This is a genomic window from Caballeronia glebae, assembly GCF_001545035.1.
GTDB classification, from domain to species: domain Bacteria; phylum Pseudomonadota; class Gammaproteobacteria; order Burkholderiales; family Burkholderiaceae; genus Caballeronia; species Caballeronia glebae.
The window spans coordinates 1-56,164 of the sequence record NZ_FCOJ02000036.1 but is presented as its reverse complement, the minus strand read 5'-3'; the positions used below and the strand labels follow the sequence as shown (position 1 = coordinate 56,164).

General features: G+C 63.3%; 53 protein-coding genes and 1 tRNA gene (1 of these 54 cut by a window edge). 38 read left to right on the top strand and 16 right to left on the bottom strand.

Annotated features, from left to right (window positions below):
• The 3 genes from ppsA to AWB82_RS22895 form a co-directional block, all read left to right on the top strand.
• On the top strand, positions 1–2,417 hold the 3' portion of the coding sequence (gene ppsA / locus AWB82_RS22905; protein ID WP_086971295.1) for a phosphoenolpyruvate synthase. Its footprint begins 1 nt before the window's first position; 2,417 of the gene's 2,418 nt are visible here — the last part of the coding sequence; its start codon straddles the left edge of the window (only 2 of its three bases are visible, at positions 1–2); its stop codon occupies positions 2,415–2,417.
• A 95-nt stretch (positions 2,418–2,512) separates the two neighbouring features.
• On the top strand, positions 2,513–2,941 hold the full coding sequence (locus AWB82_RS22900) for an NfeD family protein (RefSeq protein ID WP_086971293.1): 429 nt from the start codon (positions 2,513–2,515) through the stop codon (positions 2,939–2,941).
• A gap of 24 nt (positions 2,942–2,965) precedes the next feature.
• Entirely contained in the window at positions 2,966–3,901 is a 936-nt protein-coding gene (locus AWB82_RS22895; protein WP_086971290.1) for an SPFH domain-containing protein, read from the top strand.
• A 66-nt stretch (positions 3,902–3,967) separates the two neighbouring features.
• Here AWB82_RS22895 and smpB read toward each other — a convergent pair whose 3' ends face one another.
• Complete coding sequence (gene smpB / locus AWB82_RS22890; protein ID WP_086971288.1) at positions 3,968–4,417, bottom strand: SsrA-binding protein SmpB; 450 nt, start codon at positions 4,415–4,417, stop codon at positions 3,968–3,970.
• Positions 4,418–4,536: 119 nt separating this feature from the next.
• Here smpB and AWB82_RS22885 point away from each other — a divergent pair, with 119 nt between their 5' ends.
• Positions 4,537–4,974, top strand: a complete 438-nt coding sequence (locus tag AWB82_RS22885; protein ID WP_086971286.1) for a type II toxin-antitoxin system RatA family toxin — start codon at positions 4,537–4,539, stop codon at positions 4,972–4,974.
• Entirely contained in the window at positions 4,971–5,294 is a 324-nt protein-coding gene (locus AWB82_RS22880) for an RnfH family protein (protein ID WP_086971284.1), read from the top strand. The genes AWB82_RS22885 and AWB82_RS22880 overlap by 4 nt, the downstream gene beginning before the upstream one ends.
• A 6-nt stretch (positions 5,295–5,300) precedes the next feature.
• Here AWB82_RS22880 and AWB82_RS22875 read toward each other — a convergent pair whose 3' ends face one another.
• Positions 5,301–6,281 carry a DMT family transporter gene (locus AWB82_RS22875; RefSeq protein WP_086971282.1) on the bottom strand — a complete coding sequence of 327 codons (981 nt, stop codon included), beginning with the start codon at positions 6,279–6,281 and terminating at the stop codon, positions 5,301–5,303.
• Between the two features lie 213 nt (positions 6,282–6,494).
• Here AWB82_RS22875 and guaB point away from each other — a divergent pair, with 213 nt between their 5' ends.
• The 23 genes from guaB to ltaE all read left to right on the top strand — a co-directional run bounded on the left by guaB (position 6,495) and on the right by ltaE (position 31,179).
• The gene (guaB, locus tag AWB82_RS22870) at positions 6,495–7,955 is read left to right on the top strand and encodes an IMP dehydrogenase (protein WP_086971281.1); all 1,461 of its coding nucleotides are present in this window, start codon (positions 6,495–6,497) and stop codon (positions 7,953–7,955) included.
• 16 nt (positions 7,956–7,971) lie between these two features.
• Positions 7,972–8,799, top strand: a complete 828-nt coding sequence (locus AWB82_RS22865) for a hypothetical protein (RefSeq protein ID WP_086971279.1) — start codon at positions 7,972–7,974, stop codon at positions 8,797–8,799.
• 170 nt (positions 8,800–8,969) lie between these two features.
• Positions 8,970–10,553 carry a glutamine-hydrolyzing GMP synthase gene (gene guaA / locus AWB82_RS22860; protein WP_086971277.1) on the top strand — a complete coding sequence of 528 codons (1,584 nt, stop codon included), beginning with the start codon at positions 8,970–8,972 and terminating at the stop codon, positions 10,551–10,553.
• A gap of 39 nt (positions 10,554–10,592) precedes the next feature.
• The gene (gene thpR / locus AWB82_RS22855) at positions 10,593–11,168 is read left to right on the top strand and encodes an RNA 2',3'-cyclic phosphodiesterase (RefSeq protein ID WP_086971275.1); all 576 of its coding nucleotides are present in this window, start codon (positions 10,593–10,595) and stop codon (positions 11,166–11,168) included.
• Between the two features lie 91 nt (positions 11,169–11,259).
• Entirely contained in the window at positions 11,260–11,823 is a 564-nt protein-coding gene (gene ddpX, locus AWB82_RS22850) for a D-alanyl-D-alanine dipeptidase (RefSeq protein WP_086971273.1), read from the top strand.
• A gap of 59 nt (positions 11,824–11,882) precedes the next feature.
• A complete protein-coding gene (locus AWB82_RS22845) occupies positions 11,883–13,451 on the top strand; it encodes an ABC transporter substrate-binding protein (RefSeq protein WP_235023405.1) in 1,569 nt (522 codons plus the stop codon).
• Positions 13,452–13,522: 71 nt separating this feature from the next.
• A complete protein-coding gene (locus tag AWB82_RS22840; RefSeq protein WP_235023404.1) occupies positions 13,523–14,497 on the top strand; it encodes an ABC transporter permease in 975 nt (324 codons plus the stop codon).
• 45 nt (positions 14,498–14,542) lie between these two features.
• Positions 14,543–15,454, top strand: a complete 912-nt coding sequence (nikC, locus tag AWB82_RS22835; protein WP_086971336.1) for a nickel transporter permease — start codon at positions 14,543–14,545, stop codon at positions 15,452–15,454.
• Position 15,455: 1 nt separating this feature from the next.
• A complete protein-coding gene (locus tag AWB82_RS22830; RefSeq protein WP_086971269.1) occupies positions 15,456–16,316 on the top strand; it encodes an ABC transporter ATP-binding protein in 861 nt (286 codons plus the stop codon).
• Positions 16,313–17,071 carry an ABC transporter ATP-binding protein gene (locus AWB82_RS22825; protein ID WP_086971267.1) on the top strand — a complete coding sequence of 253 codons (759 nt, stop codon included), beginning with the start codon at positions 16,313–16,315 and terminating at the stop codon, positions 17,069–17,071. The genes AWB82_RS22830 and AWB82_RS22825 overlap by 4 nt, the downstream gene beginning before the upstream one ends.
• A 277-nt stretch (positions 17,072–17,348) precedes the next feature.
• The gene (locus AWB82_RS22820; RefSeq protein WP_086971265.1) at positions 17,349–17,741 is read left to right on the top strand and encodes a DnaJ family domain-containing protein; all 393 of its coding nucleotides are present in this window, start codon (positions 17,349–17,351) and stop codon (positions 17,739–17,741) included.
• Positions 17,742–17,746: 5 nt separating this feature from the next.
• Positions 17,747–18,367 (top strand): tRNA adenosine(34) deaminase TadA, encoded by a 621-nt coding sequence (tadA, locus tag AWB82_RS22815; protein WP_086971333.1) that lies wholly within the window; start codon positions 17,747–17,749, stop codon positions 18,365–18,367.
• Positions 18,361–19,284, top strand: a complete 924-nt coding sequence (ldcA, locus tag AWB82_RS22810) for a muramoyltetrapeptide carboxypeptidase (protein WP_200818186.1) — start codon at positions 18,361–18,363, stop codon at positions 19,282–19,284. Before tadA ends, ldcA begins: the two co-directional genes overlap by 7 nt.
• 297 nt (positions 19,285–19,581) lie before the next feature.
• Complete coding sequence (locus tag AWB82_RS22805; protein WP_200818185.1) at positions 19,582–20,328, top strand: GntR family transcriptional regulator; 747 nt, start codon at positions 19,582–19,584, stop codon at positions 20,326–20,328.
• A 360-nt stretch (positions 20,329–20,688) separates the two neighbouring features.
• Entirely contained in the window at positions 20,689–22,182 is a 1,494-nt protein-coding gene (locus tag AWB82_RS22800) for an NCS1 family nucleobase:cation symporter-1 (protein ID WP_086971261.1), read from the top strand.
• A 64-nt stretch (positions 22,183–22,246) separates the two neighbouring features.
• Positions 22,247–22,981, top strand: coding sequence for an aspartate/glutamate racemase family protein (locus AWB82_RS22795; RefSeq protein WP_086971259.1), 735 nt, complete (start codon positions 22,247–22,249; stop codon positions 22,979–22,981).
• A 133-nt stretch (positions 22,982–23,114) separates the two neighbouring features.
• The gene (gene puuE / locus AWB82_RS22790) at positions 23,115–24,065 is read left to right on the top strand and encodes an allantoinase PuuE (RefSeq protein ID WP_086971257.1); all 951 of its coding nucleotides are present in this window, start codon (positions 23,115–23,117) and stop codon (positions 24,063–24,065) included.
• Positions 24,062–24,586 (top strand): 2-oxo-4-hydroxy-4-carboxy-5-ureidoimidazoline decarboxylase, encoded by a 525-nt coding sequence (gene uraD, locus AWB82_RS22785; RefSeq protein ID WP_086971255.1) that lies wholly within the window; start codon positions 24,062–24,064, stop codon positions 24,584–24,586. Before puuE ends, uraD begins: the two co-directional genes overlap by 4 nt.
• 43 nt (positions 24,587–24,629) lie before the next feature.
• Positions 24,630–25,640 carry an allantoicase gene (alc, locus tag AWB82_RS22780; protein ID WP_086971254.1) on the top strand — a complete coding sequence of 337 codons (1,011 nt, stop codon included), beginning with the start codon at positions 24,630–24,632 and terminating at the stop codon, positions 25,638–25,640.
• Entirely contained in the window at positions 25,640–26,143 is a 504-nt protein-coding gene (locus tag AWB82_RS22775; protein WP_086971252.1) for an ureidoglycolate lyase, read from the top strand. Before alc ends, AWB82_RS22775 begins: the two co-directional genes overlap by 1 nt.
• Positions 26,144–26,365: 222 nt before the next feature.
• Entirely contained in the window at positions 26,366–28,054 is a 1,689-nt protein-coding gene (locus tag AWB82_RS22770) for a GMC family oxidoreductase (RefSeq protein ID WP_086971250.1), read from the top strand.
• A gap of 39 nt (positions 28,055–28,093) precedes the next feature.
• Positions 28,094–30,028: an alkyl/aryl-sulfatase gene (locus AWB82_RS22765; RefSeq protein ID WP_086971248.1), complete on the top strand. Its 1,935-nt coding sequence runs from the start codon at positions 28,094–28,096 to the stop codon at positions 30,026–30,028.
• A 146-nt stretch (positions 30,029–30,174) separates the two neighbouring features.
• Positions 30,175–31,179, top strand: coding sequence for a low-specificity L-threonine aldolase (ltaE, locus tag AWB82_RS22760; RefSeq protein WP_086971246.1), 1,005 nt, complete (start codon positions 30,175–30,177; stop codon positions 31,177–31,179).
• Positions 31,180–31,242: 63 nt separating this feature from the next.
• Here the strand turns inward: ltaE and AWB82_RS22755 are convergent, their stop codons facing one another.
• Both AWB82_RS22755 and uraH read right to left on the bottom strand, forming a co-directional pair.
• A complete protein-coding gene (locus AWB82_RS22755; protein ID WP_086971244.1) occupies positions 31,243–32,436 on the bottom strand; it encodes a urate hydroxylase PuuD in 1,194 nt (397 codons plus the stop codon).
• Positions 32,437–32,487: 51 nt separating this feature from the next.
• Positions 32,488–32,841 (bottom strand): hydroxyisourate hydrolase, encoded by a 354-nt coding sequence (gene uraH, locus AWB82_RS22750; RefSeq protein ID WP_086971243.1) that lies wholly within the window; start codon positions 32,839–32,841, stop codon positions 32,488–32,490.
• Between the two features lie 492 nt (positions 32,842–33,333).
• Between uraH and AWB82_RS22745 the strand changes: the two genes are divergently transcribed.
• Positions 33,334–34,692 carry an 8-oxoguanine deaminase gene (locus AWB82_RS22745; RefSeq protein WP_086971241.1) on the top strand — a complete coding sequence of 453 codons (1,359 nt, stop codon included), beginning with the start codon at positions 33,334–33,336 and terminating at the stop codon, positions 34,690–34,692.
• Positions 34,693–34,732: 40 nt separating this feature from the next.
• Here AWB82_RS22745 and AWB82_RS22740 read toward each other — a convergent pair whose 3' ends face one another.
• On the bottom strand, positions 34,733–35,665 hold the full coding sequence (locus AWB82_RS22740; protein WP_061124662.1) for a LysR substrate-binding domain-containing protein: 933 nt from the start codon (positions 35,663–35,665) through the stop codon (positions 34,733–34,735).
• A 273-nt stretch (positions 35,666–35,938) separates the two neighbouring features.
• Between AWB82_RS22740 and AWB82_RS22735 the strand changes: the two genes are divergently transcribed.
• The 4 genes from AWB82_RS22735 to AWB82_RS22720 all read left to right on the top strand — a co-directional run bounded on the left by AWB82_RS22735 (position 35,939) and on the right by AWB82_RS22720 (position 40,761).
• Positions 35,939–37,513, top strand: coding sequence for an ABC transporter ATP-binding protein (locus AWB82_RS22735; protein WP_086971330.1), 1,575 nt, complete (start codon positions 35,939–35,941; stop codon positions 37,511–37,513).
• 7 nt (positions 37,514–37,520) lie between these two features.
• Positions 37,521–38,627, top strand: a complete 1,107-nt coding sequence (locus AWB82_RS22730; RefSeq protein ID WP_086971239.1) for an ABC transporter permease — start codon at positions 37,521–37,523, stop codon at positions 38,625–38,627.
• 16 nt (positions 38,628–38,643) lie between these two features.
• Complete coding sequence (locus AWB82_RS22725; protein WP_086971237.1) at positions 38,644–39,573, top strand: ABC transporter permease; 930 nt, start codon at positions 38,644–38,646, stop codon at positions 39,571–39,573.
• A 102-nt stretch (positions 39,574–39,675) separates the two neighbouring features.
• Positions 39,676–40,761 (top strand): BMP family ABC transporter substrate-binding protein, encoded by a 1,086-nt coding sequence (locus tag AWB82_RS22720; protein ID WP_086971236.1) that lies wholly within the window; start codon positions 39,676–39,678, stop codon positions 40,759–40,761.
• Positions 40,762–40,861: 100 nt separating this feature from the next.
• Here AWB82_RS22720 and AWB82_RS22715 read toward each other — a convergent pair whose 3' ends face one another.
• From AWB82_RS22715 to AWB82_RS22700, 4 genes are all read right to left on the bottom strand, one after another.
• On the bottom strand, positions 40,862–41,068 hold the full coding sequence (locus AWB82_RS22715) for a dodecin (RefSeq protein WP_086971234.1): 207 nt from the start codon (positions 41,066–41,068) through the stop codon (positions 40,862–40,864).
• Positions 41,069–41,340: 272 nt separating this feature from the next.
• Positions 41,341–41,832, bottom strand: a complete 492-nt coding sequence (locus AWB82_RS22710) for a hypothetical protein (protein WP_061149898.1) — start codon at positions 41,830–41,832, stop codon at positions 41,341–41,343.
• Positions 41,833–42,155: 323 nt separating this feature from the next.
• A complete protein-coding gene (gene mscL / locus AWB82_RS22705) occupies positions 42,156–42,599 on the bottom strand; it encodes a large conductance mechanosensitive channel protein MscL (protein ID WP_086971232.1) in 444 nt (147 codons plus the stop codon).
• Positions 42,600–42,764: 165 nt separating this feature from the next.
• A complete protein-coding gene (locus tag AWB82_RS22700) occupies positions 42,765–44,150 on the bottom strand; it encodes a DUF2252 domain-containing protein (RefSeq protein WP_086971230.1) in 1,386 nt (461 codons plus the stop codon).
• A 268-nt stretch (positions 44,151–44,418) separates the two neighbouring features.
• Here AWB82_RS22700 and glgX point away from each other — a divergent pair, with 268 nt between their 5' ends.
• A complete protein-coding gene (gene glgX / locus AWB82_RS22695) occupies positions 44,419–46,629 on the top strand; it encodes a glycogen debranching protein GlgX (RefSeq protein ID WP_086971228.1) in 2,211 nt (736 codons plus the stop codon).
• Between the two features lie 353 nt (positions 46,630–46,982).
• On the opposite strand, the gene AWB82_RS22690 is transcribed toward glgX, so the two are convergent.
• From AWB82_RS22690 to AWB82_RS22680, 3 genes are all read right to left on the bottom strand, one after another.
• Entirely contained in the window at positions 46,983–48,191 is a 1,209-nt protein-coding gene (locus AWB82_RS22690; protein ID WP_086971226.1) for a tetratricopeptide repeat protein, read from the bottom strand.
• Positions 48,192–48,355: 164 nt separating this feature from the next.
• On the bottom strand, positions 48,356–49,036 hold the full coding sequence (locus AWB82_RS22685) for a PspA/IM30 family protein (protein ID WP_086971224.1): 681 nt from the start codon (positions 49,034–49,036) through the stop codon (positions 48,356–48,358).
• 231 nt (positions 49,037–49,267) lie between these two features.
• Positions 49,268–49,675 carry a plasmid mobilization protein gene (locus tag AWB82_RS22680; RefSeq protein ID WP_086971222.1) on the bottom strand — a complete coding sequence of 136 codons (408 nt, stop codon included), beginning with the start codon at positions 49,673–49,675 and terminating at the stop codon, positions 49,268–49,270.
• Positions 49,676–50,162: 487 nt separating this feature from the next.
• Between AWB82_RS22680 and AWB82_RS22675 the strand changes: the two genes are divergently transcribed.
• A complete protein-coding gene (locus AWB82_RS22675; RefSeq protein WP_086971220.1) occupies positions 50,163–52,733 on the top strand; it encodes a penicillin-binding protein 1A in 2,571 nt (856 codons plus the stop codon).
• 75 nt (positions 52,734–52,808) lie between these two features.
• Here AWB82_RS22675 and AWB82_RS22670 read toward each other — a convergent pair whose 3' ends face one another.
• The 3 genes from AWB82_RS22670 to AWB82_RS22660 form a co-directional block, all read right to left on the bottom strand.
• Positions 52,809–53,240: a copper chaperone PCu(A)C gene (locus AWB82_RS22670; RefSeq protein WP_086971218.1), complete on the bottom strand. Its 432-nt coding sequence runs from the start codon at positions 53,238–53,240 to the stop codon at positions 52,809–52,811.
• A 7-nt stretch (positions 53,241–53,247) separates the two neighbouring features.
• Positions 53,248–53,610 (bottom strand): copper homeostasis periplasmic binding protein CopC, encoded by a 363-nt coding sequence (gene copC / locus AWB82_RS22665; protein WP_086971216.1) that lies wholly within the window; start codon positions 53,608–53,610, stop codon positions 53,248–53,250.
• A gap of 115 nt (positions 53,611–53,725) precedes the next feature.
• Positions 53,726–54,106: a DUF2946 domain-containing protein gene (locus AWB82_RS22660; protein WP_086971214.1), complete on the bottom strand. Its 381-nt coding sequence runs from the start codon at positions 54,104–54,106 to the stop codon at positions 53,726–53,728.
• A 205-nt stretch (positions 54,107–54,311) separates the two neighbouring features.
• Here AWB82_RS22660 and AWB82_RS22655 point away from each other — a divergent pair.
• Positions 54,312–54,388 (top strand) — tRNA-Met (locus AWB82_RS22655).
• Between the two features lie 330 nt (positions 54,389–54,718).
• Here the strand turns inward: AWB82_RS22655 and AWB82_RS38870 are convergent.
• Positions 54,719–55,003 carry a putative hemolysin gene (locus AWB82_RS38870; protein ID WP_086971212.1) on the bottom strand — a complete coding sequence of 95 codons (285 nt, stop codon included), beginning with the start codon at positions 55,001–55,003 and terminating at the stop codon, positions 54,719–54,721.
• 114 nt (positions 55,004–55,117) lie between these two features.
• On the opposite strand from AWB82_RS38870, the gene AWB82_RS22645 reads away from it, so the two are divergent.
• Both AWB82_RS22645 and AWB82_RS22640 read left to right on the top strand, forming a co-directional pair.
• Positions 55,118–55,324, top strand: a complete 207-nt coding sequence (locus AWB82_RS22645; protein WP_086971210.1) for a hypothetical protein — start codon at positions 55,118–55,120, stop codon at positions 55,322–55,324.
• Positions 55,325–55,871: 547 nt separating this feature from the next.
• Positions 55,872–56,164 (top strand): ESPR domain-containing protein (locus tag AWB82_RS22640; RefSeq protein ID WP_200818184.1); only part of this gene is annotated, 293 nt, incomplete at its 3' end.

The window sequence follows — 56,164 nt, the reverse complement described above, 5'->3', positions numbered from 1 at the left end:
TGACTAACGCAGTCAATGTTGCGAAAGATGTCGCAAAGGATCAGGCGTATGTAGTTCCATTCGAGCAGTTGCGAATGACCGACGTGGAAATCGTCGGCGGCAAGAATGCCTCGCTCGGCGAAATGATCAGTCAGCTTTCCGAAGCCAACGTTCGTGTGCCGACGGGATTCGCCACGACTGCTCTCGCATTTCGCGATTTCCTCCAGCATAACGAGCTGACCGAGCGCATCGCCAAGCGTCTTGAGACGTTCGACGTCGACGACGTGAAGGCGCTCGCCGAAGCCGGCAAGGAAATCCGCCAATGGATCGTCGACGCGCCGCTGCAGCCGCGTCTCGAAGACGAAATCCGCCGCGGTTTCGAGGTTCTCCAGGCAAGCTCGCCCGAAGAACTGTCGTTCGCCGTGCGCTCGTCCGCGACCGCCGAGGACTTGCCCGACGCATCCTTCGCGGGCCAGCAGGAAAGCTATCTGAACGTGGTCGGCATCGAGGACGTCCTCGATCGCATGAAGCACGTGTTCGCGTCGCTTTATAACGACCGCGCCATTTCCTATCGCGTCCACAAGGGCTTCACGCACGCTGAAGTTGCGTTGTCGGCGGGCGTGCAGCGCATGGTGCGCTCCGACTCCGGCGCGGCCGGCGTGATGTTCACCATCGACACCGAATCGGGCTTTAAGGAAACCGTGTTCATCACGTCGAGCTACGGTTTGGGCGAAACCGTTGTGCAGGGCGCGGTCAATCCGGACGAATTCCACGTCTTCAAGACGACGCTGGAACAGGGCAAGTATCCGATCATCCGCCGCTCGATCGGCTCGAAACTCATCAAGATGGAGTTCACGAAGCCGGGCGAGCCGGGCCGCGTGAAGACCGTCGACGTAGCGCACGAGCAGCGCAACCGCTTCTCGATCACTGACGAAGACGTGATCGAACTCGCGAAGTACGCGGTAATCATCGAGAAGCATTATCAGCGTCCGATGGACATCGAATGGGGCAAGGACGGTCGCGACGGCAAGCTGTTCATCCTTCAGGCGCGTCCCGAGACGGTGAAGAGCCAGGCGTCGGGCAAGGCCGAGATGCGCTTCAAGCTCAAGGGTCAGTCGAACGTGCTGGCGACCGGCCGCGCGATCGGCCAGAAAATCGGTGCGGGTCCGGTGCGCGTGATTCACGATCCGTCGGAAATGGAGCGCGTGCAGCCGGGCGACGTGCTCGTCGCCGACATGACCGACCCGAACTGGGAACCGGTGATGAAGCGCGCATCGGCGATCGTGACCAATCGCGGCGGACGCACCTGCCACGCGGCGATCATCGCGCGTGAACTCGGCGTGCCGGCGGTGGTCGGCTGCGGCGATGCAACGGACATCCTGAAGGAAGGCGCGCTCGTCACCGTTTCGTGCGCGGAAGGCGACGAAGGCAAGATCTACGACGGCCTGCTCGAAACCGAAGTGACCGAAGTGCAGCGCGGCGAACTGCCGAAGATTCCGGTCAAGATCATGATGAACGTCGGCAATCCGCAACTCGCGTTCGACTTCGCGCAGTTGCCGAACGCGGGCGTGGGTCTCGCGCGACTGGAATTCATCATCAACAACAACATCGGTGTGCATCCGCGGGCGATTCTGGAGTACCCGAACGTCGACGCCGATCTGAAGAAGGCGGTCGAGAGCGTTGCGCGCGGCCATGCTTCGCCGCGTGCGTTTTACGTCGACAAGCTGACGGAAGGCATCGCCACCATCGCGGCGGCGTTCTATCCGAAGCCCGTCATCGTGCGTCTGTCGGACTTCAAGTCGAACGAGTACAAGAAGCTGATCGGCGGTTCGCGCTACGAGCCGGACGAAGAGAATCCGATGCTCGGTTTCCGTGGCGCGTCGCGCTACATCTCGGACGACTTCGCCGAGGCGTTCCATATGGAATGCATCGCGCTGAAGAAGGTGCGCGAGGAAATGGGCCTGGACAACGTCCAGATCATGGTGCCGTTCGTGCGTACGCTGAAGCAGGCGGATCGCGTGGTCGAACTGCTGAAAAAGTTCGGACTTGAGCGCGGCAAGAACGATCTCAAACTCGTGATGATGTGCGAAGTGCCGTCCAACGCGATTCTGGCGGAACAGTTCCTGGAGCGCTTCGACGGCTTCTCGATCGGCTCGAACGATCTGACGCAGTTGACGCTCGGCCTCGATCGCGACTCCGGCATGGAGTTGCTCGCGGCGGACTTCGACGAGCGCGACGAGGCGGTGCTGTTCATGTTGAAGCGCGCCATCGAAACCTGTCTCAAGCTGAACAAGTACGTCGGCATTTGCGGTCAGGGCCCGTCGGACCATCCTGACCTCGCCGAGTGGCTTGCGAAGCAGGGCATCGAGTCGATGTCGCTGAATCCGGACACGATCATCGACACGTGGCAGCAACTCGCGAAGACGTTGTCAAAATAAGTCGATGGACACCTTTCCGTTTGCTTTCGGATTGGTGCAGCGTGATATAAAAACACCCCGGACTTCTCCGGGGTGTTTTCGTTTGGAGACCGATGATGGAAACGGGAGGGCTGATCTGGTGGGTCGCGGCGGGCGTGCTGATCGTCGCCGAGTTGCTCACTGGCACGTTCTATCTGCTCATGATCGCGCTTGGCATGATCGCGGGCGGTATCGCTTATGTGATCGGCGCGTTGCCGCACGTCCAGATGGGCGTAGCCGCGCTCATCGCGTTGATCGCGGTGGCGGTGCTGCGGCGCTCGCGCTTGGGCAGCTGGAAGCGGCGCGGCGATGCGTCGCGCGATGCAGCCGTGAATCTCGATATCGGCGCGACGCTGGAAGTCGATCAATGGCGCGACGGACGCGCACGCGCAATGTATCGCGGCGCGCAGTGGGATGTGGAACTCGCGCCGGGCGAGAGCGAGGGCGCGCGGTTTTATCGCATTACGGCGCTCGACGGCAATCGACTGATCGTCGCGGCCAAATAGCAGTACTTGAAAGGGGAAAAAATAATGTCAACAACGTACTTCGCGCTCATCGTGCTCGTCATCGCTATGGTGATCGTCTCGAAGACGGTCAAGATCGTTCCGCAGCAACACGCCTGGGTGCTGGAACGGTTCGGCCGCTATCACGCGACGCTCGCGCCGGGTCTCAACATCGTGCTGCCGTTCATCGATCGCATCGCCTACAAGCATGTGCTGAAGGAGATTCCGCTCGAAGTGCCGAGCCAGGTTTGTATCACGCGCGACAACACGCAACTTCAGGTCGATGGCGTGCTGTACTTTCAAGTTACCGATCCGATGAAGGCCTCGTACGGATCGAGCAACTTCGTGTTCGCGATCACGCAACTTTCGCAGACGACGCTGCGTTCGGTCATCGGCAAACTGGAACTCGACAAGACTTTCGAGGAGCGCGACTATATCAACCATAGCATCGTGAATTCGCTCGACGAAGCGGCGTCGAACTGGGGCGTGAAAGTGCTGCGCTACGAAATCAAGGATCTCACGCCGCCGAAGGAAATTCTTCACGCGATGCAGGCGCAGATCACCGCCGAGCGCGAAAAGCGCGCGTTGATCGCCGCGTCCGAAGGTCGCAAGCAGGAGCAGATCAATCTGGCATCGGGCGCGCGCGAGGCTGCGATCCAGAAGTCGGAAGGTGAACGCCAGGCGGCGATCAATCAGGCGCAGGGGGAAGCCTCCGCGATTCTCGCGGTGGCGGACGCGAACGCGCAGGCCATCGAGAAGATCGGCGCCGCGATCCAGACGACGGGCGGCATGGAAGCGGTCAATCTGAAAGTCGCGGAGCAGTATGTCGGCGCGTTCGGCAATCTCGCGAAGCAGGGCAACACGCTCATCGTGCCGGGCAACATGTCCGACATGAGCACGATGATCGCGTCCGCGTTGTCGATTGTGAAGGGCGACGGCGGCGGCCTTATCAGGAAGAGCTAAAGCAATTGGGGCGCTGAAAAGCGCCCCAATTCGTCCAAGCGGCTAAGCGTTTAAGCGGCTAAGCGTTTAACGCGTGGCCGTGCGCATCAGGCGCCCGCGCTCGCGTTCCCAGTCGCGCTGCTTTTCGGTCTCACGCTTGTCGTGGAGTTTCTTGCCCTTCGCCAGGCCGATCTCGCATTTCACGCGGCCATCCTTGTAGTGGAAATTGAGCGGCACGAGCGTATGCCCGCGCTGCTCGACCTTGCCGATGAGCTTGTCGATCTGCTCGCGGTGCAAAAGCAGCTTGCGCGTGCGCACCGGGTCCAGATTGGCGAATTTCGATGCCTCGGGCAGTGGGCTGATATGCGTGCCGATCAGAAAGAGCTCGCCGTTCTTGATCACGACGTACCCTTCCTTGATCTGTGCGCGGCCCGCGCGCAACGCCTTGACTTCCCAGCCCGCGAGCACGAGACCGGCCTCGTAGCGTTCTTCGACGAAGTAATCGAAGAAGGCTTTTCTGTTGTCGATGATGCTCATGAATGGAAAGTGCCCAACTCGTTTAAAATCTTGATTTTAGCAGCGCGCCGGCATGTGTTCGAACCGATGCCCCGTTCTCTTGCGCGTTGCCACCCAATTCAGCCACCGCTGCGCCCTATATGGCAGACGTCCAGAAAACAGTATTGATCCGCCATTCAGCGGAAGAAATGTTCGACCTCGTCACCGATGTCGCCGACTATCCCAATTTCCTGCCCTGGTGCGGCGGCGTCGAAATCGGCCGTCACGACGAGAACAGCATGGAAGCGAAGATCGACATCAGCTTCAAAGGCATCAAGCAGCATTTCGCGACGCGCAACGTGCAGAAGCGTCCGACCAATGTCGATATGGAGTTCCTGAGCGGCCCTTTCAAGAAGTTCACCGGCTATTGGCACTTCACGCCGCTGCGCGCGGACGCCTGCAAGATCGAATTCGCGCTGCATTACGAATTCTCGAACGTGATCCTCGAAAAAATCATCGGGCCGGTGTTCAGCCATATCGCCAACACGTTCGTCGATTCCTTCGTGAAGCGCGCGGACCAGCGCTACGGCAAGCCATGATGCATATCGACGTTTGCTACGGCCTGCCCGACGGCTCGTATCTCAAGCGCGTCGATCTGCCGGAGGGCGCGACGGTGCGCGATGCGATTCAGGCGAGCGGCGTCCTGCTCGCGCATCGGGACATCGATCTGACGACGCAGAAGGTCGGCGTGTTCGGCAAGCCGAAGCCGCTCGACGCGGTGCTCGTCGACTTCGACCGCGTGGAGATTTATCGGCCGCTGAAGGTGGATCCGAAGGCTGCGCGCCAGCGTCGCGTCGACAAGGCGCGCAAGGCGGGTTCGATCGAAGGGCGCAAGTGGCATTCGAAGGACGCCCGCTGAACCAATTCAATGCGCGGGGGCTTCCTTCGCCGCGGCGGGCGCCGCCTCCAGCGTGTGCTGCCTGACCGACCAGATCACGCCGACAAGCAGCAACACGATTGCGAGCACCTCGGGCGTGCGCGGCCAGCGGCTGTCGTAGACGAAAGCGTAGAGCAGGGCGAAGAGCGTTTCGAACACGATCATCTGGCCTGACAGCGTGAGCGGCAGGCGCTTCGCCGCCGCGTTCCACAGCATGTTGCCGAGCCACGACCCGCCCGTCGCCAGCGCGAAACACACGATCCAGAAGACGTGCGAGCGCGACGCCGGCACGCTCGCCTGCACCGTGCCCGCCGGCAGCATCCAGACGATCGCGCCGATCCCGACGCCGAGCAGGCCCGTCACGATGCCCCACAGCACGGACCACTCGTTGCCGTCGAAATGGCGATTCGATTGCAGATAGCGCGAGTTGACGACCGCGTACCAGGTCCACGACGCGAGCGCGCCCAGCGCGCACGCGAGTCCGGCGAGGCGCGTGGGCACACTCGTCGCGTGATCGCTGCCGCCGGAGGATGAGAGCACGTCGCTGAACACGTCGAAGTTGATGCATGCGATGCCCGCCAGCACGAGCAGAAGCGGCCCGATGAGCCGCTTGAGGTCGACCGCGCCGTGATCGCGCCGGCCGGCGAGCGTGACGGTCACGGGCAGGATTCCGACGATCAGCGACGAAGGCGCGACGCCCACGAGCTGCACCGCGCTCGCGAGCAGCATGTAGTAGAGCAGGTTGCCGACCAGCGCGAGCTTCACGAGCGCGATGAAATCGGCGCGTGTGAGCTTGGCGGCGAGACGTCGGGCGAACGGCAGCGCAACCGCGAGCGACACGGCGCCGTACATCAGATAGCGCCCGATCGAAAGCGTCAGCGGCGAAAAATCCGGCAAGAGCCGTGGCGCGAGGAAGATGAAACCCCAGATCGCTCCCGCCGCCATTCCGTACATCACACCGCGCTGCATTGCCCGACTCCCCGCCGTTATTTCACTCGTCGGCGCGAAGCGTAGCATGCAGCCCCGGGCCTCCGTCTTGTCGAAAACTGCAACAGCGCACCCGTCCGGCGGATGGGCGAAAATGGCCCGGAATTCGCGGCGGGATCTCCTAAGCTGCTGTTCGGGCAGTGAAAATGCAGGGAACTATCGGTATAATCTGCTTTTGCGCCCATAGGATTTGCCATGCGTCTGATCCAGAAAGCACTCACGTTCGATGACGTGCTCCTCGTGCCCGCCTTCTCCAGCGTTCTCCCGCGCGACACCAGCCTGAAATCCCAGCTGACTCGCAATATTTCCCTGAACATGCCTCTCGTGTCCGCCGCCATGGACACGGTCACCGAAGGCCGGCTCGCTATCGCTATGGCGCAGATGGGCGGCATCGGCATCGTTCACAAGAATCTCACGGCCAAGGAACAGGCCCGCGAAGTCGCGAAAGTGAAGCGTTTCGAATCGGGCGTCGTGCGCGATCCGATCACGGTGCCGCCGCAAATGCGCGTGCGCGACGTGATCGCGCTCACGCAGCAGCACGGCATTTCGGGTTTTCCGGTGGTCGAGGGCGCGCAACTTATCGGCATCGTCACCAATCGCGATCTGCGCTTCGAAGAGCGTCTCGACGAGCCGGTGCGCAACATCATGACGCCGCGTGAACGTCTCGTGACGGTCAAGGAAGGCACGTCGCTCGCCGAGGCCAAGGCGCTGATGCACAGTCATCGCCTGGAGCGCGTGCTCGTCGTGAACGACGCGTTCGAACTGCGCGGCCTGATGACAGTGAAGGACATCACCAAGCAGACCGAAAATCCGGACGCCTGCAAGGATGAAGACGGCAAGCTGCGTGTGGGCGCGGCCGTGGGCGTCGGTCCGGACAACGAAGAGCGCGTCGACTTGCTGGCGCAGGCGGGCGTCGACGTGATCGTCGTCGATACCGCGCACGGTCATAGCCAGGGCGTGCTCGAACGCGTGCGCTGGGTCAAGCAGACCTATCCGCACGTGCAGGTCATCGGCGGCAATATCGCGACGGCGGCGGCGGCCAAGGCGCTCGTCGAGTACGGCGCGGACGCGGTGAAGGTCGGTATCGGCCCGGGCTCGATCTGCACGACGCGGATCGTCGCGGGCGTGGGCGTGCCGCAGATCACCGCGATCGCCAACGTCTCCGAAGCGCTGCGCGGCACGGGCGTGCCGGTTGTCGCGGACGGCGGCGTGCGCTTCTCGGGCGACGTGTCGAAGGCACTGGCCGCGGGCGCCAATGTGGTCATGATGGGCAGCATGCTCGCGGGCACCGAAGAATCCCCGGGCGACGTGTTCCTGTATCAGGGCCGTCAGTACAAGTCCTACCGCGGCATGGGTTCGGTCGGCGCGATGAAGGACGGCGCGGCGGACCGCTACTTCCAGGACAACTCGGCGAATATCGACAAGCTCGTGCCGGAAGGCATCGAAGGTCGCGTGGCCTTTAAGGGCTCGGTCAACGCGATCCTGTTCCAGATCGTCGGCGGCGTGCGCGCGAGCATGGGCTACTGCGGCTGCCGCACCATCGGCGAGATGCACGAAAAGGCGGAGTTCGTCCAGATCACGGCGGCCGGCATGCGCGAGTCGCACGTGCATGACGTGCAGATCACGAAGGAAGCGCCCAACTATCACGTCGATTAATCGAGCGGACTGATCAATGAAATCGTTGCTGCGGGTCGTGCTCGTCATCAATGCGCTGATTTTTCTGGCGTTCGGTCTGCTGTTCCTGCTGACGCCGTGGGCGGGCTTATACGGCGCGCTGCAACTGGATTCGATCCGCGTTCAGCCGGCGTTTGCCGGGCAGTTGCTCGGCATCGCGCTCGTCGGGCTGTCGTGGCTTGCGTTTCATGCAGCCGTCGATGGCGCGTTGACGGCTCGCGCCGCGCGCGTCTCGGGCCACGTCCAGTGGTTGTCGGGCGTCGTGGTGCTGGTCTGGTTGCTCGGGCTGCATACGCCTCAGATCGATAGCTTCGGGCAGATCAGCGCGGCCGTGGTCGGCGTCGCGCTGCTCGTGCTCGGTCTGGGCAGCGTGCGGCTGTCGTCGGCGGTGCGGCGGCGCGAGCGCGCTGCGGCGGCCGGCGCGGCATCGGCGCAGCGCGCGGAAAAGAACGCGGCGCACAAGCGCGACGACGTTCGCGCGGGCGCCACGACATCGTCCGCGCGCGCCGAACCGATCGACACCGGGGCGCGTCCTGCTGCGCGCGCGCCAGACGCGACGGCCATCGATCCCATTTCGGGTCGCGCGATCGATTCATCGGGGCGTGCGCTCGATTCCGCGTCACCGATCGTCTCGGCGACGGTGCGCGCACACCCGGACGGCGCGGTCGATCCCGTCACGGGCGGCACGCTCGATCCGCTAACGGGCCGCGCGATCGATCCCGTCACCGGCAAGCGCATCGAGCCTGTGATCAGCGGCGAAATCGATCCGGCGACGGGCCGGCGCGTCGATCCGCTCGCGCCGGACGCGAGCCGCGCACCACGTTGAGAGCGCGAAGCGCATGCCGCAGGCCACGCAAGCCACGCAAGCGCAGCAGCGCAAACACGCAGGACAAGCACGGTCGGCTTTGCCGGCCGTCGATTTATTTGCAGGCGGGGCGCGACGTCGCGTTCCGGCCGCACCGACATCATTCGTTCACTTAGCCTTTGGCCGCAGCCATGCACGACAAAATCCTGATTCTCGATTTCGGCTCCCAAGTCACCCAGCTGATCGCCCGGCGCATCCGCGAGTCGCATGTCTACTCGGAGATCCATCCGTACGACGTCGACGAGACGTTCATCCGCGAATTCGCGCCGAAGGGCATCATCCTGTCCGGCGGCCCGAACTCCGTCACCGAGGCGAAGTCGCCGCGCGCCCCGCAAATCGTCTTCGACCTCGGCGTGCCGGTGCTCGGCATCTGCTACGGCATGCAGGCGATGGCCGACCAGCTCGGCGGCAAGGTCGAGCTGGGCAACGTGCGCGAATTCGGCTATGCGGAAGTGCAGGCGCTGAATCACACGGGCTTTCTGGAGGGCATTCAGGACTTTGCCAATGAAAAGGGCGAGTCGATGCTCAAGGTGTGGATGAGCCACGGCGACAAGGTCGTCGACCTGCCGACGGGCTTCAAACTGATGGCCTCGACGCCGTCGTGCCCGATCGCCGCGATGGCCGACGACGACCGCCGCTTCTACGGCCTGCAATGGCATCCGGAAGTCACGCACACGGTGCAGGGTAGCGCGATGTTGGAGCGCTTCGTGCTGGAACTGTGCGGCGCGAAGGCCGATTGGGAGATGGGCCATTACATCGACGAGGCGGTCGAGAAAATCCGCGCGCAGGTCGGCAACGAGCGCGTCATTCTCGGCTTGTCGGGCGGCGTGGATTCGTCGGTGGCGGCGGCGCTATTGCATCGCGCGATCGGCGATCAACTGACGTGCGTGTTCGTCGATCACGGCCTGCTGCGTCAGAACGAGGCGGAGCAGGTCATGTCGACGTTCGCGGATCATCTGGGCGTGAAGGTGATCCACGTCGATGCAAGCGAGGAGTTCCTGCAGAAGCTCGCTGGCGTGACCGATCCGGAGGCGAAGCGCAAGATCATCGGCGCGGAGTTCGTCGAGGTGTTCCACAAGGAATCGGACAAGCTCACCGACGCCCGGTGGCTCGCGCAGGGCACGATCTACCCGGACGTGATCGAATCGGCGGGCAAGGGCAAGAAGGGCGCGCACACGATCAAGAGTCATCACAACGTCGGCGGTTTGCCGGAGACGCTGAATCTCAAGCTGCTCGAACCGTTGCGCGAGCTTTTCAAGGACGAAGTGCGCGAGCTTGGCGTGAAGCTCGGCCTGCCGCCCGCGATGGTGTATCGCCATCCGTTCCCGGGGCCGGGTCTTGGCGTGCGGATTCTCGGTGAAGTGAAGCGCGAATTCGCGGACCTGCTGCGCCGCGCCGATGCGATTTTCATCGAGACGCTGCGCAATACCATCGACAAGGAAACGGGCAAGTCGTGGTACGACCTCACGAGCCAGGCGTTCGCGGTGTTCCTGCCGGTGAAGAGCGTCGGCGTGATGGGCGATGGGCGCACTTATGAATACGTCGTCGCCCTGCGCGCCGTGCAGACGCTCGACTTCATGACCGCGCATTGGGCGCATCTGCCGCACGAATTGCTCGGGCATGTTTCCAATCGCATCATCAACGAGGTGCGCGGGATCAATCGGGTCGTGTATGACATCTCCGGCAAGCCGCCCGCGACGATCGAGTGGGAGTGAAGGGCGTCGCTTCACGTTGAACGCGAGCCGGGGGCACGCATGAATGACCCCGCGCCCGCTCGCGAACGAAGCGAGCGCCTCACCGACTCGCTCTTCTTCGCGTTGTATCCCGACGCAGCCGCCGCCGCGCGCATCGCCGATCTGGCGGCGCGGCTGCGCATTGGGCACAAGCTGAGAGCGAAGGCGATTCCCGCCGATCGCCTTCACCTTACCTTGCATCATCTCGGCGCCTTCGCGGGCGTTCCCGCCGATGTGGCCGCGCAAGCGCGCGCCGCAGCATCGCAAATCGCATTGCCGTCTATCGACGTGACGCTCGACCGAATCGAAAGCTTTTCGGGCCGTCGCGCGAAACGTGCGCTGGTCCTTTCCGGCGATGTCACCGAATCGCTCGATGCGCTCGAACAAACCCTCGGCGCGGCGCTGCAAGCCGCCGGCATCGTGCTCAGCCGCCATCCTCATTTCGCGCCCCACGTGACCTTGCTCTACGACGAGCACCGCGTCGCGCGTCAATGCGTCGAACCCATCGCCTGGACCGCGCGCGAATTCGCGCTCGTGCGCAGCCTGCTTGGCAAATCGCAATACGAAGTCCTCGCGCGTTGGCCACTCGTGTCGTGAATCACCGGAACCATACGAAATAAAGGGTTTCGCGGTTTTTTCTAACGCGTTAAGGTGCGTGTATCGGAAAGAATCGAGACGAAGCGCTTACATGACCCGATCCCGCCTTCTGCACATCACGCCCGAATCTCACCAAGTCCAGATCGATCTCGTCTACGCGACCGATCGCAATTTCACCGGTAAGCCGATCTACAAGGCCCAGCACTGCCTGCTGCTGGAGCCCGCCGAAGCGGCCTTGCGCCGTGCCGTCGATATCGCGAAGAGCATCGGCATGACGCTCAAGATCTTCGACGCCTATCGTCCGCCGCAAGCGCAGAAAGCGCTGTGGGACTTCCTGCCCGATCCGACCTTCATCGCCGAACTCGGACGCGGCTCGAACCATAGCCGCGGCACGGCGGTCGACTTGACGCTCGTCGATCGCGATGGCGACGAGCTCGACATGGGCACCGGTTTCGACGCGATGGTCGTCGAATCCGAGCACTTTCACTTCGGTTTGCCGGAGCACGTGCAGCGCAACCGCACGCTCTTGCTCGGCGTGATGCAAGGCGCGGGTTTCACGCACATCAAAAGCGAGTGGTGGCATTACGAATTGCCAGGCTCGCGCGAACTTGCGCTGATCGATAACGAAGAAAGCGGCCCGCTGCGGCTCATGTAAAACGCGACATCGCGACATCGAAAGGACGACATCACATGAAAAAGGCTTTGGCAGCGCTCATGCTCGCATCGGCGCTGACGGCATTCACGGGCCTGCAATGCGCGCAAGCCGCCACGCCGAAAGACATGTTCGTCATGGCCACTTTGCTCGATGAATTCACCTCGCTCGATCCCGGCGAAATCTACGAGCTGGTGCCGGAGGAATACGTCGCGAACACGTATGACCGTCTGGTGCGCGTCGATCTGAAAGACCCGTCGAAATTCAATGGCGATGTCGCCGGGTCCTGGGCCGTGAGCCAGGATGGCCTCACGTTCACGTTCAAGATCCGGCCGGGCCTCAAGTTCCACTCGGGCAACGCGCTGACGGCCGACGACGTCGCCTGGTCGATCCAGCGCACCGCGCTGCTCGACAAGGGCGCGGCGGCCGTGCTCGCGGGCATCGGCCTGACAAAGGCAAACGCGCTGCAGAACGTGAAGAAGATCGACGACACGACCGTCTCGGTCACGACGGACCAGCGCTATGCGCCGACCTTCGTGCTCAACGTGCTCGGATCGTGGCCGGCGTCGGTGGTGGATCGCAAGCTCGTCGAGTCGCACGCCAAGGGCGGCGATTATGGCAACGAGTGGCTGAAGACCAACGAAGCCGGCTCGGGCGCGTACAAGCTCGTGAAGTGGACCGCCAACGACAGCATCGTGCTGCAACGCTTCGACGGCTATCGCCTGCCGCTCGCGATGAAGCGCATCGTGCTGCGTCACGTGACGGAAGCGGCGAGCCAGCGTCTGATGATCCAGAACGGCGACATCGACGTGGCACGCGATCTCTCGCCCGACGATCTCGACACGCTCACGAAGAACGGCGTCATCAAGGCGACGGCCGTGCCGCAAGCCACGTTGATGTATCTCGGCCTGAACAACAAGAATCCGAATCTCGCGAAGCCGGAAGTATGGGAAGCGATGAAGTGGCTCATCGACTATCAGGGCATCCAGAAGAACGTCATTCGCACGACTTACAAGGTTCACGAAGCGTTTCTTCCGGAAGGCTTTCTCGGCGCGCTGAACGAAAACCCCTATCACCAGGACGTCGCGAAGGCGAAGGCGCTGCTCGCGAAGGCGGGCCTGGCGAACGGCTTCACGGTGAAGATGGACGTGCGCAACGACTACCCGTACAGCGAGATCGCGCAGGCCGTGCAAGCCAATCTCGCGCTCGCGAATATCAAGGTGCAACTCGTGCCGAGCGACAACAAGCAGACGCTCGGACGTTATCGCGCGCGGGCGCACGACATCTATATCGGCGAGTGGTCCGCGGACTACATCGATCCGCACAGCAACGCGCAGGGCTTCGTGTGGAATCCGGACAACTCGGATGCATCGAGCTACAAGATGCTCGCGTGGCGCAACGATTGGGATATTCCGCAGTTGACGAAGGAAACCAACGCCGCGCTCGCCGAAAGCGATACGAAAAAGCGCGCGCAAATGTACGAGAAGATGCAGCGTGAAGTGCTCGCGAAGTCGCCGTTCGTGATCATGTTCCAGAAGGTGTCGCAGGTGGCGGCGCGGCCCGGCGTGACCGGTCTCGAAGTCGGGCCGATCAACGATCTCGTGTCGTATCGCAACATCAAAAAGCAGTGAACACGGTCACGCTCGTCGGTTCGCATCGCGGCGGCGTGCGCATCGCGCTAGCGCTCGCGCGCTGGATCGCGATGCTCGCCGTCACGTTCACGGGTCTGCTCGCGATCACGTTTTTCATCGGCCGCAAGATTCCGATCGATCCGGTGCTCGCGATTCTCGGCGATCGCGCGTCCGCGTCTGCCTATGCGGCCGCGCGTCTGCGGCTCGGGCTCGACAAGCCGCTCATCGAGCAATTTTTGATCTATGCGCGCGACGTGCTGCACGGCAACCTCGGCATCTCGCTCCTGAGCGCGAATCCGGTTATCGACGACATCAGGCGCGTCTTTCCCGCGACGCTCGAACTCGCGACGCTCTCGACGTTCATCGGCATCGCGATCGGCGTGCCGCTCGGCGTCGCGGCGGCGGTGAAGCACAATCGCATCGTCGATCACGTCGCGCGCGTGATCGGGCTCGCGGGAAGCTCGGTGCCCGTGTTCTGGCTCGCGCTGATGGGCTTGCTGCTTTTCTACGCGGGGCTGCACTGGGTGTCGGGGCCGGGGCGCATCGATCCGCTCTACGACGGCATGGTCGATACGCGCACGGGCAGCCTGCTGATCGATTCGCTTATCGCCGGCGAATGGGATGTCTTCAAGAACGCGTTCTCGCATATCGCGCTGCCGGCGAGCGTGCTCGCGTTCTATTCGATCGCGTATCTCTCGCGCATGACGCGCTCGTTCATGCTGGAGCAACTGAGCCAGGAATACGTGACGACCGCGCGCGCGAAAGGTCTTCCGGAGCGTCGCGTGATCTGGCGGCATGCGTTCGGCAATATCGCGGTGCCGCTCCTGACCGTTATCGCGCTCGCATATAGCTACTTGCTCGAAGGCTCGGTGCTGACGGAGATCGTGTTCGCGTGGCCGGGTATTGGCTCGTATCTGACGGGCGCGCTGCTCAACGCCGACATGAACGCCGTGCTCGGCAGCACGCTTGTGATCGGCGCGACATTCATCGCACTCAATCTATTGACCGACGCGTTGTATCGCGTGTTCGATCCACGCGCGCGCTGACATGGAGGAATCTCTCGGATGCAATCGCCCGCGGAGCGCACGCCGATGAAGCGCGAGCGAGGATCATGGCGCGCGTGGCTGCTGACCGATACGCCCGCGTCGCCGCGTCAGGCCGCGCTCGGACGCGCGTATCGGCGCTGGCGGCGGTTCTCGTCGAATCCGTTGAGCATGCTCGGGCTCGCGATTTTGCTGCTGCTGATCGCGGTCGCGGCAGTGGGGCCGATGCTCGTCACGCAGGACCCGTTGCAGCAAGTGCTCGCCGAACGTCTCACGCCGCCGGGCGCCGCGCACTGGTTCGGCACCGATCAACTCGGCCGCGACATACTCTCCCGGCTCGTGTACGGCTCGCGTCTCACGCTGGCGATCGCGATGCTCGTCGTCGTGCTGGTCGTGCCGGTCGGCTTGCTGATGGGCACGGTGGCGGGTTATTGCGGCGGCATCGTCGATACGGTGCTGATGCGCGTGACCGATGTCGCGCTCGCATTTCCGAAGATCGTGCTCGCGCTCGCGTTCGCCGCCGCGCTCGGGCCGGGCGTGCTCAATGCGGTGATCGCGCTGTCGATCACCGCGTGGCCGCCGTATGCGCGTCTCGCGCGCGCGGAGTCGCTGCGGCTCGCGCAGGCCGACTACATCCACGCGGCGCGTTTGCAAGGCGCGTCGCATCCGCGCATTCTGCTGCGTTATATCGTGCCGCTGTGCTCGTCGTCGGTGATCGTGCGCGCGACGCTCGACATGGCGGGCATCATTCTGGCCGTCGCGGGTCTCGGGTTTCTCGGACTGGGCGCGCAGCCGCCGAGCCCGGAATGGGGCTACATGGTCGCGGCGGGCCGCAACGTGCTGCTCGACGCCTGGTGGGTCGCGACGGTTCCCGGCCTCGCGATCCTCGCGGTGAGCCTCGCCTTCAACCTGCTCGGCGACGGTCTGCGCGACGTCTTCGATCCGCGTCATGGAGGCTGACATGTGCGACGCGCTGGCTCAAATCGACGGACTGGAAGTAGCCTTCGCCGGCCACGACGGCGCGCTCGTGCCTGCCGTGCGGGGCGTATCGCTCACGGTGCGGCGCGGCGAGCGGCTCGGCATCGTCGGCGAATCGGGATCGGGCAAATCGCTGACGGGGCGCGCGCTGCTCGGACTTCTGCCGCCCGAGGCGAAATGGTCGGCGAAGGCGCTGCGTTTCGAAGGACAAGACCTGCTCGCGATGCGTCCAGGCGAGCGCCGGCGCCTCTGCGGCACGCGCATGAGCATGATCTTGCAGGACCCGAAATACTCGCTCAATCCGGTGATGACCGTCGCGCAGCAGATGCGTGAAACCTTCGTGCGGCAAGGCGTGAAAGAGAGCCGGCGGGCGCTGCGCGAGCGCATCGTCGCGGCGCTGGCGGCCGTGCATATCCGCGATCCGCAGCGTGTCGCGGATGCTTACCCGCACGAGCTGTCCGGCGGCATGGGCCAGCGCGTGATGATCGCGATGATGGTGTCGGCCGGTCCGCGCCTTCTGATCGCCGACGAACCCACGAGCGCGCTCGACGTCCTCGTCTCAATGCAGGTGCTCGCCGTGCTCGACGAGATGATCGAGCGCCACGACACCGGCCTCGTGTTCATCAGTCACGATCTGCCGCTCGTGATGTCGTTTTGCGATCGCGTCGCGGTGATGTACGGCGGGCGCGTCGTCGAGACGTGCGCCGCGCGCGATCTCGTTCACGCGACGCATCCGTACACGCGCGGGCTGCTCGAAGCGAATCCGCCGCTCGACAATCCGCCCGACGAGTTGCCGACACTGCGCCGCGACCCCGCATGGCTCGATGAAAGGATCGCGCGATGATCGAGATCGAACGCGCGCTCATTCGATTCAAGACGAAGACCGGCCACGTCGACGCCGTGCGCGACGTCTCCTTGCGCGTGGAGGAGGGCGAGGTGTTCGGGCTCGTCGGCGAGTCGGGCAGCGGCAAGTCCACGCTTTTGCGCGCGCTCGCCGGGCTCACGCCGCTCGCGGGCGGCAGCATACGCCTCGGTTCGCGGCCCGCGAGCCGCGACGTGCAGATGGTGTTTCAGGACCCTTACGGCGCGCTGCATCCGCGCTTCACCGTCGACAAGACCTTGCGCGAGCCGCTCGCGATCAACGGCATCGGCGACGAAGACGCGCGCATTCTCGACGCGCTCGCCGAAGTCGGGCTCGGACCGGCGTTCCGGTTTCGCTATCCGCATCAGTTGTCGGGCGGGCAGCGTCAGCGCGTGTCGATTGCGCGGGCGCTGATCGTCGGGCCGCGCGTGCTGCTGCTCGACGAGCCGACGTCCGCGCTCGACGTCTCCGTGCAGGCCGAGATCCTGAACCTGCTGCGCCGGCTGCATCGCGAACGCAAGCTGACGATGATCCTCGTGAGCCACAATCTCGCCGTGATCGGCTTTTTGTGCCAGCGCGTCGCGGTGATGCGCAATGGCGAGATCGTCGAGCAACTGGGCGTCGATGCGGTGCGTTCGCACGACGTCGCGCACGAGTACACGCGCCGGCTTCTGCGCGCGACGGAAGGCTACACACGCACGAGCGCGACGCGTGTCGAGCCGGCGCAGGGCGCGTAGTCGTCGTACAAGCACATTCGTCGCGCGGCAGTCAACGATTGTTGCGCAAACGACGCATAAGCACGGCGATAGGCCCGGTATACGGCGATGCACGGCGAACACCCGCGCCTCGGGCGAAAACGGCTCGGCGGCCGCTGATAGAATAGCCACTGGATTGTCGAGACGTGCCGAACAACGCGAGAGCGTGGTCTTCCGGCTGCCTTCCGACTTCGAGCTAACCAACGGAAATCGTGACAGACCGCGCCCGTTCGCGGGTTTAACCGGTCGTAATCCCCCGATGAAATTGCTAGATGCTTTGGTCGAACAGCGGATCAACGAAGCCGCTGCGCGTGGCGAGTTCCACAACTTGCCGGGCGCGGGCGCACCGCTCAACTTCGACGACGACGTCCTCGTACCCGAGGAAGTGCGCGTCGCCAATCGAATCCTCAAGAATGCGGGCTTCGTCCCGCCTGCTGTCGAACAGCTTCGCGCGCTGCGCGGGCTTCAGGAAGAGTTCGACAAGGTGACGGACCCCGCGGCCCGCTGCCAGTTGCAAGCTAAAATGCTCGCGCTCGACATGGCGCTCGAATCGCTGCGCGGCGGCGGCTGCGTGCCGCACGAGTACCGCCGGCGCATTGCAGAGCGTCTGTCCGAGCGCGCGCAGTCGCGCGTGGCGGTGGAACTCAAGTGACCGGCATGTCGGACGCGGCCGATCCCGCGCCCCGCGCTGACATCGCCGATTCATCCGCCGAACGCGATCGCCGCTTCATGGCGCTCGCTCAACGCGCCGCCGACGAAGCCCGTCGCGCGGGCGAAGTGCCGGTGGGCGCGGTGATCGTGCGCGGCGACGAAGTCATCGCCACCGGCTTCAATCATCCGATTCGCGGACATGACCCGTCCGCGCACGCCGAAATGGCCGCGCTGCGCGCCGCCGCCCAGTCACTTCAGAACTACCGTCTGCCGGGCTGCGAGCTTTTCGTGACGCTCGAACCTTGTCTGATGTGCGCCGGCGCGATCATGCACGCGCGAATCTCACGCGTCGTCTACGGCGCCACGGACCCGAAGACGGGCGCGTGCGGCAGTGTCGTCGACATGTTCGCGAATGCGCAGCTCAATCATCACACGGCCGTGACGGGCGGCGTGCTCGCCGAGGAATGCGCGCACGCGCTCAAGAATTTTTTCGGCGAGCGCCGCCGCCTGGCGCGTGAAGAACGCGACGCGCGCCGCGCGCGCGAAGCCGGGCAACTCGCTGCCGCCGATTCGTCCGATTCGTCCGATTTCTCCGCTCCAATAACGAATTCAACGACAACATCGTGAAATCACGCACCATCGACCTCGTCGCGCCCTCTGGCTATCCGCACGATCCGGCGGCCGTCGAGCGCGGCATCGGGCGGTTGCACAGGGAAGGGCATCGCCTCGAAAACGTCGACGCGACGCGGCGGCGCTTCCAGCGCTTCGGGGGCACCGACGCGGAGCGGGCAGCGGACCTCAATCGTCTCGCCGATGCGTCGCGTCCGTTGCCTGACATCGTACTTGCGGTGCGCGGCGGGTATGGCGCGTCGCGCATCCTGCATGGACTCGACTACATCGGCTTGCGCAGACTCGCCGATCAGCCGGTCGCGATCGTCGGTCACAGCGATTTCACGGCGATCCAGTGCGCGCTCTTCGCGCACGCCGGCGTGAAAAGCTTCGGCGGACCGATGTTCGCGGGCGATTTCGGCGCCGAAGAGCTCAGTCCGTTCACAATGCAGCACTTCTGGAACGCGATCTCGCGTTCGAGCTTCACGGTCACGAGCAACACGCCGCAGCGCCAGACCGTCGACGCGACCGGCATGCTGTGGGGCGGCAATCTCGCGATTCTGGCGTCGCTTGTCGGGACGCCTTATCTGCCGCCCGTGGATGGCGGGATTCTGTACATCGAGGATGTGAACGAGCATCCGTTTCGAATCGAGCGGATGATCTATCAGTTGTATCAGGCCGGCGTGCTCGGGCGTCAGCAGGCGATCGTGATGGGCGAATTCTCCGGCGGCCGGCTCTCGGACTACGACAACGGCTATTCGCTCGACGCGATGATCGAGCAGGTCAGGTCGGTGACAGGAATTCCTGTGGTGACGGGATTGCAGTTCGGGCACGTCGAAAATCTGCTGACGCTGCCTTTCGGTGCGACGGCTCACCTCGTCGCGTCCGAGCGAGGCTTCACGCTGAAACTGTCCGACTACCCGCATCTGGCTTGATTCGGGCATTGAGAGGCGCTCCACGAGCGCCTTATTTTGATCTTTATTTCGCAACTAACGGTCTTTTTATGCACCATCAGTGAGTCTGTTCTGCACCCACATCGGCTTATGAATTGTTGACAAAAAAGTGGCGGCAATGCTGACAAAAACTTGCTAAATCCGTCCTGAGCCTTATCGTTATTGGGATTAACGAAGTCGCGACACGCGCAAACCATCCGGCGAACGCCGATTTTTAAAATGAATTGTTGACAATCTTTATGTCGATTCTAAGATGCTTAACATGCAAGCGAGCACATCATGTCCGACACCAAGCGTAGTGCTGCATCGAATGCTTCAGAGTCCGCTCCGAACGGGGCGAATGCCGAGTCGATCGCCGAGAACATCCGCGCCGCGATCCTTGAGCATCGGCTGGCGCCGGGCGCGAAGCTGACCGAAGCGCAGTTGTGCGAGGTTTTCGCGGTGAAGCGCGGCACGGTCCGCCAGGCGCTCGCGCAGTTGTCGAACGAAAGGCTCGTCGATCTGGAACCGAATCGCGGGGCATTCGTCGCGAGTCCGTCGTTGCAGGAAGTGCATGAAGTGTTCGAGATGCGCCGGATCATCGAATTGGCGGTGGTCGAGCGGATTGCGCAAGGGCACGGCGTGCGTCGGCTGAAGTCGATCAGCGCGACCATCGGAAAAGAGCGCCGCGCCTTCGAAAGCCACGATTTCTCGTCGTGGATCCGGCTCTCCGGTGAGTTTCACACCGAACTCGCGGCGCTCACCGGCAACACGGTGTTGTGCGAATGCCTGTCGGGACTCGTCGCGCGTTCGACGCTCATCTCGGCGCTGTACGAATCGCTCGGCAAGAGTTCGTGCTCGTTCGAAGATCACGAAGAAATTCTCGCCGCGCTCGATACCGGCGACGCAGCGAAAGCCGCGGTACTGATGGCGCAACATCTGCGTGACGTCGAATTGAAGATGCTGGAGCGGCCGGCGCGCGGCGCGGTGGATCTGAAAGAAGTGTTCACGAAGCCCGCCGAGCGCGAAAGAGCGCTCGATAGTTAAAGCAGGAAGACGGCAGATCGAAGCATCTGCCATCGGCTGAATCAAGCAGCACTAACTAATTGGAGACCGTGCCCCGCGCAATGCGCCGGGCGCATGGAGAGTCGCACGCGCAAAAAATCCGCAGCGTGCGTCGCACTGAACAGGACGCTCATGTGAGCGTGAAATGAAAGCCGCCGCAGGGCGGGCGTGTCGAGCGCATGCCTCGCGCTCTTGGCCTCACGCCTGAAGGCGAAGACGCAAATCCGAAGAATGCCGCGCTGATTCGAAACATTCGAGACTTCAGCGAAGGCATCCGATCGAAGCTTGAAACCCGAGCATTTGCAGTTTTTCATTACGCAAGCAGCCAATGAAGGAGACGTCATGGCCCAGTTCAGTGCATCCGGCAGCTCATCTCTGCCGCAATATGAAGAGCAGACAGCGGGACACGATCCCGATCTGCCCGCCGGTTACAGCGACCGCCTTTACAACGAGGATCTCGCCCCACTCAAGAATCAGACCTGGGGCGCGTACAACATCTTCGCGTTCTGGATGTCGGACGTGCATAGCGTCGGCGGTTATGTGTTCGCGGGAAGTCTTTTCGCGCTTGGCCTGACGAGCTGGCAGGTGCTGGTGTCGCTCCTGATCGGCATCGGGCTCGTGAACGCGCTGTGCAACATGATCGCCAAGCCGAGCCAGGTGGCCGGCGTGCCGTACCCGGTCGCGTGCCGCGCTACGTTCGGTGTACTCGGCGCGAACATTCCCGCCGTGATCCGCGGGCTCATCGCGGTGGCGTGGTACGGCATCCAGACGTATCTGGCGTCGAGCGCGCTCGTCATCGTCGTGCTGAAGTTCGTGCCTTCGCTGATGCCTTATGCCGATGTCCACAAGTACGGCTTCGTCGGACTTTCGGCGATCGGCTGGGCGGGCTTCATGCTGCTCTGGGTGCTGCAGGCCGTCGTGTTCTGGCGCGGCATGGAGATGATCAAGAAGTTCATCGACTTCGCCGGTCCCGCCGTCTACGTCGTGATGTTCATTCTCGCCGGCTACATGGTGTGGCGCGCGGGCATCAAGAACATCGGCCTGAATCTCGGCGGCGTGAAGTATCACGGCATGGAAGTGATTCCCGTGATGATCACCGCGACTTCGCTCGTCGTGTCCTACTTCTCCGGCCCGATGCTCAACTTTGGCGACTTCTCGCGCTACGGCAAGAGCTTTCGCAGCGTGAAGCGTGGCAACTTCTGGGGTCTGCCGGTCAACTTCCTGGCGTTCTCGCTGGTGACGGTCATCACGACTGCTGCGACCTTGCCGGTGTTCGGCCAACTGATTACGGATCCCGTCGAAACGGTCGGCCGCATCGATCATCCGTCGGCCGTGATTCTCGGCGCGCTGACCTTCACGATCGCGACCATCGGCATCAACATCGTGGCGAACTTCGTGTCGCCGGCCTTCGACTTCTCGAACGTCGCGCCGAAGCTCATCAGCTGGCGCATGGGCGGCATGATGGCCGCGGTCGCTTCGATCTTCATCACGCCGTGGAACCTGTTCAACAATCCGGGCGTGATTCACTACACGCTGGACATTCTCGGCAGCTTCATCGGACCGTTGTATGGCGTGCTGATCCTCGACTTCTATCTCGTGAAGCGCGGCAAGCTCGTGGTCGACGATCTCTACACGGTGTCCGAAGAAGGCAAATACTGGTACACGAAGGGCGTGAACCGCCGCGCGGTGATGGCGCTCCTGCCGGCCGCCGTGATCGCGATTCTCTGCGTGATGCTGCCGTCGCTCGAAGGCGCTGCGAACTTCTCGTGGTTCATCGGTGCGGGCCTGGGCGCGGTGTTCTACTACTTCCTCGCGGATCGCAACCGCCCGGTCTGAGCAAAGAGCCTATAAAGAACGATAGAACCTGAGAGAACTTTCCAAAGAAGTGTGGAGAACAGCAATGCGCATCAAACTGATCAACCCGAACACGACGCAGCGCATGACCGACTCGATGGGCCGCTGCGCCCGCGAGGTCGCCGCGCCCGGCACGGAAATCGTCGCGGTCAGCCCGACGATGGGCCCCGCGTCCATCGAAGGCTACTACGACGAGACGATCGCGTCGCTCGGGCTGCTGGCGGAAGTGGAAGCGGGCGAAAAGCAGGGTTTCGACGGCTACGTGATCGCTTGTTTCGGCGATCCGGCCCTTTACGCCGCACGCGAACTGGCGCGCGGCCCGGTGATCGGCATTGCGGAGGCAGCGATGCACGCGGCGAGCGTCATCGCGCCGGGTTTCTCGGTCGTCACCACCTTGCAGCGCACGGTCGGCATGGCGTGGCATCTGGCCGAGCGCTACGGGATGACGCGCTTTTGCAAGAATGTCCGCGCGACCGACGTCCCCGTGCTCGAACTGGATGTGCCGGGGTCGCCCGCGCGTCAGACGATCATCGACGAATGCCGGCGCGCGCTCGACGAAGACGGCTCGGACGCGATCGTGCTCGGCTGCGCGGGCATGGCGGAGTTCTGCCGCGAGGTGGAGGACGCGATCGGCGCGCCGGTGGTGGAGGGCGTGACAGCCGCGGTGAAGTGGGCGGAGGCGTTGATCGCGCTCAAGCTGCACACGGCGAAACGCGGCGACTATGCGCGTCCGCTGGCGAAACGGTACGACGGCGTGCTGTCGGATTTCAGCCCGCGCTGACGGCCCTTTCGCCGGACACATACCGATGACGTGACCCGGATTATGCGCCCTGATGTATGGGCGCGTCCGGGTCTTTTAGCTACACTGAATCGTCGACAATCCCGATTCTCAACGCTTGAGCCCAACGCCCGCCATGTCACTCGATCCGAACTACCCACGCGACCTGATCGGCTACGGCCGCCACCCGGTGCAGGCGAACTGGCCGGGGCGCGCGCGCGTCGCCGTGCAATTCGTGCTCAATTACGAAGAAGGCGGCGAGAATTGCGTGCTGCACGGCGATCCGGGCTCGGAGCAGTTCCTGTCGGAGATCGTGGGCGCGGCGTCGTATCCCTCGCGTCACATGAGCATGGAGTCGATCTACGAATACGGCTCGCGCGCGGGCGTGTGGCGCATCTTGCGCGAGTTCGAGAAGCGCGGCATGCCGCTGACGATCTTCGGCGTCGGTATGGCGGTCGAGCGGTATCCGGAAGTGGCGAAGGCGTTCGTCGAACTGGGGCATGAGATCGCCTGCCACGGCTATCGCTGGATTCACTATCAGGACATGTCGCCGGAGCGCGAAGCCGAACATATGCAGCTCGGCATGCAAGCCATCGAGCGCGTGACGGGCGTGCGGCCGCTCGGTTGGTACACCGGGCGCGATAGTCCGAATACGCATCGGCTGGTCGCGGAATACGGCGGTTTTCTGTACGACTCGGACAATTACGGCGACGACCTGCCGTTCTGGACGCAAGTCGAAGTGACGGGCGGCGAAAAGAAACCGCATTTGATCGTGCCTTACACGCTCGACACCAACGACATGCGCTTTGCGACGCCGCAAGGCTTCAATACCGGCGATCACTTCTTCACGTATCTGAAAGACGCGTTCGACGTGCTCTACGAAGAAGGCGACGAAGCGCCGAAGATGCTTTCCATCGGCATGCATTGCCGCTTGCTCGGCCGCCCGGGACGTTTCCGCGGCCTGCAGAAATTCCTCGATCACATCGAGAAACACGATCGCGTGTGGGTCACGCGGCGTGTCGACATCGCGCGTCACTGGCGCGAGCAACATCCTTTCGAAAAAGCTAACAACGGGACGGCGGCATGAAGGCGATGCACTACACACTCGACCAACTCAACAGCATGCCCGCCGACACGTTCGTGACGGTGCTCGCGGGCATTTTCGAGCACTCGCCATGGGTGCCGGAAGCGGCCGCGAACGAACGGCCCTTCAAGGACATCAATGCGCTGCACGCGGCGATGTCGCGCATCGTCGAAACGGCCGGCGACGAAAAGCAACTCGCGCTCATCAACGCGCACCCGGAGCTCGCGGGCAAGGCGGCGGTGCGCGGCGAACTGACCGCCGAGTCGACACGCGAGCAAAGCGGCGCGGGCCTCGCTCTCTGCACGCAGGAAGAATTCGACAGGCTGCAGTCGCTGAACGCGCGGTATCGCGAGAAATTCGGCTTTCCGTTCATTCTCGCGGTGCGCGGCTATGACCGTCACGGCATTATCGCGAACTTCGAAAAGCGCGTGAATCACGACCGCGACGAAGAACTGCGCACGAGTCTCGATCAGATTTACCGGATCGCGGGCTTCAGATTGAACGACCTCATTCACGCCGCGTAATCCGCATCACCCGTAACCGAACAAAAAAGTAAGGACAGAGACAATGGCAATTCCGACACTCGATCCCAACGCGCCCGAATTCACGCGCCGCTATGTGAACCTGGCGGACCCGCGTCTGGGCGCGCAGGCAATCGAGGCGAGCGACGATTTCTTCGCGCCCAAAGACCGCATGCTGAATCCCGAGCCGGCGGTGTTCATTCCCGGCAAGTACGACGATCACGGCAAGTGGATGGACGGCTGGGAAACGCGCCGCAAACGCACGACGGGTTATGACTGGTGCATCGTCAAGCTCGCGCGTCCGGGCGTGATCAAGGGCATCGATGTCGACACGAGCCATTTCACCGGCAACTTCCCGCCGGCGGCGTCTATCGAAGGCGCGCATGTCGTCGACGGTGCGCCGAATCAGTCGACGCAATGGACCGAGATCGTCCCGTCGACGACGCTTCAGGGCAACAACCATCACTATCTCGAAGTCGGGTCCGAACAGCCGTTCACGCACTTGCGCGTGAACATCTACCCGGATGGCGGCATCGCGCGTCTGCGTGTCTACGGCCAGCCGCAACTCGACTGGAGCACCGCGGACCGCAACCAGCTCGTCGATCTCGGCGCGATGGAAAACGGCGCATACCTGGTCGGCACGAACAACCAGCACTTCGGTCTCGCGTCGACATTGCTGATGCCGGGCCGCGGCGTGAACATGGGCGATGGCTGGGAAACGCGTCGCCGTCGCGAGCCGGGCAACGACTGGTGTATCGTCGCGCTGGCGCAGCCGGGCATCATCAAGAAGGTCGAAGTGGATACCGCGCACTTCAAGGGCAACTACCCGGATCGCTGCTCGTTGCAGGCGGCTTACGTGAAAGGCGGCACGGACAGCTCGCTCGTCACGCAGGCGATGTTCTGGCCGGCGCTGCTCGGCGAGCAGAAGCTGCAGATGGACAAGCAGCATTTCTTCGAGTCCGAACTGGCCGCGCTCGGCCCGGTGACGCACGTGCGCTTCAATATCTTCCCTGACGGCGGTGTGTCGCGTCTTCGTCTTTTCGGAACTCTCGCATAATGAAAAAGCTCGCTATCGAACCGTTGACGCGCGCAGCGTTCAAGCCTTATGGCGATGTCATCGAACTCGATGGCGCGAAGCAGATCCCGATCAACCTCGGCACCACGATCCGCTTTCACGATCTGTGCAACGTCGACGTGACGGAGCAGGGCGGCCACGCGATCGTCAATCTCTTTCGCGGGCAGCCGCGCACGCTGCCGTTCGAATGCAAGATGATGGAGCGTCATCCGCTCGGCAGCCAGGCGTTCATTCCGCTCGATGACCGGCCGTATCTCGTCGTCGTCGCGCCCGCAGGCGATCTCGACGAGTCGAAGATCCGCGCCTTCGTCACGAGCGGCTGGCAGGGCGTGAATTATGCGAAAGGCGTGTGGCATCATCCGCTGCTCGCGCTGGGGAAGGTGAGCGATTACATCGTCGTCGATCGCGGCGGCGGCGAAGGGCACAACCTCAACGAGCTGGATCTGAAGGAGTCGCTCTGGCTGACCGACGAAGCGATGCGATAAGCGCATCGACCGACACGCCCGCGCAGTAAGCAAAGACCGGAACGCTCTTCCGGTCTTTTTTTTGTCCGGACGCCGCCGCACCACCCGATATCGCCGCCTTCCCACCCGAAATCTCCGTTGAACGGCACGGCGCCGCCCCTTACCCTTGTCGGACAGCTTGCAACGGGCTGGCGTCCGAGTCGGGGCCGGTGCATGCCGCACTAATAAATCCACGGAGACACCATGAGCGATTCGGGCATCAGGCGCGCGGGCGCAGGCGAGAACGATCAGTACGACTACATAGTGATCGGGGCGGGATCGTCCGGATGCGCGGTCGCGGGCCGTCTCGCGGACCAGCCCGGCGTCACGGTCGCGTTACTGGAAACGGGGCCGGACGATCATCACTACACGGTGTGGGCGCCCGTCGGCGTGGCGAAGCTCGCCGTGAAGGAAAACCCGCGCAACTACGGTTATCACACAGCGCCGCAGCCCGCGCTGAACAACCGCGTGTCGTTTCAGCCGCGCGGCCGGGGACTCGGCGGCAGCTCGTCGATCAACGGCATGGTGTACATCCGCGGGCATCGCAACGACTACGATCGCTGGGCGCAACTCGGCTGCCGTGGCTGGAGCTTCGAGGAAGTGCTTCCGTATTTCCGCAAGGCCGAAGCGAACGGCCGGCTTCCGAACGGTCGCGACGACGCCTTTCACGGCGCGCATGGCCCGCTTCACGTATGCGATCAGCGCACGCTCAATCCGTTCAGCCGGCGCTTCGTCGACGCTGCGTTGCAGGCGGGCATGCGGCTCAATTCTGATTTCAACGGGCAGCATCAGGAAGGGGTCGGTCTGTATCAGGTCACGCAGTACAACGGCGAGCGCTGGAACACCGCGCGAGCGTATCTGCATCGCGGCGACGCGACCGATGCGTCGTTCAGCGGCGGCCGCGATGCGCTCGCGGTGCTGACCGGCACGATCGCGCTTCGCATCGAATTCGACGGCAAGCGGGCGACCGGCGTGCGCGTTTTGCGCGATGGCGTCACGCGCAGCCTGCATGCGCGCCGCGAGGTCGTCGTGTGCGCGGGCGCGTTCAATTCGCCGCAATTGCTTCTGGCGTCGGGAATCGGACCGGGCGAGCATCTGCGCGAGATGGGCATCGACGTCGTGCACGATCTGCCGGGCGTCGGCGAGAACCTGCAGGACCACATCGACATCACGATTAAGAAGGCGGTGCCGACGGCCGATCTCTACGGCTACTCGTGGCGCAACATCGTGCGCATGATTCCGGAACTGATGCGCTATCGACGTGACCGCACGGGCATGTTCGCGTCGAACATCATCGAGGCGGGCGGTTTTACGCGCAGCCAGGCAGGGCTCACGGAGCCGGATCTGCAGTTCGCGTTCATCCTCGCGCTCGTGGGCAGCCGTGGCAAAAATGCGGGCAAGAAAGCGCCGCCGGGATATAGCTGTCACGCGACGAACCTGCGCCCGAAAAGCCGTGGCGTCGTGCGCCTGAGGTCGCGCGACATGCGCGAGGCGCCGCTGATCGACCCGCGCTACCTGAGCGTAGAATCGGACATGGATAACCTCGTGACCGGCGTGCGGCTCATCCGCAGGATTTTCGCGCAGCCCGCGCTCGCGCAAGCGGGCGGCCGGGAACTCATGACCGACGATTTCGGCCCCGGCGAAGGCGACGAGCACGCCATTCGCGCGTACATCCGCGAGCATGCGGATACGCTCTTTCATCCGGTCGGCACGTGCAAGATGGGCGTCGATGAACTCGCGGTCGTCGATCCCGAACTGCGCGTGCGAGGCGTCGAAGGCCTGCGCGTGGCCGATGCCTCGGTCATGCCCACGCTCATCGGCGGCAATACGAACGCGCCCACCATCATGATCGCGGAGAAAGCCGCCGATCTCATTCGCGCCGCCGTCCACTGAGACGCGCGTCCAGTACATCAATTCAGCGGGGAACATCGCATGGAAAACGGAGACACGCAGGCGCTTCCGAAACCTTATCCGCCGTCGCTGCCCGCGACCGCGGCGACGCGCGCGGCGCAGGAGCGCGCGCTGCACGACCTGCCGCCGGACGATCCGGAAGAGGAAGCGGACGCGCGGCGCGGGTTCATCGGCACGGTGCCCGACGCGGAAGTGCACGGCGCGTATGGCCAGCTCGTCTGGAGCCTCGCGGATTACGCGTTCTTGAACGAGCCCGAAGCGCCCGCGACCGCGCATCCGTCGCTATGGCGACATGCGCGCATCAATGGCCTGCATGGTCTTTTCAAGGTGACGGGGCGCATCTATCAGGTGCGGGGTTTCGACGTCTCGAACGTCACGTTCATCGAGGGCGACAGCGGGCTCATCGTTATCGATCCGCTCACGTGCAAGGAGACCGCGGAGGCCGCGCTCGCGCTCTATTACACGCATCGGCCGAAGCGTCCGGTCGTGGCCGTCATCTATAGCCACAGCCACGCGGATCACTTCGGCGGCGTGCGCGGCGTCACCAGCGAGGCAGACGTGCAGGCGGGGCGCACGGCGATCATCGCGCCGGCCGGTTTCATGGAAGAGGTGGTTTCGGAAAACGTAATGGCCGGCCCGGCGATGGCGCGCCGCGCACAGTTTCAGTTCGGCCACACGCTCGCGCGCAACGCGTGCTGCCAGATCGATGCGGGCATGGGCAAGACCATGCCGCGCGGCACGATCACCTTGATTCCACCCACGCAGCTCATTCGCGAGCCGCTGGAAACGCATTGCATCGATGGCGTCGATATCGTGTTTCAGCTCACGCCCGACAGCGAAGCGCCCGCGGAAATGCACTTTTATTTCCCGCAGGAACGCGCGCTCAATCTGGCGGAGAACGGCACGCGCTCGCTGCACAATCTGTGTCCGTTGCGCGGCGCGAATGTGCGTAACGCGCAACGCTGGGCGCGCTATCTGGGCGAATCGCTGGAGCGTTTCGGACGCGGCGCCGATGTCGTCTTCGCGCAGCACAACTGGCCGACGTGGGGCCGGGAGCGCATCGCCGGCTATCTTGAGGCGCAGCGCGATCTCTACAAATTCCTGCACGATCAGACCGTGCGCATGATGAATCGCGGCATGAACGCGGCCGAGATCGCCGAGGTCATGCGCCTTCCCGACTCGCTTCATGCGCTCTGGCACGCGCGCGGCTATTACGGCACGGTGTCGCACAACGTGAAGGCGATCTATCAGCAGTATTTGAGCTGGTACGACGGCAATCCGTCGAACCTGCACGCGCTGCCGCCGGAGCTGGCGGCGCCGCGCTACGTCGAGTACATGGGCGGCGCGGATGCCATGCTCGAACGCGCGCGCCGCGATTTCGACAAGGGCGAATATCGCTGGGTCGCTCAGGTGATGAATCATCTGGTGTTCGCGCAGCCGCAATCGCGCGAAGCCCGCGAACTGGGCGCGGCGGCGCTTGAGCAGATGGGCTATCAGGCCGAATCCGCGACGTGGCGCAACGCGTTTCTGCTGGGCGCGCGCGAATTGCGGGAAGGGCACCGGGCGGCGACGCAGTTCGCGAGCCGCAGCCGCGACATGGTTTGCGCGATCACCGAGGACATGTTCTTCGACTATCTGGCGGTGCGCATCGACGGTCTGAAGGCGCAGAGCCTGAACGCGCGCTTCGACTGGCGCTTCACCGATGCCGGCAAGCGCTTCTCGGTGAATCTGCAGCACGGCGCGCTCACGTGGTCGGCGCTGCCGGGCGCGCTGCCGCCGCACGCGCAGATCGACATGACGCGTGAGACGCTGAATCAGATCCTCTGCGGCGAAACCGGTTTTGCGAGCGCACTGCGCGAAGGCCACATCCGCGTAACCGGCGATGCCGACGCGTTCAAGTCGCTGCTCGGCGCGCTCGAACAGGTCGACAACGAGTTCAACGTCGTGGAACCGTAACGCCGTTGTGCGTTCTCGCGTAGCGAAGGGCCGGCGCGGTATCGCCGGCCTTTCGCTTTTTCGGGCGCGGTCGCGCACGCTCGGCGCGGTCGTCATCGACCGGCTAAGATAGTCGGCCCAGACGAGCCCGAAACAAGGAACCACGCATGATCGATCTCCGCAGCGACACTGTCACCCGTCCCAGTCAGCCGATGCTCGCCGCCATGACCGCGGCCCAGGTCGGCGACGATGTCTGGGGCGACGATCCCACCGTCATCGAGCTTCAGGCCAGGCTCGCGGAGCGCACGGGCAAGGAAGCGGGCCTGTTTTTCCCGAGCGGCACACAAAGCAATCTCGCGGCGCTGATGGCGCATTGCGCGCGCGGCGATGAATACATCGTCGGCCAGCAGGCGCACACGTACAAGTACGAAGGCGGCGGCGCGGCGGTGCTCGGCAGCATCCAGCCGCAGCCGATCGACAACGCGCCGGACGGCTCCTTGCCGCTCGACAGGATCGCGGCGGCTATCAAGCCGATCGACAATCACTTCGCGCGCACGCGTTTGCTAGCGCTCGAAAACACCATCGGCGGGAAGGTGCTGCCGGCGTCCTATGTCGCCGAGGCGACGCGGCTCGCGCGCGATCGCGGTCTGTCGACGCATCTCGACGGCGCGCGCGTGTTCAACGCGGCGGTGGCATCCGACAAGCCGGTCGCCGATCTGTGCGCGCCGTTCGACTCGGTTTCCATCTGCTTCTCGAAAGGTCTGGGTGCGCCGGTGGGTTCGGTGCTCGTCGGATCGAAAGCACTGATCGATGTCGCGAGCCGCTGGCGCAAGGTGCTCGGCGGCGGCATGCGTCAGTCGGGTGTGCTGGCCGCGGCGTGTTTATACGCGCTGGATCATCACGTCGATGGCCTCGCGCAGGACCACGACAACGCTGCGCATCTTGCCGCCGGCCTCGCTCAGATCGATGCGATCAAGGTTCGATCGCACGCGACGAACATGGTTTTCGCGGAGATAGCCGAGGCGCACTGCGCGCCGCTCGAAGCCTTCCTGAAAGCGCGCGGCATTCTCATGCAGATGCTCTATGCGTCGCGCTTCGTCACGCATCGCGATGTGTCCCGCGCGGATATCGACACGGTTGTTCGCGCGGTGAAGGAATACTTCGCGCGTTGAATGAAAAACGCCCGCTTCGACACGAAGCGGGCATTGCATGATGCGTGACTCGCAGCGGCGAAATTATTCCACCGCGCCGCCGGCAAACCACGCCGCCACCTTCTGACGCTCCGCATCCGTCATCTGCGTGACGTTGCCGAGCGGCATTGCCTTCAGCGTCACCGCTTGCTGATTCACGCGCTGCGCGTTCTGCTTGATCTCCGCGGGCGTATCGAGCAACACGCCGGCGGGCGCGCTGCCCATCATCGTCGGATGCGCGGAGTGGCACGTCGCGCAGCGCTGCTGGATGATCGGCTGAATGTCGGCGACCTTGATCGTCGGCGCGCCCGCGGCTTGCGCGACCGGCACGGTCGGCGCGGGCATGGTCCAGGCGAACGCGCCGAGCACCAGCACGAGACCGGCGACCGGCATGTACCACAACACCTGGCCGCGATGGCGCATCACGAAGAACTGGCGAATGAGCGCGCCCGCCAGCATGATCAGCACGAGGATCAGCCAGTTGAACTTGTGCGTGTAGGTCATCGCGTAGTGGTTCGACAGCATCGCGAACACGACCGGCAGCGTGAAGTACGTGTTGTGCACGGAGCGCTGCTTGCCGCGCTTGCCGTAGATCGCGTTCGGCGTCTCGCCCTTGAGCATCGCCGCGACCATTTTGCGCTGGCCCGGAATGATGACGAAGAACACGTTCGCCGACATGATCGTCGCGATCATCGCGCCGGTGATCAGATAAGCGGCGCGGCCCGCGAACACGTGACACGCGATGAACGCCGCGACCAGCACGTAGATGCCCACGCAGATGCCGAGCAGCTTGTCGTTGGTGCCGAGCACGCGGCACAGCGTGTCGTACACGATCCAGCCGGCCATCAGGAATCCGAGCGCGGCCGATACGGCGACCACCGGGCCCATGTCGAGCACGCTTTTGTCGATGAGATACGTGCTCGGCGACAGCAGATACAGCACGAAGAAGAGGCCGAAACCCGACATCCAGGTGGTGTACGACGGCCAGAACGACCAGTGCAGATTCTCCGGCATGTCCTGCGGCGCGACGGAATACTTCTGCATGTGATAAAAACCGCCGCCGTGAACGTGCCAGAAATCGCCGAACACGCCGCGACGGCGCGCGTTCGGGTCCGTGGGCGGTTTCAGACTGTTGTCGAGCGCGACGAAATAGAACGATTCGCCGATCCACGCGATCGCGACGATGACATGCAGACAGCGCAATACGAGATTGAGCCAGTCGGTGACAAAGCCTTCCATGTACTCCTCCACTACCGATTCGTTATGTGCTTGTGGGGTCCAAGCTGTGTTTTAGCTTCCGCGATAAGTGCTGTACGCCCACGGCGACACGAGCAGGGGCACGTGATAGTGCGACGACGCATCCGCGATACCGAAGCGCAGCACGACGCGATCGACGAAGCGCGGCTCGGGCACTTTCACGCCGAACGCGGCGAAGTAGTCGCCCGCGTGAAACACGAGCTCGTATTCGCCGGTTTCGAAGTCGGCGCCTTCGAGCAGCGGCGCATCGGCGCGGCCGTCGTCATTCGTGTGGATGGTCTTGATCGCGCGGCGGGTGTCGCCGTTGAGCGCGAACAGCTCGACTTTGAGGTTTGCGCCCGGGCGGCCGTGCGCGGTGTCGAGGACGTGGGTGGTGAGCTTGCCCATTCGCAGTTTCCTTGAGTTGTGCGAGATCCGGCTTTGCGCATCGATCCGAAATTCAGCACCTGATAATCGGTGCGTCAGCGGCGGATCGAGGCTCCACGTCAGTGGCTACATACCCGTCGGCGTTTCAGATGCGCGCCGTGTACAGCATTGTAGGAATTTGGGACGCGCCGTGCGCCCGCGATAGGAAAGATAATGCCCAACGCATGACAGCGGCGCGTAAGCGTTGACGGACGGTCCCGACCGCGTTTGCGCAGGCCGCTTGACGCCGTTTTACGCCTCTTTTCGCCGATGCTACCCGCGCCAATATTCGGGAATATATCGCCGCCGTGAAGACGACTATGGCCGCCGCTTGATTGCGTCCGATTTTTTGGCTGCGGACAGTAGCGGTGCGCGCGATATCCATGGATATTTACCGCGTCCCGAAGACGGCGGCAGACGCTGGGTAACCGGGGCTTTTCACTGGTTTCCCAACTGTCTCTGGAGATATAGCCGATGCCACGCAGTCTTTTGGTCAAGAACGCCCGGGTGCTCGTCACGATGGACGAGAAGCGCCGCGAAATCGCCGATGGCGGTCTGTATATAGAGGGTAATCGCATCGTCCAGGTCGGGCCGACGAGCGAACTCCCGCAATCCGCCGACGACGTGCTCGACATGCGCGGTCATCTCGTGATTCCGGGCCTCGTCAACACGCACCATCACATGTATCAGAGCCTCACGCGCGCGATTCCCGCCGCGCAGAACGCCGAGCTCTTCGGCTGGCTCACGAGCCTCTACAAGATCTGGGCGCATCTGACGCCCGAAATGATCAACGTCTCGACCAAGACCGCGATGGCGGAATTGCTGCTTTCCGGTTGCACGACGTCGAGCGACCATCTGTATATCTATCCGAACGGCAGCCGGCTCGACGACAGCATCGCGGCGGCGCGCGAGATCGGCATGCGTTTTCACGCGGCGCGCGGCAGCATGAGCGTCGGGCAGAAAGATGGCGGCCTGCCGCCCGATTCGGTCGTCGAAAAGGAAGACGCGATACTGAAGGACTCGCAGCGCCTCATCGAGACGTACCACGACGAAGGCCGCTACGCGATGCTGCGCGTGGTCGTCGCGCCGTGCTCGCCGTTTTCGGTGAGCCGCGAATTGATGCGCGACGCGGCGCTGCTCGCGCGCGAATACGGCGTGTCGATGCACACCCATCTGGCCGAGAACGTGAACGACGTCGCGTACAGCCGCGAGAAATTCGGCATGACCCCGGCCGAATATGCCGAAGATCTCGGCTGGGTCGGCCATGACGTATGGCATGCGCACTGCGTGCAACTGGACAAGCCGGGCATCGATCTGTTCGCGCGCACGGGAACCGGCGTCGCGCATTGCCCGTGCTCGAACATGCGGCTCGCGTCCGGCATCGCGCCGATCCGTGCGATGCGCGACGCGGGCGTGCCGGTTGGCATCGGCGTGGACGGATCGGCGTCGAACGATGGCGCGCAGATGGTCGCGGAAGTGCGGCAGGCGCTGCTGTTGCAACGCGTCGGCTTCGGCCCGGACGCGATGACCGCGCGCGAGGCGCTCGAAATCGCGACGCTCGGCGGCGCGAAAGTGCTCAATCGAGACGACATCGGGGCGCTCGCGCCAGGCATGGCGGCGGATTTCGTGTCCTTCGATCTGTCGCAGACGGCGTTCGCGGGCGCGCTCTCCGATCCGGTCGCGGCGCTCGTATTCTGCGCGCCATCGCAGGTATCGACGAGCGTCATCGACGGAAAGATCGTGGTGAAGGAAGGGCGCCTGACGACGCTGGATCTGGGCGCGGTCGTCGAACGGCACAACCGGCTGGCGGGCGAACTCGCGAACCGGGCGTAAGAAATGACGCGGGGCGCCCGCGAGCGCCCCGTTCAAAGCGTTACGGCTGGTCGATCAGCGAGCGTGTCGCTTCGGCGACGAGCCCACGCAGCCAGCGGACTTCGTCGGAATAGTGGCAGCGTTCGTGCCAGAGCTGGTAGTACTGCATCGGCGGGAAATCGAGCGGCGCGGGCACGACCGCGAGCGGCAGGAAGCGCGCGTAATGGTCCGCGAAAAGCCGCGTGGTCGTGAACACAAGATCGGACTTGATCAGCACGTAAGGCGCGAGATTGAAGTACGGCAGCGTGACGACGACATGGCGCTTCAGACGCTCGCGCGCGAGATGTACGTCGATCGCGCCGCGCTGGCCGACGGAATAGGGCGTCGGCGCGAGATGCGGCGCGTTCAGGTATTGGTCGAGCGTGAGTCCGCCGCGCTTCGCGAAAGGATGCGTGTTGCTGACGAGACACACGATCTTGTCGACGAACAGATTAGAGAGGTGCAACTGTTCGGGCGGCTCCGGCCAGTTGCCGACGACGATATCGAGCTTGCCGTCCTCCAGCGCGAGTTCATAGTCGAACGCCGGGCCGAGCGAGTGAAATTCGAGCGTGGCGTCGGGCGCGGCCTGCCGGAACCGTTCGACGACGGTCGGCACGAACAGCACGTTCAGATAGTCGGGGCAGCCGATCCGATAGCACCGCACCGAAGTCGACGGATCGAAGTTGTGCTGCTGAACCTTGATGCGCTCGATTTCGCGCAGCGCGTTCTGCGTGGGCTCCAGGAGGCGCAGGCCGTACTCGGTCGGCACCATGCCGGACTTGCCGCGCACGAGCAGCGGATCGCCGGTGATATCGCGCAGACGCCGCAAAGCTGCGCTGATGGCGGGTTGCGACTGATTGAGCTTGACGGCTGCACGCGTCACGCTGCGTTCCATCAGGAGGGTGTGCAAGACGCGCAATAGATACGTATCGATCGCCTCCCGTTGTTGACTCATGTTATCTCCACTATATGTACTGGCTGATCGATGCGAGGGTGTGACATATCATTTTTAATATGACGTCACAATTTCGTCAAGGTGTGAGTTACCCGCAATGCTTGGGTTTGCGGGGCGCAACACATAATTTTGAGTTATCGACTTAGCGTCTCGAATTCTGTAAATTCTGCCCGCGATACGAGCGCGCGCGACATGACGTTGAGTCTCGCGCGCTCGCGCGGTAACTTTTTCCAGCCCGGCCTGCTCGGTGGCCGGGCGCATCTCTGGATCTCAATGGGCGACGCCATCTCCACGTCGACAACGCCACCGCGCCTGGCGTTGTCGGGTATCAGCAAGCAGTATCCGTCCGTCAAGGCGAACGACGGCGTGAATCTCGTCGTCATGCCCGGCGAAATTCACGCTGTGCTCGGCGAGAACGGCGCGGGCAAGTCCACGCTGATGAAAATCATCTACGGTGCGGTGCGCCCGGACGAAGGCGAGATCCGCTGGCAGGGCGAAGCGGTCGAGATCGGCAGCCCGGCGGCCGCGCGCAAGCTCGGCATCGGCATGGTGTTTCAGCACTTTTCGCTATTCGAGACGCTGACGGTCGCCGAGAACATCGCGCTCGCGCTCGGCGAAAAGTTCGACCTGAAGGCGTTGGGCAAACGCATTCGCGAGGTGTCGAAGGACTACGGCCTCGATGTCGATCCGCAGCGCCACGTGCACAGCCTGACGGTCGGCGAACGGCAGCGCGTCGAGATCGTGCGATGCCTGTTGCAAAATCCGCGGCTGCTCATCATGGACGAGCCCACTTCGGTGCTCACGCCGCAAGCCGTCCAGAAGCTCTTCAAGGTGCTGCGCCGCCTCGCGTCCGAGGGCTGCAGCATTCTCTACATCAGCCACAAGCTCGACGAAATCCAGTCGCTTTGCGAGAACGCCACCGTGATGCGCGGCGGCCGCGTGACCGGCAACGTCGATCCGCGCAAGGAAACGCAGGCCTCGCTCGCGCAACTGATGGTCGGCCATTCGCTGCCGGACTACACGCGCCGCGAACACAATCCGGGCGACGTGCGGCTCGCGGTGAAGAACCTGTCGGCAGCGAGCCCGGACCCGTTCGGCACCTCGCTCGACAATGTGTCGTTCTCGGTGCACGCGGGCGAGATTTTCGGCATCGCGGGCGTGTCGGGGAATGGGCAGGCGGAGTTGCTCGCGGCGTTGTCGGGCGAAATCCGCGACAAGCACGTCGCGGCCGATGCCGTGTCGATTTGCGGCAAGGCCGCCGCGCGCCTGAGCGCGGGCGGCCGCCGCCGTCTGGGCTTCGCGTTCGTGCCGGAAGAGCGGCTCGGGCGCGGCGCGGTTCCGGCGATGTCGCTCGCCGATAACGGCCTGCTCACCGCGCATCGCGAAAACATGGTGCGCGGCGGCTGGGTCAAGTCGGGCACGGTCAAGGCATTTGCGGAGCGCTGCATCAAGTCGTTCGACGTGCGTTGCGGTGGCAGCGATGCGCTCGCGCAAAGCCTCTCGGGCGGCAACTTGCAGAAGTTCATCGTCGGACGCGAGATTCTTCAGGAGCCGAAAGTGCTCGTGGTCGCGCAACCCACGTGGGGCGTCGATGTCGGCGCGGCGGGCTTCATCCGCCAGCAATTGCTCGATCTGTCCGCGCGCGGCGTCGCGATTCTCGTTATTTCGGAAGAACTGGAAGAACTCTTCGACATTTGCGACCGGCTCGCCGTCATCGCGCGCGGCAAGCTCTCGCCGGTGCGCAAGACGAGCGAAACCAATGCGGAGGAAATCGGCCTCTTCATGGCTGGCCTTTTCGAAGGCAAGCCCGCGCCCGCCGCCGTCTCCGACTCTCTCCTGAAGCATTAAAAGAACGATGATCTTCCCCTATCGACTCGAAGCGCGCCCGACGCCCTCGCGCGCCATGCAGCTTGCGGTGCCGTTGGTCGCCGCCGTCGCGACGCTCGTCATCGGCTTTCTGATTTTCAGTCTCGTCGGCCAGGACCCGCTGCGCGCGATGCACGCGTTCTTCATCGAGCCGTTGTCGAGCATCAACGGCTGGTCGGAGCTCGTGCTCAAGGCATCGCCGTTGTGCCTGATCGCGCTCGGGCTCGCGATCGGCTATCGCGCGAACGCGTGGAACATCGGCGCGGAAGGGCAGATGTTGCTCGGCGGCATCGTCGCGGGCGGCATCGCGATTCATCTCGGCGACGCGTCCGGCTGGTGGACGCTGCCGCTGATGATGCTGGGCGGCGTCGTCGGCGGGATGGTGTGGGCGGGCATTCCCGCGCTGCTCAAGAGCCGTTTCAACACCAACGAAATCCTGACGAGCCTGATGCTCACCTACGTCGCGACACAATTGCTCATCTATCTCGTGAGCGGTCCGTGGCGCGACCCGGAAGGCATGAACTTCCCGATTTCGGCGATGTTCGGCGACGACGCGCTGTTCCCGCGTCTCTACGGCGACTGGCACTGGGCGTGGTTGAAGGGCACGCGCATTAACGCGTCGGTGTTTCTGACGGCGATCGCGATTCCCTGCGTGTGGCTCTTCATGAGGAAGAGCTTCGCGGGCTTCCGGATGAACGTCGGCGGTCTCGCGCCGCTCGCCGCGCGCTACGCCGGTTTCTCCGACAAAAAGACGATCTGGACCTCGCTGCTGCTCTCGGGCGGCCTTGCCGGGCTGGCGGGCATGGGCGAAGTGGCCGGTCCGATTGGACAGCTTCAGGCGGGCTGGTCGCCGGGCTACGGCTTCACGGCGATCATCGTCGTGTTCGTCGGGCGGCTGCATCCGCTGGGCATCGTGCTCGCGAGTTTGCTGATGGCGCTGCTCTATCTCGGCGGCGAAGCGGTGCAAACGTCGTTGCAATTGCCGCAAGCGCTCGCGGGCGTGTTCCAGGGCCTGCTGCTGTTTTGCCTGCTCGGCTGCGATCTGTTCGTGAATTTCCGCATCAAGCGCAGGACGCCCGCGCATCACGCTGCCTAACGAGACTCAGAAGAACATGGACATCAATCAAGCCAGCAATCTCGCATCGAGCGCCGTGATCGCCGCTATTCCGCTGATGTACGCGGGCGCGGGCGAGCTCGTCGCGGAGAAATCCGGTGTGCTGAATCTCGGCGTCGAAGGAATGATGCTGATGGGTGCGGTCACGGGTTACGCCGTCACCGCGATCACGGGCAGCCCGTGGCTCGGCATCGTCGCGTCGGTGTTCGCCGGGCTCGCGATGGCGCTGCTGTTCGGCTTTCTGACCATCACGATGCTCGCGAACCAGGTCGCAACGGGCCTGTCGCTGACGATCTTCGGCATCGGCTTCTCGGCGTATGTCGGCAAGCCCTATACGTCGGCGGCGGTGCGCTCGACCATCGACGTGATGCCGATTCCCGGCCTCGCGGATATTCCCGTGCTCGGCCCCGCGATCTTCTCGCTCACGCCGCTCGGCTATCTCGCGTTCATCATGTTCGGCGTGATCGGCTGGTTCCTCTACAAGACCCGCGCGGGGCTCGTGCTGCGCTCGGTCGGCGAATCGCCGGCGGTCGCGCATTCGGTGGGCTTTCCGGTCGTCGGCGTGCGCTACGGCGCGACGCTCTTCGGCGGCGCGATGGCCGGTATCGCGGGCGGCTATTACTCGATCGTGTACCTGCACGTATGGCAGGAGCAACTGACGTCGGGCCGCGGCTGGATCGCGCTCGCGCTCGTCGTGTTCGCGACGTGGCGCCCGGGACGCCTCCTGATCGGCGCGCTGCTCTTCGGCGCGGTGATGGCGCTGCAGTTCTACGCGCAGGCGATCGGCGTGCCGGTGCCGACGCAATTCCTCGCGATGCTCCCGTATATCGCGACCATCGTCGTGCTCGTGCTCATCTCGCGCAACCCGAACACGATCAAGCTCAACGCGCCCGCATCGCTCGGCAAGCCGTTTTTCGCGGCGAGTTGATGCCGCTGTTTTCGCGCGGCATCGCCGTTGCGTCTACGTTTTGACCGGCCACAAAGACCCTAGCAAACCGTTTCACCGACAACATCGACCAGGAGAATCAGAATGAATAAACCATGGCTGAAGGCGCTCACCGCGACGGTCGCACTGTCCGCCACCGTCGCGGCATTGAGCGCGCAGGCGGCGGACGCGCCGGGCGTCGCGTTCGTCTATCTCGGCAATCCGGGCGATGCGGGCTGGACCTTCGCGCACGACGCCGGCAGCAAGGAGGCCGAAGCGAAATACGGCAGCAAGATCAAGATCACGCGCGTGGAGAACGTGCCGGAATCCGCGGACTCGGAACGCGTGTTCCGCGATCTCGCGAACAAGGGCAACAAGATCATCTTCGCCACGAGTTTCGGCTATCAGGATTTCGCGTTGAAGGTCGCGAAGGACTTTTCGGACACCGTCTTCCTGACGGCCACGGGCTTCAAAAAGGCGAAGAACTTCGGCACGTATGACGTGCGCATGTATCAGGGCGCGTATCTGGCGGGCGTCGCGGCGGGCTATGTGACGAAGACCAACACACTGGGCTTCGTCGCCTCGGTGCCGATTCCGGAAGTGGTGCGCAACATCAACGCCTACACAATGGGCGCGCGTTCCGTGAACCCCAAGGTCCACACGAAGGTCATCTGGATCAACAGCTGGTTCGATCCGGGCAAGGAGAAGCAGGCGGCTGAAACGCTGATCGGCCAGGGCGCGGACGTGCTGCTGCAGAACACCGACTCCAACGCGACGCTCAACACCGCCGCCGAAAAGAAAGTGTTCGCGTTCGGCTGGGATTCGAACATGAAGAAGTTCGGCCCGAGCGCGCACCTGGGCTCGGTGGTCGCGCACTGGGGCGTGTACTACAACACGGTGATCCAGCAAGTGCTCGACGGCAAATGGAAGAACGATCCGGTGTGGCTCGGCATTCCGCAGAAGGCCGTGGATCTCGAAGACCTGAATACCGGCGCGATTCCCGCGAAGGCGGTGCAGGCGGTCGCGGCCAAGCGTGACGAACTGCACACGGGCAAGTGGGACGTGTTCAGCGGCCCGATCAAGGATCAGTCGGGCGCGGAGAAGGTGCCGGCCGGCAAGACGCTGTCCGATCCGGAACTGCAGCGCATCAACTGGTACGTCGAGGGCGTCGACGGATCGCTGCCGAAGTAAGCACGCGTTCCTCGCTCATCGCAAAGAGAAACCGCGTTTCGTGGCGACACGAAGCGCGGTTTTTTTCATGCGATGGAAAGAGCGTATCGATGAAAGCGCATCAATCGATACGCAGTCCCACCTTGATCGTCACCTGCCAGTGCAGGACCTTGCCGTCCTCGATGTGCCCGCGTGTCTCCACCACTTCGAACCAGTGCATGTTGCGCAGCGTTTTCGACGCCTTCTCCAGTGCGACGCGCACGGCGTCGTCGCTCGATTGCGCTGACGAGCCGGTCAGTTCGATCTGCTTGTAGACGTGTTCCGACATGGTGTTCTCCTTGTAGTCCCTTCAGGGCATGATGAATCGGTTCGAGCGAAGCGACGCGTGACGCCGCGGGAAGCTTGCAATACCGATGCAGCAAGGCACGCGCCATCACGCTTTCGCGCGTGGCTTCCATTAAAGAACAGGAACGCGTGCGGGAGTAGTGGGGGTTTGCGCGAAGCGCCCGCGACGGCGAGCGACGGCGATCAACGACACGCGGGGCCTCGTCGACGAGGCCCCGCGCGTATCGGAGAGAAACAGGAAAGCTCAGAGCAGGTTCAACGCAGCGGTCGCGAGGCGGCATCGCCCGCGTCCTGGCGACGCGTGCCCCGACGCCTGCGCGCCGAGACCGTCGCGCCGAATTCGCTCAGAATCTGGGCGCGGGCGCGGCTCGCGAACACGAGAAAACCGAAGCCGTTCGCCTCGTACCAGTAACCGCCGTTTTCGAGTCCGTCGAGCGGTTGTTCGAGCGCATTGGTGATCGATTCGACACAACGCCTGTGTAGCTCGTCGATGGCCGGATACGGCGGCTGAGCGCCGCGCACGCTGCACAGAAGGACATCGAGTCCCGGCAGAACATGCGCATAGAGCACCGGTTCATCCTGGGCGCGAGCCCTGGCGATCTTCGTGTCTAGCTGACCAAATGGCTTGAAATGCCGCAGCACGGCGAGAAAAGACTCGTCGCCATCGGCCTTCACGCGCTTACGCTTTTTCGGGAAGGACATAAAAACTCGCCTGAAAAAGAATTGCAAGAAACGCAGCGTCCTCATGCGGCCACTCCCGTCTTGCGCGCCGCACGTCGATCTTTTATAGCGCATCGATGTGATTAGGTCACGGTGAATCGGGCCATTCGTTCCCGGCCCCGGCAGCGGCCGGTGCTCGTTTGCTGGCGCACGATTCGTGCCGACGACCGTTTGGCGGCCCGCTTGGCTTCCCTCAGAGCATCTATCTCAATAATAGTCCTGCTGCACCCCACGCGAACAGCTTTCGTAAAGAAAAAAGCGGGTGGGCGCACCAAGCGGACAGGGTGGCCAAGCAGACGGACCCGCCCGCGCCGCGCGGGTTCCGCCTCGATACAAGAGGGTTTGTCCGGCTAGACGCGCGGCGGATTCCTGAGTTCGTCGCGAATCTCGCGCAGCAGCAACACGTCTTCGGGCGTTGCGGGCGGCGGAGCGGCTTCGGCCGGCTTGCGCAGATTGTTGATGAACTTGACCATCAGAAAGATGATGAACGCGAGAATGATGAAGTTGATCAGCGTGGTGATGAACGAGCCGTAGCCGAACACGGCCACGCCCGCGGTCTGCAAGTCTTTGTACGAATCGGGATTGCCTTTGAAGGTGGGCGGTATGTGTCCGAGCCGGACGAACAAGTTTGAAAAGTCGAGGCCGCCGGTAGCCAGACCGACCACCGGCATGATCAGATCCTTCACGATGGAATTCACGATCGTCGAGAATGCGCCGCCGATGATGACACCGACCGCGAGGTCCATGACGTTGCCCTTCAGGGCGAAGTTCTTGAATTCGTCAATCATGCTCATGCGCGGCTTCCTCCAGTTCGATTTAAACGGTTGTGCGGGCCAAAGCGGCAGCAAGGGCTATGCCATTGAGTCCCGCCCGAAACGCCAGACGAGGTGCGTTTCGTTACGGGTACCGTCAATGATAGTCAATTCGATTGCGAATCGCGCGCGCGCCGAAAATCGCGGTCAGGCGGACGGCACGCGTCCCACGCTGATCGCCGCGCAAAAGGCCGCGTGATCCGCGACCGTCTGCGCGCCGTAGCGCTCGGCCCACATGGCGTAGGCCGCGTCGAGCCGGTCCGAGTTGCCGCAGTATCCCGCGATGAGCGCGGCGTCGCCGGTGCGCGCGTGGGCGCGGGCGAGCAGGAGACCGAGACACCACGCGTAGAAGTCGAAGGTCGCGCCGTGCAGCCAGTCGACGGGAATCGAGCCGCGGATCTGTTTCATCTGCCGTACGTAGAAATCGCGGCCGGAGATGGTGGTCCAGCCGAGCAGCGCATCCGACGAGCTTTGCAAGAGACGCTGCCCATGCACGACACGCCGTCCCTGATGACGATACGGCTCTTCCAGCGGCGGCACGAAGGGCGCGGCGGCGGGCACGATGCCTTCCTTCACTTGAATGAAAAGCGGATCGCCGAGCGCGCGGCCGAGCATCAGCACGAGATACGCGCGCGTGCCGACGCTGCCCACGCCGACGACGCGATGCGCGACATCCACGACGTCGTAGCGCTCCAGCATCATGCGCCATTCGCCCGCGAGGGTCTGTCGATAAGCCTTCAGGCCATCGATCACATTATTTTTCTCGGCGGCGTCGAGCGCGGTCAGGATCGGTGGATCGACTTTGAAGCGAAAGCTCTTGCCGACGGGTTCCGCGATCTTCGCGAGCATCGTCGCGTGCGAGCGCTTCATCGCGCGCTCGACGGTTTTTTCGATGGTCGCTTTCTCGTCGGCGTCGAGTTTGGTCGGCGCGTCCATGTGCAGCGCGCTCGCATAAGAGCGCATCTGCCAGAGGTCGTAGGGGCTCACTTGCCAGAGCCCGCCCATCGTCGTGCGATACGCGGCGCACGACGAGCGCACGGCGCTTTCGCGCCCGGCCGCGTCGACGCCGTTTTCGCGCGCCGCAACGTTGATGCTCGCGCTCAGGCGTTTCAGATCCCATTCCCAAGGGCCGACGAGTGTTTCATCAAAATCGTTCAGATCGAACACGACGTCCTGGCGCGGCGTGCGAAACAGGCCGAAATTATTGACGTGCGCGTCGCCGTCGATGATCACGTTGTGGCCGATCGAAGGCGATTTCGCCAGATCCCACGCCATCACGGTCGCGGAGCCGCGCAGGAACGCGAACGGGGATTCGGCCATGCGCTTCATGCGCAGCGGGATGAGCCGCTCCTGCCGGCCCGCGTTGCCCGCGAGCACGCGGTCGACTGGATCGGGCCGATCGCGCTCGGGCGACCATGCGCCGTGTGCGTCGAACGAAACGGCGTCGCGCAGCGACCGGCCCGCGGCGCGGCTTTGCTCGGCCGTGCCGTTGAACTGGAGGTTCGTCGAGGCGGAAGCGGGGTGCGTGGACAAGGCGTGTTCTCCTTCGGCGATGAGAGGGCGTGTCGAGCGTTCGTCGAACGCAAAGCATTCGGCGCTCCCGACGGGAAGGTTTTACACGCGCAGCGCATGACGCGGGCATAACGCGCGCCGGTTGCAAAGGCGCGGGCCGCATGAAGCAAGCCGCGCGCGGGAACACGGCGCGGGCACGGGATATGCTCCTTACGAACCGCTTGACGCCCCGCAATGCCAACGCATGGCCCCGACGCACCACGCGTCAATCTTTCGAACACATCATCTCATGCCGAACGAACTCCGCATTGCCGAAGGCTCCCCGTTTCCGCTCGGCGCGACCTGGGACGGAAAGGGCGTGAATTTCGCGCTGTTTTCCGCGAACGCGACCAAGGTCGAACTCTGTCTCTTCGACGAAAAGGGCGAACAGGAAACGAATCGCATCGAACTGCCCGAATATACCGACGAAGTCTGGCACGTCTACGTGCAGGGCCTCGAACCGGGCGCGGTCTACGGCTATCGCGTGCACGGACCTTACGAGCCGGAAGCCGGGCATCGCTTCAATCCGAACAAGCTGCTGCTCGATCCGTACGCGAAGGCGCACGTTGGCACGCAGAAGTGGGACCCGGCGCTGTTCGGCTATACGCTCGACGCCGAAGGCGACGATCTCACGTTCGACGAACGCGACAGCGCGCCCTTCGCGCAGAAGTGCCAGGTCGTCGATCAGACTTTCACATGGACGCACGCGACGCGCGTGCGCGTGCCGTGGGAGCACACGATCTTCTACGAGACGCACGTGCGCGGCTACACGAAGCTGCATCCGGCGATTCCGGAGCACATGCGCGGCACCTTCGAAGGCCTCGGGCAGAAGGAGGTGGTCGAGCACATCAAGAGCCTGGGCGTGACGTCGGTCGAACTGTTGCCGATCCACGCGTTCGTCAACGACAGCTACCTGCTCGACAAGGGCCTCACGAACTACTGGGGCTACAACACGATCGGCTTCTTCGCCGCCGATCCGCGCTATTTCGCGCGCGGGGCGGGCGTCATCGCCGAGTTCAAGGAGATGGTCGACCGGCTGCACGAGGCCGGCCTCGAAGTGATCCTCGACGTCGTGTATAACCACACGGCAGAGGGCAACGAGCGCGGGCCGACGCTATCTTTTCGCGGTATCGACAATGCGTCGTACTACCGGCTGATGCCGGAAGAATCGCGCTACTACATCAACGATACCGGCACAGGCAATACGCTCAATCTTTCGCATCCCCGCGTGCTGCAGATGGTCACCGACAGCCTGCGCTACTGGGTGACGGAGATGAACGTGGATGGCTTTCGCTTCGATCTCGCGACGATTCTCGGCCGCGAGCCCTACGGCTTCGACGAAGGCGGCGGCTTTCTCGATAGCTGCCGCCAGGACCCGATTCTTTCCAGCGTGAAACTGATCGCGGAGCCGTGGGATTGCGGTCCGGGCGGCTATCAGGTCGGCGGTTTTCCGCCGGGCTGGGCGGAATGGAACGACCGCTATCGGGACACCGTGCGCGAGTTCTGGAAGGGCGACGAAGGCGTGTCGCCGGAGCTCGCGAAGCGCATCACCGCGTCGGGCGACAAGTTCAACAAGCGCGGACGCCGGCCGTGGGCGAGCGTGAATTTCATCACCGCGCACGACGGCTTCACGCTGAACGATCTCGTCTCGTACAACGAGAAGCACAACGAGGCGAACGGCGAGGACAACAACGACGGCCATTCGGACAACAAGTCGTGGAACTGCGGCGCCGAAGGTCCGACCGACGACATGGAGATCCGCGCGCTGCGCGAGCGCCAGAAGCGCAATATGCTCGCGACGCTGCTGTTCTCGCAAGGCACGCCGATGCTGCTCGCGGGCGACGAGTTCGGCCGCACGCAGAAGGGCAACAACAACGCGTATTGCCAGGACGACGACATCAGCTGGGTGAACTGGGACATCGACGAAGATGGCCACGCGCTCAACGAGTTCGTACGCAAGCTGACGACGCTGCGTCACACGCTGCCGGTACTGCGGCGCCAGCGTTTTCTCACGGGCGAGTACAACGACGACTTGCAGCTCGCCGACGTCAGATGGCTCGGCACGACCGGCGACGAACTCACGCAGGAGCAATGGGACGATCCGAACATGCGCTGCTTCGGCGTCGTGATGGACGGGCGCGCGCAGGCCACGGGCATCCGCAGGCCGGCATCGGATGCGACGCTGCTGCTTATCGTGAACGCGTATCACGATGTCGTAGATTTCACGCTGCCCGATATTCCTGGCCCCGACGAATGGATCTGCCTCATCGATACGAATGCGCCGATCCGCGAGGAATTGCCTGAATTCGGCTCGGACGAGGTGTATCAGGTGACGGGCCGCTCGCTGCTGTTGTTCGCGCTTCAGCCGCGCGGCGTGACGAAGCGCATGTTCAAGCGACTGGAAGAGGCGCTGACGGACGAAGTGCCGCCTGAAAGCGAAGAGAAAAAAACGGAGGGTTGAGTGGCGCTTTTACGGACGCGATTCGCGACCGGTTATCATGCGATTTTTGCATAGCGACAGGAGGCGGCGCGAGCCGCCTTCTTTTTTCATGATGGTCGATTCTTTCAAGCATGACCGCGCGCCTGCCGAAGGCCGCGCGGCGCCGACGGCATGATCCTGCATGCCATCCTGCGCGTCGCGAGCTGGGATCACCTCGAACGCATCTGGGAATTCATCATCGGCTTTTTTAAATTCCTATGGGGATTGTTGCGCTTTCTCGGCGGCGGCTGATGCGCTGATTCCTCACGCCGAAACGAAAAGGGCCCCGCGCAAGCGGAGCCCCTTTTCGTGCGTGAGCGGATCAAGAAAGCAGATCAGGAATCGCGCCAACTGTCGTCGTTGCTGCCGAGGTCGAGTCCGCCGCCGCCACCTCCGCCGCCGTCGTTCCAGTCGTTCGAGCCGCTGCCCAGATCGAGGCCGCCGCCATTGTTATTGCCGAAGTCGAGGCCGCCGTTGTCGTTCTGCTGCGGACGATCGACGGGTACGTCGCGCTCGATCACACGATCGCGCCCATGCGACAGCGCCTCGCCCAGCAGCACGCCGGTGAGAAGCCCGCCCATGCCGCCACCGAACCCGCCGCCGCCTTGCTGAATGATGACAGGCGGCTGCTGCCCCTGCTGCGGTGGATAGGGCCCTTGCGGCGGATATTGTTGCTGGCCACGTCCGAAGCGCTCGGCTTCCTGCGCATACGGCGAGCCGTTCGGCGCGCCCGCTTGCGCGTTGTTCGCCGCGTTCGGATCGGGCCGGCCCTCGGCGCGCGCCTTCAGGCTCGCGACCTGATTCTCCAGGTCTTCGATCGCATACGGCGGCACAGGATTCTGCGAGTTCGACAGCGATTCGACCATCTCGCGCAACTGCGTTTCCGCGCCTTCGACGTCTTTCAGCAGCGCTTCGTGACCCGGCGCGGTGGAGAGCCGCACGTCGAGCTTGAGCGTGCGCACGTCGTTAAGCAGTTCGGTCGCGCGCTTCATCTGCGTGCGGCGATCGTTCTCGGCTTGACCGTCGTCGCGAGTGCGCGCCCGACGCAGGCCCCAGCGCAGCACGAGCGCGATCGCCGCGATCAGAACCGCGAATCCGATCCACGCGCCCATGCCGATGCCGTGCTTTTGCGGCGCGGCGGCCGCCTGATCCTGATTAAAGGGGTTGCGCGCGCTGGACGTGTTCGCACTGTTCTCCGACCGTGGCGAGATGCTCGCGCGCGTCGCGTCGGCCTGAATGCGGGCCTGCGTTGCCGCGAAGCGCGACGGATCGGTGAAACTCAACGCGGGATCGAGCGCTTTCGCCTGCTGCAGATGCGAAAGGGCGTCGCTATAACGGCCTTCGCGGTCGAGAACCTGCGCGTAGAGATAGTGCGCGTGCGCGTTCTTCGGATGCGCGCCGAGCACTTCGCTCAGTTGCGAGTCGGCCTGTTGCCAGTTGCCCTGCGTCATCGACTGCTCGACCTGCTGCGCGGTCGGCAATGCGAACGCGAGCGGGGAAGCGAGCGACAGCGACAACGCCAGAGCCGTCAGAGTCTTTTTCATGATGCGGGCCGGACGCGATGAACGTCCGTCTCCTGTCGATGCTGCGAACGGGTGATGCAAATCGTATTGCTCAAGGTAACGCATATTCGTGCGACGCGTGGCGCGCCCGGAGGTTCGCCGCGCGCGCTTTTCAGATATCGGCGCTTATCAGCACTTGCCAGCACTTATTGCGCCGGCGGATTCAACTGTTTTTTCAGCGCTTCCAGACGATCTTCGACGGAAGGTCCGCGATTGAGTTCGGCGAGCTTGTCGTCGAGCGCCTTGCCGGACTTCTGATCAGCCGAATTCAGGCGTGCATCGGAGCGGGCGTTGGCGAGTTGAACCTTGTCTTCGAGCTTCTGAAAGTCCTCCGAAAGATTCTTTCCGCCGATGCCGCCCAGCGCCGTCGCCGCGGTGTCCTTCGCCTGCGCGATCTGCTGCTTCGCCTGAAGGATGTTCGAGCGCGCGTTGAGATCGTTGCGGCGCTGACGCATGTCCGCGATCTGCTGCTTCAGGTGGTCGACCGAGGGCACCAGCGTTTGCAATTCCGCCGCGAGCGCGTCGCGTTCGGTTTCGGCATTGGCCTGCGCCGCGAGCGCTTCGCGCGCGAGGCCTTCGTCGCCCGACTGCAGCGCGCGCTTCGCGCCGTCTTCGTACTTCTTCGCTTTGTCGGCGGCGGCGTCGCGCTTGCTTTGCTGCGTTGCGACCTGCGCTTCGATCTCGATGAGCGAGTTCTCCGCCTTCGCGATGCTTTCGTCGAGCTCGCGCACGATCTGGCGTGCGTCGCGCGAAGCGTCCTGCATGGTGTCGGCGGCGTCGTTCAAGAGGCCTTTGACCGTGCGCGTGATGGAATCGAAAAGCGACATGTATTTCTCCTGGATGAATACGGCGGCGTGCACTCGGTTCACCTGCCGCGCGGCTCGAATGTGAGGCGCAACGCGCGCGATTGCAAGCGCACGTGAGCTTCGCGTGTACGCCGGGTTTACCCGTTCATTAGATCACGCCGTGGCTTAATCGGGACTTAATCGGGACTTACGGGAAGGTTAAGGAGTGTAACGGCGCGCCTTGCCGGAAAAGGTCGGGCAGGGCGCTGACGATCAGCGCTCGGAATGCGTGTCGTCGGTCAGGGAGGCATCGTCGCCCTGATCCGTATCGTGCTCGATTTCGTCTTCGGATGCAGCGGGACCGGGATGAGCTTGCGGCACGGCACGCGCCTGCGCCGCGCGTTTGGTCGCGCTCGCCGCCGCCTCGCGGGCCTCGCGCGCGGCGGCTTTCGCGGCGACGCTTTTTAGCGCGGCGTTGAGGGGATCGGGCGTCTTGGGCGGGCGCAGACGATCGACGATGCCCGCGACCTTGATCTGCTCGCTCGTCGCGTTGAAGTTCAGCACCGCGCGGCGCATGAGCTCGCTCACGCTGATGCCGAGGGAGTCCGCTGTGTTGCTGATGGCCAGCTTCTGCGCGGGAGTCACGAAAACAACGATGCGTTCGCTGGGTTTGGTCGTCATGAGCGGCTCGCAAACAGTAAGGCGATCGTAATAAGACGACCGCAACTTCGTTCATCAAACGGCACGACATCTTGACCGCAGGCTCGCGAGAGGCGTTTGGGGAACCTGCGATCCATTCAACCATCATATCGGTTTGCGCGCGGCCGTGCGTGTGTGAACCACCTCGCATGACACGCAATGAGCGTGGCGCAAAAACGGCGCGCGATCAACGACTTGGCTATTTTCTCATACGGTTGTCCACACGGCTCTCCACACTTTCTGTGGGTAACCCAACGTTCGTGCGCATTTGCGCCGGCTAGCGGCACTTACTTACAAAAAATTCCGGCAGGTTTTGGGGTGGCGCGCGCGAATTCTTTAAAATGCACCGTTACCCTCGGTCGAAAGCCGGCCCGCACATTCGCTCGTCCCGTGTTTGCAGTAGCGTCGTCTCCGGCGCATCGCAGCGTGGCAGCGCGCGCGCCTGACAGCGCGCGGAACGAATCCAGTCATGCCTATCATCAAACGACCCGACTCATCGAAATCCTCGCGATACGAACGCGAACCCGATCGCGAACCCCGCTGGAACGACTCTCGCAACGACTCACGCAATGACTCGGGCGGCCGCGACGGCGGCGGACGCAACGGCGGTGGCGGCCGCAATGGACGCAACGGTCGAAACGATCGCAATGACCGCGGCGGCCGGGGCCGTTCTCCGCTTGCGCGCATCGCGCTCTGGCTTGCGGGCCTCGCGGCCATCGGCGGGATGATCGGGGCGCTCATCGTCGGCTATGCGCTCGTCGTCATGAAGCCGAATCTGCCGTCGCTCGATGCGCTCATCGACTATCGGCCGAAGGTGCCGCTGCGCGTCTACACGGCCGATCACGTGCTGATCGGCGAGTTCGGCGAGGAGCGTCGCAGCCTCGTGCGCTTTCAGGACATTCCCGATCAGATGAAGAAGGCGGTTCTCGCGATCGAGGATTACCGTTTCTACGAACACGGCGGCGTCGACTTCATCGGCATCTTGCGCGCGGGCGTGAGCGATCTGATGCACGGCGGCGCATCGCAGGGCGCGAGCACGATCACGATGCAGGTCGCGCGCAACTTCTTTCTGTCGAGCGAGAAGACGTATACGCGCAAGGTCTACGAGATGCTGCTCGCCTACAAGATCGAGAGCGCGCTCACGAAGGATCAGATTCTTGAGCTGTACATGAACCAGATCTATCTCGGCGAGCGCGCGTACGGTTTTTCGGCTGCGGCTCGCGTGTACTACGGCAAGGACCTGAAGGACATCACGCTCGCCGAAGCGGCGATGCTCGCGGGTCTGCCGAAAGCGCCGTCGGCGTATAACCCGGTCGTCAATCCGAAGCGCGCGAAGGTGCGTCAGCAGTACATCCTGAAGCGCATGTTCGACCTGAATTTCATCACGCGCGAGCAATACGATCAGGCGAAGGCCGAGGAAATCCACACGAAGTCCGCGGGCACCGAGTACGGCGTGCATGCGGAATACGTCGCGGAAATGGTGCGGCAGATGATGTACGCGCAATACAAGGAAGAGACCTACACGCGCGGCCTCACGGTGACGACCACCATCGATTCCGCCGATCAGGACGCCGCGTACAAAGCCGTGCGCAAAGGCGTGATGGACTACGAGCGGCGGCATGGCTATCGCGGGCCGGAGGGCAACATCAATTTGCCGTCGAACGCGGATGACCGCGCCGAGGCAATCGACGACGCGCTCGCGGATCATCCGGACAACGGCGAGCTCGTCGCGGCGGTCATCACGACTGCGAGCCCGAAGCAGGTGAGCGCGCAGTTCGTCGGCGGCGATACGGCGACCATCGCGGGCGATGGCCTGCGCTTCGTGGCGGCGGCGCTGCGCAACAATGCGTCGAAGGCGCTCGCGATCAAGCCCGGCTCGATCGTGCGTCTCGCGAAGGACGACAAGGGTAACTGGCAGCTCACGCAGTTGCCGCAGGTCGAAGGCGCGCTCGTCTCGATGACGCCGCAGGACGGGGCGATCCGCGCGCTCGTCGGCGGTTTCGACTTCAACAAGAACAAGTTCAATCACGTGACGCAGGCGTGGCGTCAGCCAGGATCGAGCTTCAAACCGTTCATCTATTCGGCGGCGCTCGACAAGGGTCTTGGACCGGCGACCATCATCAACGACGCGCCGCTGTCCTTTCCGGCGACGGGCGGCGGCGACGCGTGGGAACCGAAGGACGACGATCAGCCCGACGGCCCGATGTCGATGCGCACCGGCTTGCAGAAGTCGAAGAACCTCGTGTCGATCCGCATTCTGTCGTTTATCGGCACGGGCTACGCGCAGGACTTCGTCACGCAGAAGTTCGGCTTCGACAAGGACAAGACGCCGCCTTATCTGCCGCTCGCGCTCGGCGCGGGTCTCGTCACGCCGTTGCAGCTTTCGGGTGCGTACTCGGTGTTCGCGAACGGCGGCTATCGCATCAATCCGTATCTGATCGCCGATGTCGCCGATGCGCGCGGCAGCGTGGTATCGCGCGCCAGTCCGCTGATCGCCGGCAGTAACGCGCCGCAGACGCTCGAACCGCGCAACGCGTACATCATGAACAGCCTGCTGCATACGGTCGCGACGCAGGGCACGGGCTCGGGCACCAACGTGCTCAAGCGCAACGACCTGCAGGGCAAGACCGGCACGACCAACGACGCGAAGGACGGCTGGTTCGCGGGCTATCAGAAGCAACTCGTCGCGGTCGCGTGGATGGGCTACGACCAGCCGAAGACGCTCGGCAGCCGCGAGTTCGGCGCACAGCTCGCATTGCCGATCTGGGTGGAGTACATGGGACGCGCGCTACGCGGCATTCCGCAAGCCCAGATGGACAGGCCGGACGGCGTCACCACGGTCGACGGCGAACTGTTCTACGCGGACCGCACGCCGGGCGCGGGTTTTGTCGCGAGTATCGGGCTGGACAACGGCAATCCGATGGCGGGCGACGCCACCACGATGGGCGGCGTGGGACCGGCGGGCATGCAGGCGCCGCCGGCGCCGCAAGTCACGACCGACGAGCGCAAGCAGATCATGGATCTGTTCAGCAAGCACTGATGTGACTACGCGTAGTCGATAAAAAAGCGCGCCGGGCGTAAAGCCCGGCGCGCTTCGCATTTGAAATGCGTGATTTCAGTGGCCGACCGTCGCCGCCGACTTCACGTCGCAGTTCACATTGATCGTCGATTTGTCCGCGAACGAAAGGATGAGGGGAATCGTCGAGCCGACCTTGAGCGGCTTGGCCGGTTCTTCGAGCATCAGGTGATAGCCCTTCGGCGCGAAGCTCAGGGTGCCGTGCGCGGGGACATCGACGGAATCGACTGGCGACATCGTCGCCGTGCCGTTCTTGCTTTCCGACTTGTGCATCATCGTCATGCCGAACGCGGGCGTCTCGGCGGCCGTGAGCGTCGCGGGCTTGTCGCCGTTGTTCGCGACGGTGAAATAGCCCGATGACGGCAGATTCGGCGGCATGGCGCGAACCCAGCAATCATGGGCTTCGAGCGTCGCGGCCTGAGCGAACGATGCGCAGGCGAGCGCGCCTGCGAGTACGGCGATTTTTTTCATTGTGTCCTCACTTGACGGTGAAGTTGTAGTGACCTTGCGTGCGATGTCCATCGGCGGCGACCACGCTCCATTGCACCTTGTAGACGCCCGGTGCGAGATCAGGAAGCGCGACGCTCATGTGCTTCTTGTCATGGTCATCGACGGTGGAATTTGCGGTGTTGACCTGCGTGCCCTGGGCATTGGTGACGATGAGCTTGCTGAAGGTCGGTTCGAGCGCTTCGCCGAATTCGATTGCGACTTCGTGCGGCGCGCTGACCGTCGCGCCGGGGCCGGGTTGCTGCAGCTTCGGCAATGCGTGCGCGAACGCAAGTTGCGCCGAGCCGATGAACGCCAGCGCGAGGGCGCCGCGCATCAACGATGATGAAAACATGATGTGTCCTTGCGTGCCCGAAGCCGTTGGTGCTTCGGGCGATGTGTGTCACGTGCGAATGGAAGGCTTCGTCTCGCGCGGTGCGACGAGTGAAGCCTCTGTGTGCGGATGCGAATCAGCCGAAGGCGGGCGGGGCGCGCGGTTGTGCGGCGCTGAGTAAGTCGCGGCGAGGTGCGTCGGCGATAGCGTGCGCCGCGAAAACGTCGCGTGGTGCAAGAGCGGAAAACATCCGATCGAGCGATACCGGCGGCGTGGGCGCGTGCGCGATGAGATCGCAATAAGCGCATGCCTGCAGATGACCGATGCCATCGTGCTTCGGAGGATGTGAGTCCCGCGGCGGCTGGACGTCGGTTGCGCACACGGAAGCGAGCAACGATTCGATGCGCGCGTGTTCGAGCGTCTGCGATGCGGCGGGCGCGAGCGAGAGCAGCAGGATCGCGCACATCGCAGCGAACCCGCCGATCTTCCCGATGATGCCCCGACGCAAGTGATGCATGCCGCGCTCGTTCCGTTCCGTTCCGTTGCCGATATAGCGACGATGATGAACGAGCGATTATGCCACGTGAGTTTGCATGCTCTTTACTATGGGACGGGACGCATCGACGCGGCCCCGATTCTCTGTGTTCTCTCTTTTCTTCGATGAGAGTGAATGGGGGCTTGCGGCAACTTAAGCGATACCTTATACTCTTTTCTTCGACGGACGCGGGGTGGAGCAGTCTGGCAGCTCGTCGGGCTCATAACCCGAAGGTCGTAGGTTCAAATCCTACCCCCGCAACCAACATTAAGGCTTCGCGCGATTTCCCGGATTTTTGGGTGCAGCATCTTCCCAATGTGGGAAAAATCGGCAAGAGGTTGGCAAGACCGTCGCATCATCAAACCCGCTTTCGAGCGGGTTTTTTGTTTTCCGCCTTCCATCGCGCACATGAGCGAGCTCATTCGAACAATATGAGACATCGGCTGATCGCAGCGGCCGCCGTATCAGCGATGGGGATGGGGACCGCGGTTGAACAAACTGACGTCTGAATAACAGTTCCGCCCCGATCGGCAGGCGGAATTAAAACGCGTGGTCGGTCAAAAACTTCGGTCCCGCACCCCGCTTATCGACTCATTACTTCTGGCCCGGCGAGCATTCGCCGCGAAATAGCGCCCATTCCTCGCACGACTGGCCACCGGGAAAGCGGCACATGCCGAGTTGGCCGTTGCCCGTATCGACGATTTGCAGCGTCCCGCCTTGGCGAGTGCAGTTCACAGACGCTGGATTGGCAAGTCCTATCCGTGCGGTGGACTGCGAAGCGGGTTGATCCGTGGATGCACCTGCGGTCGACGGCTGCGGTTGCGTACAAGCCGGCAACAAAAAAAGACTTGCGATTAGGACGGTTAAGGGCTTGAGCATGGATCTGCAATCTCCGGATAAGTACTAAGCGATCCTTGACTATATCAACGGCGATTGCTGGCGTCGAACCCAATGCCTTGATTCCGTGCCTCGACGTGCCGCCGGCGGCGGGGCGTGCCGGGCCTCGATTGCTGGCTGGCGACACAGCAGCGCGTCGCGTCATACTCGGTCGAGCAGGGTTCGTTCGCGTCCGACAACAAGGTTGCGCAGCTGCAGGAATTGACGCAACGCCTCGCGTTCGGCGGGCGCAAGATGAGTCGCGATGGGTTTCTGCTCGAGCTTGAGTCGCTGTATGGCTCGCTCACGATTGTCAATTGTTAAGACGCCTGACGAGACTTGTCGTGGTTATAACTTGGGAAGGCTCGACTATCAACGCCGCAGTTTATCGGGTCTGTCGCTGAGATCCACCTCACCGAGATCCGCACGAACGCGCAAGCGTCGTAATCGAGCACCGCGCAACCGTCAGGTGTCGACCCACGTAGGCAGCGATGGGTCTGTACCGCTGCTGATCTGCCTGCGCTGACGAACCATCGCACGCCGTTGCAGCAGGCCGCATCCATCGTGATGGAGAGCTTCGCGAACGCGCATTGCCGAGAGCGGCGAACCACGGCGGTTCACTGAACGTGCCGCAACCCGATATCACGCGAGGGGCCGCTGCCACGGACGGAAGCGTCATTGAAATTGGGGCGCCGGCATGAGCTTCCGGAAGTGGCGATCGCCCGTCTACCCGCGTTGCACAAACCGCGGTAGTGAAAATTCAGACAATTCGTATATGACTGATTGTTGCAAAGGAGAATAATCGCCGGTTCTTTGCGCGTTTCCTTCCTGAGAGGAAGTCGCAACCCAAACTATAAGAAGAAGCGGGCTGATGAATAATAAGCTGTACAAATTGGTCTTCAATAAGACTCGCGGCATGATGATAGCGGTAGCCGATTTCGCCACGGGGCATGGCGGCCAAGGTAGCGGCGCGCAGCAGGCTCCTGCCGCGCCTTTGCAACAGTCTGGTTTGATCCTTCCGCTTCGCGCCGTCGCACTGGCTGCGATGCTAATGCTTGGCACGGTCTCGACGCTTTCGCTTGCGCAAATCGTGGCCGCTCCGGGGTCGGGCGCGCACGTCATTCAAACGCAGAATGGTCTGAATCAGGTAAACATCGCGAGGCC

Excerpts from the sequence above, each read along its gene's own strand:
- AWB82_RS22900 (WP_086971293.1), top strand. The coding sequence starts at position 2,513 with ATGGAAACGGGAGGGCTGATCTGGTGGGTCGCGGCGGGCGTGCTGATC.
- AWB82_RS22895 (WP_086971290.1), top strand. The coding sequence starts at position 2,966 with ATGTCAACAACGTACTTCGCGCTCATCGTGCTCGTCATCGCTATGGTG.
- smpB (WP_086971288.1), bottom strand. The coding sequence starts at position 4,417 with ATGAGCATCATCGACAACAGAAAAGCCTTCTTCGATTACTTCGTCGAA.
- AWB82_RS22885 (WP_086971286.1), top strand. The coding sequence starts at position 4,537 with ATGGCAGACGTCCAGAAAACAGTATTGATCCGCCATTCAGCGGAAGAA.
- AWB82_RS22880 (WP_086971284.1), top strand. The coding sequence starts at position 4,971 with ATGATGCATATCGACGTTTGCTACGGCCTGCCCGACGGCTCGTATCTC.
- AWB82_RS22875 (WP_086971282.1), bottom strand. The coding sequence starts at position 6,281 with ATGCAGCGCGGTGTGATGTACGGAATGGCGGCGGGAGCGATCTGGGGT.
- guaB (WP_086971281.1), top strand. The coding sequence starts at position 6,495 with ATGCGTCTGATCCAGAAAGCACTCACGTTCGATGACGTGCTCCTCGTG.
- AWB82_RS22865 (WP_086971279.1), top strand. The coding sequence starts at position 7,972 with ATGAAATCGTTGCTGCGGGTCGTGCTCGTCATCAATGCGCTGATTTTT.
- guaA (WP_086971277.1), top strand. The coding sequence starts at position 8,970 with ATGCACGACAAAATCCTGATTCTCGATTTCGGCTCCCAAGTCACCCAG.
- thpR (WP_086971275.1), top strand. The coding sequence starts at position 10,593 with ATGAATGACCCCGCGCCCGCTCGCGAACGAAGCGAGCGCCTCACCGAC.
- ddpX (WP_086971273.1), top strand. The coding sequence starts at position 11,260 with ATGACCCGATCCCGCCTTCTGCACATCACGCCCGAATCTCACCAAGTC.
- AWB82_RS22845 (WP_235023405.1), top strand. The coding sequence starts at position 11,883 with ATGCTCGCATCGGCGCTGACGGCATTCACGGGCCTGCAATGCGCGCAA.
- AWB82_RS22840 (WP_235023404.1), top strand. The coding sequence starts at position 13,523 with ATGCTCGCCGTCACGTTCACGGGTCTGCTCGCGATCACGTTTTTCATC.
- nikC (WP_086971336.1), top strand. The coding sequence starts at position 14,543 with ATGAAGCGCGAGCGAGGATCATGGCGCGCGTGGCTGCTGACCGATACG.
- AWB82_RS22830 (WP_086971269.1), top strand. The coding sequence starts at position 15,456 with ATGTGCGACGCGCTGGCTCAAATCGACGGACTGGAAGTAGCCTTCGCC.
- AWB82_RS22825 (WP_086971267.1), top strand. The coding sequence starts at position 16,313 with ATGATCGAGATCGAACGCGCGCTCATTCGATTCAAGACGAAGACCGGC.
- AWB82_RS22820 (WP_086971265.1), top strand. The coding sequence starts at position 17,349 with ATGAAATTGCTAGATGCTTTGGTCGAACAGCGGATCAACGAAGCCGCT.
- tadA (WP_086971333.1), top strand. The coding sequence starts at position 17,747 with ATGTCGGACGCGGCCGATCCCGCGCCCCGCGCTGACATCGCCGATTCA.
- AWB82_RS22805 (WP_200818185.1), top strand. The coding sequence starts at position 19,582 with ATGTCCGACACCAAGCGTAGTGCTGCATCGAATGCTTCAGAGTCCGCT.
- AWB82_RS22800 (WP_086971261.1), top strand. The coding sequence starts at position 20,689 with ATGGCCCAGTTCAGTGCATCCGGCAGCTCATCTCTGCCGCAATATGAA.
- AWB82_RS22795 (WP_086971259.1), top strand. The coding sequence starts at position 22,247 with ATGCGCATCAAACTGATCAACCCGAACACGACGCAGCGCATGACCGAC.
- puuE (WP_086971257.1), top strand. The coding sequence starts at position 23,115 with ATGTCACTCGATCCGAACTACCCACGCGACCTGATCGGCTACGGCCGC.
- uraD (WP_086971255.1), top strand. The coding sequence starts at position 24,062 with ATGAAGGCGATGCACTACACACTCGACCAACTCAACAGCATGCCCGCC.
- alc (WP_086971254.1), top strand. The coding sequence starts at position 24,630 with ATGGCAATTCCGACACTCGATCCCAACGCGCCCGAATTCACGCGCCGC.
- AWB82_RS22775 (WP_086971252.1), top strand. The coding sequence starts at position 25,640 with ATGAAAAAGCTCGCTATCGAACCGTTGACGCGCGCAGCGTTCAAGCCT.
- AWB82_RS22770 (WP_086971250.1), top strand. The coding sequence starts at position 26,366 with ATGAGCGATTCGGGCATCAGGCGCGCGGGCGCAGGCGAGAACGATCAG.
- AWB82_RS22765 (WP_086971248.1), top strand. The coding sequence starts at position 28,094 with ATGGAAAACGGAGACACGCAGGCGCTTCCGAAACCTTATCCGCCGTCG.
- ltaE (WP_086971246.1), top strand. The coding sequence starts at position 30,175 with ATGATCGATCTCCGCAGCGACACTGTCACCCGTCCCAGTCAGCCGATG.
- AWB82_RS22755 (WP_086971244.1), bottom strand. The coding sequence starts at position 32,436 with ATGGAAGGCTTTGTCACCGACTGGCTCAATCTCGTATTGCGCTGTCTG.
- uraH (WP_086971243.1), bottom strand. The coding sequence starts at position 32,841 with ATGGGCAAGCTCACCACCCACGTCCTCGACACCGCGCACGGCCGCCCG.
- AWB82_RS22745 (WP_086971241.1), top strand. The coding sequence starts at position 33,334 with ATGCCACGCAGTCTTTTGGTCAAGAACGCCCGGGTGCTCGTCACGATG.
- AWB82_RS22740 (WP_061124662.1), bottom strand. The coding sequence starts at position 35,665 with ATGAGTCAACAACGGGAGGCGATCGATACGTATCTATTGCGCGTCTTG.
- AWB82_RS22735 (WP_086971330.1), top strand. The coding sequence starts at position 35,939 with ATGGGCGACGCCATCTCCACGTCGACAACGCCACCGCGCCTGGCGTTG.
- AWB82_RS22730 (WP_086971239.1), top strand. The coding sequence starts at position 37,521 with ATGATCTTCCCCTATCGACTCGAAGCGCGCCCGACGCCCTCGCGCGCC.
- AWB82_RS22725 (WP_086971237.1), top strand. The coding sequence starts at position 38,644 with ATGGACATCAATCAAGCCAGCAATCTCGCATCGAGCGCCGTGATCGCC.
- AWB82_RS22720 (WP_086971236.1), top strand. The coding sequence starts at position 39,676 with ATGAATAAACCATGGCTGAAGGCGCTCACCGCGACGGTCGCACTGTCC.
- AWB82_RS22715 (WP_086971234.1), bottom strand. The coding sequence starts at position 41,068 with ATGTCGGAACACGTCTACAAGCAGATCGAACTGACCGGCTCGTCAGCG.
- AWB82_RS22710 (WP_061149898.1), bottom strand. The coding sequence starts at position 41,832 with ATGAGGACGCTGCGTTTCTTGCAATTCTTTTTCAGGCGAGTTTTTATG.
- mscL (WP_086971232.1), bottom strand. The coding sequence starts at position 42,599 with ATGAGCATGATTGACGAATTCAAGAACTTCGCCCTGAAGGGCAACGTC.
- glgX (WP_086971228.1), top strand. The coding sequence starts at position 44,419 with ATGCCGAACGAACTCCGCATTGCCGAAGGCTCCCCGTTTCCGCTCGGC.
- AWB82_RS22690 (WP_086971226.1), bottom strand. The coding sequence starts at position 48,191 with ATGAAAAAGACTCTGACGGCTCTGGCGTTGTCGCTGTCGCTCGCTTCC.
- AWB82_RS22685 (WP_086971224.1), bottom strand. The coding sequence starts at position 49,036 with ATGTCGCTTTTCGATTCCATCACGCGCACGGTCAAAGGCCTCTTGAAC.
- AWB82_RS22680 (WP_086971222.1), bottom strand. The coding sequence starts at position 49,675 with ATGACGACCAAACCCAGCGAACGCATCGTTGTTTTCGTGACTCCCGCG.
- AWB82_RS22675 (WP_086971220.1), top strand. The coding sequence starts at position 50,163 with ATGCCTATCATCAAACGACCCGACTCATCGAAATCCTCGCGATACGAA.
- AWB82_RS22670 (WP_086971218.1), bottom strand. The coding sequence starts at position 53,240 with ATGAAAAAAATCGCCGTACTCGCAGGCGCGCTCGCCTGCGCATCGTTC.
- copC (WP_086971216.1), bottom strand. The coding sequence starts at position 53,610 with ATGTTTTCATCATCGTTGATGCGCGGCGCCCTCGCGCTGGCGTTCATC.
- AWB82_RS22660 (WP_086971214.1), bottom strand. The coding sequence starts at position 54,106 with ATGCATCACTTGCGTCGGGGCATCATCGGGAAGATCGGCGGGTTCGCT.
- AWB82_RS38870 (WP_086971212.1), bottom strand. The coding sequence starts at position 55,003 with ATGCTCAAGCCCTTAACCGTCCTAATCGCAAGTCTTTTTTTGTTGCCG.